57 protein-coding genes (1 of these 57 cut by a window edge) are annotated in these 55,333 nt (G+C 72.7%); 37 read left to right on the top strand and 20 right to left on the bottom strand.

Annotation, left to right across the window (positions count from 1 at the left end; all coding sequences use genetic code 11):
- Together AB0F71_RS31580 and AB0F71_RS31575 are read right to left on the bottom strand one after the other, a co-directional pair.
- Positions 1–848, bottom strand: the 5' portion of a protein-coding gene (locus AB0F71_RS31580; RefSeq protein WP_360241595.1) for an inorganic phosphate transporter. 148 nt of this gene lie to the left of the window's left edge; only the first 848 of its 996 coding nucleotides appear in the window; it begins with the start codon at positions 846–848; its stop codon lies beyond the left edge, outside the window.
- Positions 849–853: 5 nt separating this feature from the next.
- Complete coding sequence (locus AB0F71_RS31575; protein ID WP_030059626.1) at positions 854–1,474, bottom strand: DUF47 family protein; 621 nt, start codon at positions 1,472–1,474, stop codon at positions 854–856.
- A 358-nt stretch (positions 1,475–1,832) separates the two neighbouring features.
- Here AB0F71_RS31575 and AB0F71_RS31570 point away from each other — a divergent pair, with 358 nt between their 5' ends.
- On the top strand, positions 1,833–2,210 hold the full coding sequence (locus tag AB0F71_RS31570; RefSeq protein ID WP_360241592.1) for a metal-sensitive transcriptional regulator: 378 nt from the start codon (positions 1,833–1,835) through the stop codon (positions 2,208–2,210).
- Positions 2,211–2,236: 26 nt separating this feature from the next.
- On the opposite strand, the gene AB0F71_RS31565 is transcribed toward AB0F71_RS31570, so the two are convergent.
- Both AB0F71_RS31565 and AB0F71_RS31560 read right to left on the bottom strand, forming a co-directional pair.
- Entirely contained in the window at positions 2,237–2,422 is a 186-nt protein-coding gene (locus tag AB0F71_RS31565) for a hypothetical protein (RefSeq protein WP_360241625.1), read from the bottom strand.
- 186 nt (positions 2,423–2,608) lie between these two features.
- The gene (locus AB0F71_RS31560) at positions 2,609–3,508 is read right to left on the bottom strand and encodes a hypothetical protein (protein ID WP_360241589.1); all 900 of its coding nucleotides are present in this window, start codon (positions 3,506–3,508) and stop codon (positions 2,609–2,611) included.
- 177 nt (positions 3,509–3,685) lie between these two features.
- Here AB0F71_RS31560 and AB0F71_RS31555 point away from each other — a divergent pair, with 177 nt between their 5' ends.
- Positions 3,686–3,880 (top strand): hypothetical protein, encoded by a 195-nt coding sequence (locus tag AB0F71_RS31555; protein ID WP_360241586.1) that lies wholly within the window; start codon positions 3,686–3,688, stop codon positions 3,878–3,880.
- A 67-nt stretch (positions 3,881–3,947) separates the two neighbouring features.
- On the opposite strand, the gene AB0F71_RS31550 is transcribed toward AB0F71_RS31555, so the two are convergent.
- Complete coding sequence (locus tag AB0F71_RS31550) at positions 3,948–4,670, bottom strand: phosphatase PAP2 family protein (protein WP_360241583.1); 723 nt, start codon at positions 4,668–4,670, stop codon at positions 3,948–3,950.
- A 179-nt stretch (positions 4,671–4,849) separates the two neighbouring features.
- Positions 4,850–6,004 (bottom strand): bifunctional lytic transglycosylase/C40 family peptidase, encoded by a 1,155-nt coding sequence (locus AB0F71_RS31545; protein WP_360241580.1) that lies wholly within the window; start codon positions 6,002–6,004, stop codon positions 4,850–4,852.
- A 248-nt stretch (positions 6,005–6,252) separates the two neighbouring features.
- On the opposite strand from AB0F71_RS31545, the gene AB0F71_RS31540 reads away from it, so the two are divergent.
- The 6 genes from AB0F71_RS31540 (at position 6,253) to AB0F71_RS31515 (ending at position 13,911) form a co-directional block, all read left to right on the top strand.
- The gene (locus AB0F71_RS31540; protein ID WP_360241577.1) at positions 6,253–6,603 is read left to right on the top strand and encodes a hypothetical protein; all 351 of its coding nucleotides are present in this window, start codon (positions 6,253–6,255) and stop codon (positions 6,601–6,603) included.
- Between the two features lie 166 nt (positions 6,604–6,769).
- Positions 6,770–7,585 carry a hypothetical protein gene (locus tag AB0F71_RS31535; RefSeq protein WP_360241574.1) on the top strand — a complete coding sequence of 272 codons (816 nt, stop codon included), beginning with the start codon at positions 6,770–6,772 and terminating at the stop codon, positions 7,583–7,585.
- A gap of 37 nt (positions 7,586–7,622) precedes the next feature.
- A complete protein-coding gene (locus tag AB0F71_RS31530) occupies positions 7,623–8,858 on the top strand; it encodes a hypothetical protein (protein WP_360241571.1) in 1,236 nt (411 codons plus the stop codon).
- Between the two features lie 6 nt (positions 8,859–8,864).
- The gene (locus AB0F71_RS31525; RefSeq protein WP_360241568.1) at positions 8,865–10,439 is read left to right on the top strand and encodes an SCO6880 family protein; all 1,575 of its coding nucleotides are present in this window, start codon (positions 8,865–8,867) and stop codon (positions 10,437–10,439) included.
- 112 nt (positions 10,440–10,551) lie between these two features.
- Positions 10,552–11,901 carry an ATP-binding protein gene (locus tag AB0F71_RS31520; protein WP_360241565.1) on the top strand — a complete coding sequence of 450 codons (1,350 nt, stop codon included), beginning with the start codon at positions 10,552–10,554 and terminating at the stop codon, positions 11,899–11,901.
- Between the two features lie 210 nt (positions 11,902–12,111).
- Complete coding sequence (locus AB0F71_RS31515; RefSeq protein ID WP_360241563.1) at positions 12,112–13,911, top strand: bifunctional metallophosphatase/5'-nucleotidase; 1,800 nt, start codon at positions 12,112–12,114, stop codon at positions 13,909–13,911.
- Positions 13,912–14,000: 89 nt separating this feature from the next.
- Here AB0F71_RS31515 and AB0F71_RS31510 read toward each other — a convergent pair whose 3' ends face one another.
- The 5 genes from AB0F71_RS31510 to AB0F71_RS31490 form a co-directional block, all read right to left on the bottom strand.
- Entirely contained in the window at positions 14,001–14,957 is a 957-nt protein-coding gene (locus AB0F71_RS31510) for a HAMP domain-containing sensor histidine kinase (protein ID WP_360241560.1), read from the bottom strand.
- Between the two features lie 536 nt (positions 14,958–15,493).
- Positions 15,494–16,264 carry a response regulator transcription factor gene (locus tag AB0F71_RS31505; protein WP_360241557.1) on the bottom strand — a complete coding sequence of 257 codons (771 nt, stop codon included), beginning with the start codon at positions 16,262–16,264 and terminating at the stop codon, positions 15,494–15,496.
- A 112-nt stretch (positions 16,265–16,376) separates the two neighbouring features.
- Positions 16,377–17,582, bottom strand: coding sequence for a trypsin-like peptidase domain-containing protein (locus AB0F71_RS31500; protein ID WP_360241554.1), 1,206 nt, complete (start codon positions 17,580–17,582; stop codon positions 16,377–16,379).
- Between the two features lie 129 nt (positions 17,583–17,711).
- Positions 17,712–18,770 (bottom strand): LacI family DNA-binding transcriptional regulator, encoded by a 1,059-nt coding sequence (locus tag AB0F71_RS31495; RefSeq protein WP_360241551.1) that lies wholly within the window; start codon positions 18,768–18,770, stop codon positions 17,712–17,714.
- A gap of 136 nt (positions 18,771–18,906) precedes the next feature.
- Positions 18,907–19,638, bottom strand: coding sequence for a response regulator transcription factor (locus tag AB0F71_RS31490; protein ID WP_360241548.1), 732 nt, complete (start codon positions 19,636–19,638; stop codon positions 18,907–18,909).
- A gap of 655 nt (positions 19,639–20,293) precedes the next feature.
- Between AB0F71_RS31490 and AB0F71_RS31485 the strand changes: the two genes are divergently transcribed.
- From AB0F71_RS31485 to AB0F71_RS31455, 7 genes are all read left to right on the top strand, one after another.
- The gene (locus AB0F71_RS31485) at positions 20,294–20,587 is read left to right on the top strand and encodes a MoaD/ThiS family protein (protein ID WP_360241545.1); all 294 of its coding nucleotides are present in this window, start codon (positions 20,294–20,296) and stop codon (positions 20,585–20,587) included.
- A gap of 5 nt (positions 20,588–20,592) precedes the next feature.
- The gene (locus AB0F71_RS31480; protein ID WP_360241543.1) at positions 20,593–22,149 is read left to right on the top strand and encodes a hypothetical protein; all 1,557 of its coding nucleotides are present in this window, start codon (positions 20,593–20,595) and stop codon (positions 22,147–22,149) included.
- A gap of 132 nt (positions 22,150–22,281) precedes the next feature.
- Positions 22,282–23,001 (top strand): DUF2993 domain-containing protein, encoded by a 720-nt coding sequence (locus tag AB0F71_RS31475; protein ID WP_360241540.1) that lies wholly within the window; start codon positions 22,282–22,284, stop codon positions 22,999–23,001.
- 257 nt (positions 23,002–23,258) lie between these two features.
- On the top strand, positions 23,259–23,339 hold the full coding sequence (locus tag AB0F71_RS31470) for an Ms5788A family Cys-rich leader peptide (RefSeq protein ID WP_350517234.1): 81 nt from the start codon (positions 23,259–23,261) through the stop codon (positions 23,337–23,339).
- 251 nt (positions 23,340–23,590) lie between these two features.
- Positions 23,591–24,427: a sulfurtransferase gene (locus AB0F71_RS31465; protein ID WP_360241537.1), complete on the top strand. Its 837-nt coding sequence runs from the start codon at positions 23,591–23,593 to the stop codon at positions 24,425–24,427.
- 37 nt (positions 24,428–24,464) lie between these two features.
- Entirely contained in the window at positions 24,465–24,755 is a 291-nt protein-coding gene (locus tag AB0F71_RS31460) for a DUF1416 domain-containing protein (protein ID WP_045692289.1), read from the top strand.
- Positions 24,756–24,856: 101 nt separating this feature from the next.
- Positions 24,857–25,093, top strand: a complete 237-nt coding sequence (locus AB0F71_RS31455) for a hypothetical protein (protein WP_360241622.1) — start codon at positions 24,857–24,859, stop codon at positions 25,091–25,093.
- Positions 25,094–25,097: 4 nt separating this feature from the next.
- Here AB0F71_RS31455 and AB0F71_RS31450 read toward each other — a convergent pair whose 3' ends face one another.
- The gene (locus AB0F71_RS31450; RefSeq protein ID WP_360241533.1) at positions 25,098–25,460 is read right to left on the bottom strand and encodes a DsrE family protein; all 363 of its coding nucleotides are present in this window, start codon (positions 25,458–25,460) and stop codon (positions 25,098–25,100) included.
- Between the two features lie 370 nt (positions 25,461–25,830).
- On the opposite strand from AB0F71_RS31450, the gene AB0F71_RS31445 reads away from it, so the two are divergent.
- The 3 genes from AB0F71_RS31445 to AB0F71_RS31435 all read left to right on the top strand — a co-directional run bounded on the left by AB0F71_RS31445 (position 25,831) and on the right by AB0F71_RS31435 (position 27,986).
- A complete protein-coding gene (locus AB0F71_RS31445) occupies positions 25,831–26,415 on the top strand; it encodes an FABP family protein (RefSeq protein ID WP_360241531.1) in 585 nt (194 codons plus the stop codon).
- A 106-nt stretch (positions 26,416–26,521) separates the two neighbouring features.
- Entirely contained in the window at positions 26,522–27,004 is a 483-nt protein-coding gene (locus AB0F71_RS31440; protein WP_360241528.1) for a Fur family transcriptional regulator, read from the top strand.
- Between the two features lie 19 nt (positions 27,005–27,023).
- The gene (locus tag AB0F71_RS31435; protein ID WP_360241619.1) at positions 27,024–27,986 is read left to right on the top strand and encodes a folate-binding protein; all 963 of its coding nucleotides are present in this window, start codon (positions 27,024–27,026) and stop codon (positions 27,984–27,986) included.
- A gap of 59 nt (positions 27,987–28,045) precedes the next feature.
- Here the strand turns inward: AB0F71_RS31435 and dtd are convergent, their stop codons facing one another.
- Complete coding sequence (dtd, locus tag AB0F71_RS31430) at positions 28,046–28,486, bottom strand: D-aminoacyl-tRNA deacylase (protein WP_350509234.1); 441 nt, start codon at positions 28,484–28,486, stop codon at positions 28,046–28,048.
- Between the two features lie 484 nt (positions 28,487–28,970).
- Between dtd and AB0F71_RS31425 the strand changes: the two genes are divergently transcribed.
- The 3 genes from AB0F71_RS31425 to AB0F71_RS31415 all read left to right on the top strand — a co-directional run bounded on the left by AB0F71_RS31425 (position 28,971) and on the right by AB0F71_RS31415 (position 30,937).
- Positions 28,971–29,588, top strand: coding sequence for an ABC transporter substrate-binding protein (locus AB0F71_RS31425; RefSeq protein WP_360241525.1), 618 nt, complete (start codon positions 28,971–28,973; stop codon positions 29,586–29,588).
- 73 nt (positions 29,589–29,661) lie between these two features.
- Positions 29,662–30,621: an asparaginase gene (locus AB0F71_RS31420; RefSeq protein ID WP_360241522.1), complete on the top strand. Its 960-nt coding sequence runs from the start codon at positions 29,662–29,664 to the stop codon at positions 30,619–30,621.
- Positions 30,622–30,727: 106 nt separating this feature from the next.
- On the top strand, positions 30,728–30,937 hold the full coding sequence (locus tag AB0F71_RS31415; protein WP_360241519.1) for a dodecin: 210 nt from the start codon (positions 30,728–30,730) through the stop codon (positions 30,935–30,937).
- Between the two features lie 112 nt (positions 30,938–31,049).
- Here the strand turns inward: AB0F71_RS31415 and AB0F71_RS31410 are convergent, their stop codons facing one another.
- Positions 31,050–31,541 (bottom strand): inorganic diphosphatase, encoded by a 492-nt coding sequence (locus AB0F71_RS31410; RefSeq protein WP_189924907.1) that lies wholly within the window; start codon positions 31,539–31,541, stop codon positions 31,050–31,052.
- A gap of 160 nt (positions 31,542–31,701) precedes the next feature.
- Between AB0F71_RS31410 and dacB the strand changes: the two genes are divergently transcribed.
- From dacB to folE, 6 genes are all read left to right on the top strand, one after another.
- Complete coding sequence (dacB, locus tag AB0F71_RS31405) at positions 31,702–33,252, top strand: D-alanyl-D-alanine carboxypeptidase/D-alanyl-D-alanine-endopeptidase (RefSeq protein ID WP_360241515.1); 1,551 nt, start codon at positions 31,702–31,704, stop codon at positions 33,250–33,252.
- A gap of 297 nt (positions 33,253–33,549) precedes the next feature.
- Entirely contained in the window at positions 33,550–34,734 is a 1,185-nt protein-coding gene (locus AB0F71_RS31400; protein ID WP_360241512.1) for a zinc-dependent metalloprotease, read from the top strand.
- 323 nt (positions 34,735–35,057) lie between these two features.
- Positions 35,058–36,185 (top strand): tRNA lysidine(34) synthetase TilS, encoded by a 1,128-nt coding sequence (tilS, locus tag AB0F71_RS31395; RefSeq protein ID WP_360241509.1) that lies wholly within the window; start codon positions 35,058–35,060, stop codon positions 36,183–36,185.
- 70 nt (positions 36,186–36,255) lie between these two features.
- Positions 36,256–36,810: a hypoxanthine phosphoribosyltransferase gene (hpt, locus tag AB0F71_RS31390; protein WP_045692298.1), complete on the top strand. Its 555-nt coding sequence runs from the start codon at positions 36,256–36,258 to the stop codon at positions 36,808–36,810.
- 227 nt (positions 36,811–37,037) lie between these two features.
- Entirely contained in the window at positions 37,038–39,092 is a 2,055-nt protein-coding gene (ftsH, locus tag AB0F71_RS31385) for an ATP-dependent zinc metalloprotease FtsH (protein ID WP_360241505.1), read from the top strand.
- A gap of 106 nt (positions 39,093–39,198) precedes the next feature.
- Positions 39,199–39,804: a GTP cyclohydrolase I FolE gene (folE, locus tag AB0F71_RS31380; protein WP_360241502.1), complete on the top strand. Its 606-nt coding sequence runs from the start codon at positions 39,199–39,201 to the stop codon at positions 39,802–39,804.
- Between the two features lie 44 nt (positions 39,805–39,848).
- Here folE and AB0F71_RS31375 read toward each other — a convergent pair whose 3' ends face one another.
- Together AB0F71_RS31375 and AB0F71_RS31370 are read right to left on the bottom strand one after the other, a co-directional pair.
- Positions 39,849–40,637 carry a ferritin-like domain-containing protein gene (locus tag AB0F71_RS31375; protein ID WP_360241499.1) on the bottom strand — a complete coding sequence of 263 codons (789 nt, stop codon included), beginning with the start codon at positions 40,635–40,637 and terminating at the stop codon, positions 39,849–39,851.
- A 116-nt stretch (positions 40,638–40,753) separates the two neighbouring features.
- Complete coding sequence (locus tag AB0F71_RS31370) at positions 40,754–41,908, bottom strand: alpha/beta hydrolase-fold protein (protein ID WP_360241496.1); 1,155 nt, start codon at positions 41,906–41,908, stop codon at positions 40,754–40,756.
- Positions 41,909–42,287: 379 nt separating this feature from the next.
- On the opposite strand from AB0F71_RS31370, the gene AB0F71_RS31365 reads away from it, so the two are divergent.
- The 7 genes from AB0F71_RS31365 (at position 42,288) to AB0F71_RS31335 (ending at position 49,054) form a co-directional block, all read left to right on the top strand.
- Positions 42,288–44,129, top strand: a complete 1,842-nt coding sequence (locus AB0F71_RS31365; protein ID WP_360241493.1) for a phosphatidylglycerol lysyltransferase domain-containing protein — start codon at positions 42,288–42,290, stop codon at positions 44,127–44,129.
- A 144-nt stretch (positions 44,130–44,273) separates the two neighbouring features.
- Entirely contained in the window at positions 44,274–45,146 is an 873-nt protein-coding gene (gene folP / locus AB0F71_RS31360) for a dihydropteroate synthase (protein ID WP_360241491.1), read from the top strand.
- A 10-nt stretch (positions 45,147–45,156) separates the two neighbouring features.
- A complete protein-coding gene (locus AB0F71_RS31355; RefSeq protein WP_350509220.1) occupies positions 45,157–45,654 on the top strand; it encodes a nuclear transport factor 2 family protein in 498 nt (165 codons plus the stop codon).
- Between the two features lie 247 nt (positions 45,655–45,901).
- Positions 45,902–46,261: a dihydroneopterin aldolase gene (folB, locus tag AB0F71_RS31350; RefSeq protein ID WP_030288941.1), complete on the top strand. Its 360-nt coding sequence runs from the start codon at positions 45,902–45,904 to the stop codon at positions 46,259–46,261.
- Positions 46,262–46,304: 43 nt separating this feature from the next.
- Complete coding sequence (gene folK / locus AB0F71_RS31345; RefSeq protein ID WP_360241487.1) at positions 46,305–46,904, top strand: 2-amino-4-hydroxy-6-hydroxymethyldihydropteridine diphosphokinase; 600 nt, start codon at positions 46,305–46,307, stop codon at positions 46,902–46,904.
- A 253-nt stretch (positions 46,905–47,157) separates the two neighbouring features.
- Positions 47,158–47,646 carry a DUF3180 domain-containing protein gene (locus AB0F71_RS31340; RefSeq protein ID WP_360241484.1) on the top strand — a complete coding sequence of 163 codons (489 nt, stop codon included), beginning with the start codon at positions 47,158–47,160 and terminating at the stop codon, positions 47,644–47,646.
- Between the two features lie 154 nt (positions 47,647–47,800).
- Positions 47,801–49,054, top strand: a complete 1,254-nt coding sequence (locus AB0F71_RS31335; RefSeq protein ID WP_360241481.1) for a hypothetical protein — start codon at positions 47,801–47,803, stop codon at positions 49,052–49,054.
- 103 nt (positions 49,055–49,157) lie between these two features.
- Here the strand turns inward: AB0F71_RS31335 and AB0F71_RS31330 are convergent, their stop codons facing one another.
- The gene (locus tag AB0F71_RS31330; RefSeq protein WP_360241478.1) at positions 49,158–49,733 is read right to left on the bottom strand and encodes a TerD family protein; all 576 of its coding nucleotides are present in this window, start codon (positions 49,731–49,733) and stop codon (positions 49,158–49,160) included.
- Positions 49,734–49,879: 146 nt separating this feature from the next.
- A complete protein-coding gene (locus AB0F71_RS31325) occupies positions 49,880–50,368 on the bottom strand; it encodes a hypothetical protein (RefSeq protein ID WP_360241475.1) in 489 nt (162 codons plus the stop codon).
- Between the two features lie 110 nt (positions 50,369–50,478).
- Here AB0F71_RS31325 and arfB point away from each other — a divergent pair, with 110 nt between their 5' ends.
- Entirely contained in the window at positions 50,479–50,910 is a 432-nt protein-coding gene (gene arfB, locus AB0F71_RS31320) for an alternative ribosome rescue aminoacyl-tRNA hydrolase ArfB (RefSeq protein ID WP_360241472.1), read from the top strand.
- Between the two features lie 46 nt (positions 50,911–50,956).
- Here arfB and AB0F71_RS31315 read toward each other — a convergent pair whose 3' ends face one another.
- Entirely contained in the window at positions 50,957–51,484 is a 528-nt protein-coding gene (locus AB0F71_RS31315) for a flavin reductase family protein (RefSeq protein WP_360241469.1), read from the bottom strand.
- 368 nt (positions 51,485–51,852) lie between these two features.
- Here AB0F71_RS31315 and AB0F71_RS31310 point away from each other — a divergent pair, with 368 nt between their 5' ends.
- Positions 51,853–53,646: a diguanylate cyclase gene (locus AB0F71_RS31310; protein WP_360241466.1), complete on the top strand. Its 1,794-nt coding sequence runs from the start codon at positions 51,853–51,855 to the stop codon at positions 53,644–53,646.
- 198 nt (positions 53,647–53,844) lie between these two features.
- Positions 53,845–54,834, top strand: coding sequence for a hypothetical protein (locus tag AB0F71_RS31305; protein ID WP_360241463.1), 990 nt, complete (start codon positions 53,845–53,847; stop codon positions 54,832–54,834).
- A gap of 64 nt (positions 54,835–54,898) precedes the next feature.
- On the opposite strand, the gene AB0F71_RS31300 is transcribed toward AB0F71_RS31305, so the two are convergent.
- Positions 54,899–55,333, bottom strand: a 435-nt coding sequence (locus tag AB0F71_RS31300) for an amidohydrolase family protein (RefSeq protein WP_360241460.1), incomplete at its 5' end; no start/stop codon positions are given.

Genomic DNA, 55,333 nt, shown 5'->3' with positions numbered 1-55,333 from the left:
GCCGCGGTGATCACGTGGGTGGTGGAGATCGGCGCCTTGAAGACGAACGACGTGATGTACATGATCACCGAGGAGGTGGCCTCGGCCGCGAAGCCCTGCGGCGGGTCCAGCTCGATGATCTTGCGGCCGAGGGTCCGCATGATCCGCCAGCCGCCGGCGTAGGTGCCCAGCGAGAGCATGGTCGCGCAGGAGATCTTCACCCAGACCGGGATGTCACCGGTGGTCTGGTGGCCGGAGATGGTGAGCGCCATGACCACGATGCCCATGGTCTTCTGGGCGTCCTGCAGGCCGTGGGCCAGCGCCATCGCGGCGGCCGAGGCGGTCTGGGCGACCCGGAAGTTGCGCTTGGCCTTGTGCGGGTTGGCCCGGCGGAAGATCCACAGGATCGCCAGCATCACGATGAAGCCGCCGACCAGGCCGACCACCGGCGAGACGATCATCGGGACGACGATCTTGTCGATCACGCCGCTCCAGATCACCTCGGTGCCGCCGGCCAGGGCCGCACCCACCAGGCCGCCGAACAGCGCGTGCGAGGAGGAGGACGGCAGGCCGAAGTACCAGGTGACCAGGTTCCAGGCGATCGCCCCGACCAGGGCCGCGAACAGGATCGCCATCCCCTGGTTGCCATGGGGGGTCTCGATGATCCCCTTCGAGACGGTGTGCGCCACCCCGCTGCCCAGGAAGGCACCGGCCAGGTTCATCACGGCGGCCATCGCGAGCGCGGCCTTCGGGGTCAGCGCCCGGGTGGAGACCGACGTGGCGATCGCGTTCGCCGAGTCGTGGAAGCCGTTGGTGTACGTGAAGAAGAACGCAACGCCGATGACGGCGATGAGTGCAGCCATGTCCACGAGGGTCAGGACTCCTTGACGGCGATGGTCTCCACCGTGTTGGCGACGTGCTCGAACGCGTCCGCCGCCTCCTCAAGGACGTCCACGACCTGCTTGAGCTTGAGGACCTCGATGGCGTCGTACTGACCGGAGAACAGGTGGGCGAGCAGCTTGCGGTGGATCTGGTCGGCCTGGTTCTCCAGCCGGTTGACCTCGATCCAGTACTCGGTCAGGTTCGACATGCTGCGCAGGTTCGGCATCGCCTCGGCGGTGAGCTCCGCGGCGCGCGCCAGCACCTCGATCTGCTGCTCGATGCCCTTCGGCAGGGTCTGGATGTCGTAGAGGACGACCAGGTCGACGGCCTCCTCCATGAAGTCCATGATGTCGTCCAGCGACGAGGCGAGGCTGTAGATGTCCTCGCGGTCGAAGGGCGTGATGAAGGAGGAGTTCAGCTGGTGGAAGACGGCATGGGTGGTGTCGTCCCCGGCGTGCTCGGCGGCGCGCATGCGCTCGACGATCTCCGCGCGGGCCGACACGTCTGATCCCAGCAGTTCCAGCAGGAGCTTCGATCCGACGACCAGGTTCTCCGCGGCGGCGGCGAACATGTCGTAGAAACTCGTCTCCTTCGGGGTCAGGCTAAAACGCACGGAATTCTCCGATGTGCGGGGTACGGACTGAACGATGCTAGGTGCAACCGAGCGCGATCGCGCAAACGGGGTGGTGACCGGGGAGGCGGAACCTCCCCTTCCGTTCGGCTGCCGCACCGGCTGTCCCGGACCGCACCGCCAGGTGCGGACGCAAGGACTCAGTCTGACGGAACCTCGACGCGTTTGCCCCGTCCCGCGTGCGGAAGACCGGGGCGCCGCTCAGACGGGTTAACCCCGCCGCGACCCCCACCAGGCCGTTCGGCACATGCCGGGTGGGCCGTCGGAACACCACGCGGGGCCCCGGTGTTGGACACTGGAGGCCGACGCAGCCACCAGGCACTCAGACGAAGGCGGGCCGATGACCACGACGCAAGCGCGCACCGAGCCGGACCACGCGCCCGGGACCGGGCCCGGGGCCGCCACCCCCGCCGCCGCGGGCCACGGCGGACACGGCCCGCACGGCTACAGCGCGCAGAAGGACGCCCACCTCAAGCGGCTGCGCCGGATCGAGGGCCAGATCCGCGGCCTCCAGCGGATGGTGGACGAAGACGTCTACTGCATCGACGTGCTCACCCAGGTCTCGGCCAGCACCAAGGCCCTGCAGTCCTTCGCGCTCTCCCTGCTGGAGGAGCACCTGCGGCACTGCGTCGCCGCGGCCGCCGAACAGGGCGGCGTCGAGCTGGACGCCAAGGTGGCGGAGGCCACGGCCGCGATCGGCCGACTGCTGCGCAGCTGACCCCCCGGGGCCGTCGGCCGGGGCCGTCAGCCCTCGCCCTCCCGCTCGGCCCGGGCCGGGTCCACCCGGTCCAGCAGCACCTCGTCGATCCGCTCGGTCGGCAGCCGGTCACCGGCGCTGGCCGTCGCGGCGATCATCAGCTCGCCGGCCAGCTCGATCTCGTCGAGGGCCGCGTCGTCGTGGCCGCCGCTGCGGCCGCCCGTGGACGACACCACCTGCACCACCCCTTCAGTGCCTCGCCAGCCCGGGCGGCAGCCACCCGACGTCCAGCCTAGGCACTCCGGGGCCCGTCCACATGGCACGGACGGGCCATCTCGGCGCCGCCGAAACGGGTGGCCGTCGCTCCCCGGACGGCCACCCGCCGCGGCGGCGCCCCGTTCCGCCCCGGCGCCGGGGCGCTACTTCGGGCTCTCCGTCGGCTTCATCTGGTAGATGTCCGAGGCCGGCGGCTCGGCCGCCTCGACCGGCTTGCCGAAGTCCGACAGGGCGGTGGTCGAGGTGACCTTCACCTGGTCCTTGGCCTCCTTCGAGCCGGCCACCCCGGCGAAGGTGAACACCTCCACCACCTTGTGCAGCCGCCCCTGGTCGTCCAGCCAGGCGTCGTACGGGACCTCCTTGACGGTGAAGGTCTGCCCGCCCATCCGCAGGCCGTCCCCGCCCCGGCCGCCGGTGGCGTCGGCCGCCTTGGCCAGGTCCAGGGTGCCGCGGTAGTGGTGCAGCGGGGTGCCGTCCACCGTCTCGGTGCCGACCAGGTCGGCCTTCTGCACCCCGCGCAGCGCCCCCGCCGCCGTGGCCGGGTCGGTGGCGCCGCTGCTGACCAGGTTGCCGTCCGGCAGCTGGCGCACGTCCAGCTTCACCCACTTGCCCTCGGGCACCTTGGCGCCGCTGTTCTGCAGGTAGACGGTGCCCGGCAGGACCACCTCGACGATCTTTCCGGTGGTCGCCGCCCCCGGCGGCACCTGGACCTCCAGCCGGCCGATCCGCTTCACGTAGTCGTAGCCACCGGTGCCGGAGAAGGACGCCTTCTTGTCCGCGGACTCCGTGACCAGCTCGGTGGCCGCGTGCGCGGAACCGGTGCGCCCGGTGATGTCCGCCGCGTTGCGCACCGCCGTCACCGGGTCGGTGGCCAGCTGGTCGGGCGCGTTCGACTGCTGGTCGGAGGAGCCGCCACCGGAGTGGGCCGAGCACCCGGCCGCCCCCGCGGCCAGCGCGGCGGCGAGCACGGCGGCGCCGGCCGCCGAGCGCAGGCGCGGCCCCGGACGGCGCGCCGGCCGCCCGGTTCGCTGCTGGTCGGTCATCTTCATCCTCGCGACAACCCCCTCGGGACCGACTGCCCCGCCGACTGCGGCACCGGCTGGGGTGCCGGGAGGGCAGAGCTCTTTCCGGGCAAACGAGTTGGATCGCGAAGGGTTACGGGTCCGGCGGGAACCGGCGGGTGTCGCGTGCCGGTCGCCCGGCGCGTTACGGTGAATCCCGTGCACAGTGAGCTGCCGGTCGCCCCCGGCACCACCCCGATGCCCGAGCACCGCGTCGCGCTCAGCGAACGCGGTTCCTTCGCCTTCGCGACCTGCAGCTGCGGCTGGTACTCCGCCGCCCGCCGCTCCCGGGACCTCGCCCGCCGCGAGGGGGCCGACCACCTCGCCGAGTACGGAGCCGACGCGTCGGCCTAGCCGGCGCCCGGACCGACCCTTCGGGGGCGTTCGATGCGTGTTCGGTGCGGCCTATGGCCCCCGGGCCTCAGGCCGCGAGGTCGGACTCCGGCGGCCGCTCCTCCCGGCGCGCCGCTCCCCGTCCGCTTCGGCGGCCGCGCCGCTCGGCGCCCCGGCCGGCGGCGGCGCCGCGCTCCGGCGCCCGGACCAGCGGGGCCACCGCCGTCCGGGTCAGCGCGTGGCAGAACGGGACCAGCACCGCCATCGCGATCGGCGCCAGCAGCAGCACCACGGCGACCGCCAGCGCGAAGCCGCCGATCACGTCCGTCGGGTAGTGGACGCCCATGAACATCCGGCAGAAGCCCTGGAGCAGGGCCAGGCCCCCGGCGATCCAGCCCAGCCTCCGGTTCACCAGGAACAGCGCCACCGCCACGGCCATCGTCATGGTCGAGTGGTCGCTGACGAAGGAGTGGGTGCCGGCCTTGCCGTCCACCAGCACCAGCAGCCCCGGGTGGTCGACGAAGGGCCGGGGCCGGTCCACGATCGCGGCGATCGGCAGGTTGGCCAGCTCGGCGACGGCCACCGAGAGCGGCACCCAGAGCAGCCCGGCGATCGCCACCGGCGCGTCCGGCCGGCGTCTGGCCTGCAGCCAGCCCACCAGCCCGAGCAGCGCGAGGCCGATCAGGATGCCGTACTCGCCGATCCACGACACCGCGTGGTCGAGCCACTGCGGGGAGCGCTTGGCCAGGCCGTTGACGGCGTAGAGCAGACCGAGGTCGGGGTTGGTCGTGTCGGCAAGCGGCGTCGACACGCCGCACCTCCTTCTGGTCCGCTGCACCTGTTCGATCCCGCCGGGGCCCGCCCGGCGCGCGAAGCTGACGAGGGACCACCGGACCCAACGTCATCGCCGGGACCCAGCGTTCCACGGAAACGCGCGGTTATGGAAACTTGACTCAGCGTCCACAGGCCGCACACAGATCGGTGGACGACTCAGCCGGTCCCACCGGTTCCGGCGGCCCCGTTGACCCGCCCCGCGGCCGTCGGGGCGGCCGGGGCGGCGGCCGCGGGCCGGCTTCCGGGGGCGGTCGGGGTCGGCGCCGTCGTGCCCGGGCGGCTCGGGGCGTTGACCGCGCCGTTGCCGCCGCCACCACGCGTCGGCAGCGCCTGGGCGCCGTCCGAGGTGACCCGGGTCGCCCCGATGTACTCCCTGGTGTCGATCTTGTCGTAGCGGATCACCGCCCCGGTGTGCGGCGCGTTGAGCATGTAGCCGCCGCCGACGTAGATCCCCACGTGGTGGATGGTGCGCGGGTCGCCCAGGTCCGTCGCGAAGAACACCAGGTCCCCCGGCCGCAACTGATCGCGCGACGGGTGCGGACCGGCGTACCACTGGTCGTTGGCCACCCGGGGGAGTTCGATCCCCACGGTCTCGAACGCGGCCTTGGTGAGCCCGGAGCAGTCGAACTGCCCGTTCTGCGAGGCCAGCCCCTCGCCGCCCCACAGGTACGGCGTGCCGAGCTTGGTCTGCGCGAAGTAGATCGCGGCGGCCGACTGCGCGGACACCTCCACCGGCGCGGTCGGCGCCGCGAAGCTCCGGGCCATCGCCTGGATGTTCCGTACGTACCCCTGGGTCTCCCGGTACGGCGGGATGCCCCGGTTCGTCGTCACCGCGTACGGGCCGGCGTTGTAGGCGGCCAGCATGTTGGCCTGCGGATCGCCCGGCACACCGGCCACGTCCTTGGCGAGCGCGCAGTCGTAGGCCGCCGCGGTGGCGATCGCGTCGTACGGGTTCCAGACGTCCTTCCTGCCGTCCCCGTCGCCGTCCGTGGCGTACATCGGCCAGGTGCCCGGCATGAACTGCGCCATTCCCTGTGCTCCGACGCCGGATTGGGCCTTGGGGTCGAAACCGCTTTCCTGGTACAGCTGCGCCGCGAGCATCGGCGGGGAGATCTCCGAGCAGAGCGAGCCCCACTTCTGGATCGCGTCCTGGTAGGCCGCCGGAACGGTGCCGGGGGAGAGGGCGGAACGATTCGCCGCCAGCTGTGGTGTCCCACCCGCCGCATACGTCCCCATCGTCACCAGACCGAGGAACCCGAACGCGACAACTCCCGCCGCAGCGGCGGCCGTACCGGCCTTCCGGAGTACCATCAGCACCATCCCGACGAATCGTCAGTCGAAGTGTCCCGGAAGGCGTTGCTCACCGCAATCATCAGAGATACAAAGAGTGAGCGCTATCCTTCGTACGGTGGACATCCTCGCGTACGTGTCCGATGCCTCACGACCAATCCGCGAGAAGTAGCCAAGTCGACATCAGATCTGGCCAAGAATAGGCACCGACCCTTCGCGCGGGCGGGGTCCGGGCCCTTGAATTTGCCTGATCGGGCGGTGAGATGGAAATGAACGTGAGCAGCGTGCACACCTATGCGGTCGGCCACCTGGCCGAGGACCCTCCCAAGAAGCCGAACATCGACACCATCATCGGCGGGATCGCCCCCGACTGGGGCCCCTTCGCCAGCCTCGGGTCGGAGGCCCGGGTGATGGTCGAGGTCATCATGGCCGTCGCCATCCTCGTCTGCCTCGGCATCGCGGTGTGGGGTGCGGCCAAACAGCGGATCGGCGCGACCGCGATGCGGGACAGCTTCGGCGCCGAACAGGGCAAGGGGCTGATCATCGCCGGGCTGACCGGCGTGTTCATCATTGGATCACTCGGCACTCTGTTCACCATTGTCTACGGCATGGCTATCTGACGATCGGACAGCAGTGACCCGGCCCGCCTGAGGACAGGTTCCCGCCCGGACCTCCCCAGCGGGCCGACCCGCCAGGAGTCCACCCTCGTTCCCACCCCCCGTCCGCGCCCGCCCCCGGACGGAGGGCCCCCGGAGCCGCCCGGCTCCCCGCACCAGGAGGGCCGCCGTGCCGTTGTCCGACGACCAGCCGCACACCCGTACGCGGCTGCCGGTCGACGAACAGCCCTCCGCACTGCCGACCTCACGTCAGTCCAGGCCGCTGCGCACCCTGCTGACCGTGCTCGTCGTCGTCACCCTGCTCGTCGTCGCCATCTCCGTCGCCAACCGCGGCAAACCGGGCTCCGGCAGCGGCGGCAGCTCCGCCGACCGGGCGGCCCCCAGCGCCGGCTCCGGCGCCGGCCCCGCCCCCAGCGGCGACCAGCCCGTCGGCACCACCGTCAACGGCATCGCCTCCGGCTACCCGCACAGCGACCAGGGCGCCCAGTCCGCCGCCGCCAACTACGCGGTGGCGATCGGCTCCGCGGACATGCTCCGCGCCGACAGCCGCCACACCATCGTCGCCACCATCGCCGACCCGGGCTCCGCCGCGGCCCTGCAGAGCCGGCTGGACCAGGGGTTCACGCCGGAAACGGCGGCTCGGTTCGGAGTGGACGCCCAGGGCAGGCCGCCCAAGGGTTTGACCTTCGTCAGCCGGACGATCCCGGTCGGGACCAGGAGCGTTGGGTACAACTCGGACAGCGTCAAGGTCGACGTCTGGTGCACGGGCCTGTTCGGCCTGGCCGGCGAGCGGTCGACCAAGCCGGTTTCCGATGAGTGGTTCACGCTCAACCTCAGTCTGCGCTGGACCGGGAGCGACTGGAAGCTCACCGACTTCAGCCGAGCATCGGGCCCGGCTCCGGTCCCGCAGGACCAGCAAGCCGCGACCGCGGAGGAGATCACTGGTGCCGTCGAGCAGTTCGGAGGCTTCCGCTATGCCCGCTGACGGTAACTCGGGTCTCGTCCGGAGGATAGTCGGCCGGGTGGCCGGGGCAGCGCTGCTCGGGGCCTCCTCGGTCGTGCTGGCGGCCGGTCGCGCGATGGCCGAGCCGTCGCCCACCCCCAGCACCGGGACGACCAACTCCGCCTGCCCCGGAGTTCCGCTCCCGGGCAACGACGTCTACTGTGCGCCACCCGGCGGTGGCGCCCTCCCCGGCGGCGGCGCCGTCAACAACGTGACCGATCCGCTCGGGTCGCTCGCCAAGGGGTGTGCCCAGGCGGCGGCGTGGGTGGTGCGGAACCTGTCGGGGGCGATCGACGGGACGACGTCGGTGGACTTCACCAACCAGTCGTTCCTGCAGCAGTACGCCGTGGTGTTCGCCGTGTCGACGGTGATCACGCTGGTGCTGTGGCTGCTGGCGGTGACCAAGCGGGCGGTGCGCGGGGCGCCGTTGACGACGGCGATCTCGGAGGCGGTCGGCTTCCTGTGGCTGACGGTGGTGGCCTCCGCGTTCACGCCGTTGATCCTGTTCACCGTGGTGAGCGTGACGGACGGGCTGACGAAGGCGATCGCGGTCGGGACGAAGTCGGACACCGGGACCTACCTGGGCGGGTTCGCCGACACCCTGGAGAAGGGGAACGTCGGCGGCGGCCCGCTGATCCTGGTGCTCGTGTCGCTGGTCGCGGTGCTGGCGGCGGCGGTGCTCTGGATCGAGCTGGTGATCCGGGCGGCGATGCTCTACGTGGGGGCGCTGCTGGGGACGGCGGTGTACGCGGGGCTGGTGGACCGGCAGTTGTGGAAGCACGTGCGCCGGTGGGCCGGGATGATGCTGGCGGTGGACCTGGCGAAGCCGATCATCGTGATCATCCTGGGTCTGGCGGGCGCGGTGGCGACCGGTGCCGGGGCCAACGACGACTTCGCCCGGGTGCTGTCCGGGCTGGCGATCCTGTTCCTGTCGATCTTCGCGAGCGCCGCGGTGTACCGCTTCGTCCCGACCTTCGGTGACGAGATGCTGAACATGCGCCGGGCCCGGGCCAGCGCGGTGCAGGCCGGTTCGGCGATGATCAACGGGACGGCGAACCTGATGAAGCAGGGCATCTCCACCCACGGCGACCGCGGTCCGCAGGGGGCCGGGGGCGGCGGGGGCGCGGGCGGCGGCTCGGTCGCGCCCGGCATCGCCGCGCACGCCGGCCGGACGCCGGCCCCGCCGCCGCAGGCCGGGCCGCCGCCGCAGGCCTCGGTTCCGAACCGCGACAGCAATCCAGCGAAGGGAGGGTGACGGGAAGTGAGCAGCGAACCGCTCGGCCAGTACGGGGCCCAGTACGCCCAGCCGTACGTGCACCAGCGCCGCACCTACCTGATCGGCAAGGCCCGCCCGAACGCGGTGATCGGCCGCAACCGGGAGTCCGGGGAGATCCTGCTGATCATCTTCGGGGCGTTCCTCGGGATGCTCTGGGGTCTGCTGATGCCTGTCCTGGCGCTGCGGATCGCCGGTCTGATCGGCCTGCCGCTGCTGGCCATCGCGGCGGTCTACGTGCCGTACCGCAAGCGGACGTTCTACCGGTGGGTGGAGATCAACCGCACCTACCGGCGGACGGTCCGCAGCGGGCGCGGGCTGTGGCGTTCGGACGCGATGGACGCGGGCACCCGGATGGACGGCCGGGAGGTGGAGGTCGGTCCGCCGCCCGGGGTGGGGCGGTTGCGCTGGCTGACCGCGCCGTTCGGGCCGGACGAGGTCGGGGTGCTGATGCACCTGGAGCGGCGGACGGTGACGGCCGCGATCGAGATCGAGGGCCCGGGCGTCGGGCTGCGCGATTCGGAGGACCAGGAGGCGCTGGTCGACCGCTTCGGCACGTTGTTGAAGCACGTCGCCAACGGGGACGGCTTCGTGACCCGGCTGCAGATCCTGGCCCGCACCCTGCCGGCCGACCCGGACGCCCATGCCAAGGACGTCGAGCGCCGCGGTGACCACGACGCGCCGCGCTGGCTGCAGGACTCGTACGACCAGTTGCAGTCGATGGTGTCGACCTCCTCGGAGCAGCACCGGGCGTACCTGGTGGCCTGCATGCACTACACCCGGGACCTGGCCGCCGAGGCGCACGCGATGGGCCGCACCGCGACCGGCGGGCGGGCCCGGGACGACGACGGGCTGGCGGCCGTGATGGCCCGCGAGCTGACCGACATCTGCGCCCGGCTGGCCGAGGCGGACATCCGGGTGCGCCAGCCGCTGGGCCAGGCCCGGCTGTCCTCGCTGCTGCACTCGATGTACGACCCGGACCACCCGATCGACCACATCCAGGCGATGTCCCGGCGCAACGCCTGGCCGGCCGAGCTGGACGCGACCCACCCGCAGTACCTGACGGCGAAGACCAGGGAGTCGGCGACCAGGGAGCCGTGGTGCCACGCCACCGCCTGGATCAAGGAGTGGCCGCTCACCCCGGTGGGCGTCAACTTCCTGGCGCCGCTGCTGGTGCACACCCCGGACGTGATCCGGACGGTGGCGGTGACGATGGACCTGGAACCCACCGACGTCGCGATCGAGCGGATGCTGACCGAGAAGACCAACGACGAGGCGGAGGCCAGTCGTGCGGCCAAGATGAACCGCACGGTCGACCCGCGCGACCTGGCCCACACCGGCCGGGTGGACCAGCGCGGTGACGACCTGGCCTCCGGCGCGGCCGGGGTTAACCTGGTCGGCTACATCACGGTCTCCTCGCGCAACCCCGAGGCGCTGGCCCGCGACAAGCGGACCATCCGGGCCTCGGCCGGCAAGAGCTACCTCAAGCTGGAGTGGTGCGACCGAGAGCACCACCGGGCCTTCGTCAACACCCTGCCGTTCGCCACCGGCATCCGCCGCTGAACCCCGCGCCGGTCCTCCGGGACCGGGCCCGTCCACCCACCGCGCCCGTCCGCCTACCCGCCCGACCACCCACCGCGCCCGACCACCCCTAGCCGGCACCAGGAGGCCACCCATGGCGATCGGCAACCTCACCGACGCGTTCACCAGCCTGATGTTCGGCAAGGTGGAGACCACCCGGCTGCCGGTGCGCACCTCCACCGGCCAGGCGCAGGCGGTCTACCTGCCCACCGCCGCACCGGGCCTGGGCGACTCGGGCGTGATCATCGGACGCGAGGTGTACAGCGGCAAGGGGTACGTCTACGACCCCTTCCAGCTGTACGGGCAGCAGCTGCCCGCCCCGCACTGGCTGGTGCTGGGGGAGTCCGGCAACGGCAAGTCGGCGCTGGAGAAGACGTACGTGCTGCGGCAGTTGAGGTTCCGGGACCGGCAGGTCGTGGTACTGGACGCGCAGGGCGAGGACGGCGTCGGCGAGTGGAACCTGATCGCCAACGCGCTGGGCATAAAGTCGATCCGGCTGGACCCGATGGCGGCCCGGGACGGCGGGGTGAAGCTCAACCCGCTGGATCCGGCGATCACCCAGACCGGCCAGCTGTCGTTGCTGCGCACCATCATCGAGGTGGCGATGGGGCGCGGCCTGGAGGAGCGGGCGGGCTTCGCGTTGAAGGCGGCGCACGCCCATGTGGTCGCCTCGGTGACGGACCGCCAGCCGGTGCTGGACGACATCATCGACACCCTGCGCAGCCCCGAGCTGTCCTCGGTGGAGTCGCTGGGCGTGGCGGTGGACGAGGTGCAGTCCTGGGGCCTGGACGTGGCGCTGGTGCTGGACCGGCTGGTCGACGGCGACCTGCGCGGCATGTTCGACGGACCGACCACCGACGGCATCGACCTGGACGCGCCGCTGATCGTCTTCGACCTCTCGCACATCGACCGCAACTCGATCGCGATGCCGATCCTGATGGCGATCGTCGGGGTGTGGCTGGAGCACACCTGGATCCGGCCGGACCGGAAGAAGCGCATCTTCCTGGTCGAGGAGGCCTGGCACATCATCAACAGCCCGTTCGTGGCCCAGCTGTTCCAGCGGCTGTTGAAGTTCGGCCGCCGGCTCGGGCTCTCCTTCGTGGCGGTGGTGCACCACCTGTCGGACGTGGTGGACGGCGCGGCGGCCAAGGAGGCGTCGGCGATCCTCAAGATGGCCTCCACCCGGACGATCTACATGCAGAAGGCCGAGGAGGCGCGGGCCACCGGCCGGGTGCTGGGCCTGCCGCGCTGGGCGGTGGAGATCATCCCGACCCTGTCGCCGGGCATCGCGGTCTGGGACGTCAACGGCAACGTGCAGGTGGTGAAGCACATCATCACCGACACCGAGCGGCCGCTGGTGTACACCGACCGCGCGATGACGGAGGACGCGGTGGCCGAACGGGTACGGGCCGAGCGGCAGTTGGCGTCCGAACCGGGGGTCTGAACGCCCGGCCCCTGCCTGAGGCCGGGGGATCGTCCGCAGGCGGTCCGTCCCGGTCCGACGGTGGTGGTTCGTCAGCAGGTAATCCTCTCGTTACGTTCGACATCCTGACAGCTACGCGCGTTGACCCTAGGCTGCACTCGCGCAACACATTGCGCACGCGCCGGCGCGCTCCGCCGCCCGCGTGCTCCTCCGAGGTGCAGGGGATCCCTCATGCTCACCGTCAGATCCCGACGGGCGGCGTTCGCCGTCGTCGCCGCCGCAGGTCTGTTCGGCACGGTGGTCGTGCCGACGGCCGCTCAGGCCGCCGACGCCAACGCCAAGCGTCACAAGACCGTCAACCTCCAGCTGCTGGCGATCAACGACTTCCACGGCAACCTGGAGCCCCCGGCGGGCTCCTCCGGTACGGTCAAGGAGATCGACCCGGCCACCGGCAAGGAGATCTCGACCCCGGCCGGCGGCATCGAGTACCTGGCCACCGAACTGCGCAAGGCGCGGATCCCGGCCGACGACTCGATCACCGTCGCGGCCGGCGACATCGTCGGTGCCAGCCCCCTCACCTCGGCGCTGTTCCACGACGAGCCGACCATCGAGGCGATGGACAAGCTCGGACTGGACGTCACCTCGGTCGGCAACCACGAGTTCGACCAGGGCGCGGCGGAGCTGCTGCGCAAGCAGGAGGGCGGCTGCCACCCGACCGACGGCTGCTACGAGCCCGGCCGGACCTTCAAGGGCGCCAACTTCAACTACCTGTCGGCCAACGTCACCGACGAGAAGTCCGGCAAGCCGCTGCTGCCACCGTACTGGGTGACCAAGTCGCAGGGCGTCAAGATCGGCTTCATCGGCGTCACCCTGGAGGGCACGCCGAACATCGTCACCGCCGAGGGCGTCAAGGGCCTCAAGTTCGCCAACGAGGTCACCACGATCAACAAGTACGCCGCGGAGCTCAAGGCCAAGGGCGTCAACTCGATCGTCGCGCTGGTCCACGAGGGCGGCTACCCGGCCAGCAGCGTCTACAACTACGACTGCGGGGCGGCCGGCCAGGGCATCTCCGGCCCGATCGTCGACATAGCGAAGAAGATCGACCCGGCGGTCGGCGCCATCGTCACCGGCCACACCCACAACGCGTACGCCTGCAGCATCCCCGACCCCAACGGCGTGCCGCGCTCGGTGACCAGTGCCGCCTCCTTCGGCCGGCTGTTCACCGAGATCGACATGAAGCTGGACAAGACCACCGGCGAGATCGTCCGCCCGTCGGTCAAGGCCGAGAACCACGTGGTGCGGCGCACGGTCGAGAAGGCCCCGGACATGACGGCGCTGATCGACCACTACGCCAAGCTGGCCGCCCCGAAGGCCAATCGGCCGATCGGCTACATCTCCGCGGACATCAACGGCCGCGGCAGCAGCGACCTGGAGAAGCCGCTCGGCGACGTGATCGCCGACGGGCAGCTGGAGGGCCTCGCCCCGGCCGACAAGGGCGGCGCCCAGGTGGCCTTCATGAACCCGGGCGGGCTGCGCTCCGACCTGGTCCACAGGGCCTCGGGCAGTGAGGGCGACGGCGTGGTGACCTACGGCGAGGCGTTCACCGTCCAGCCGTTCACCAACATGATGCAGGTCAAGACGCTGACCGGCGCCCAGCTGGTCCAGCTGCTGCAGCAGCAGGTGAGCGGCCCCAACGACGCGGCGCCGAAGATCCTCCAGGTGTCCTCGAACCTCCACTACACCCTGGACATGCGCAGGACCGGCGCGGACCGGGTGGTCCTGGACTCGATCCGGCTGAACGGCGCACCGGTCGACCCGGCCGCCAAGTACCGGGTCGCCGCCAACGAGTTCCTGGCCGGTGGCGGCGACGGCTTCCCGGCCTTCGCGGCCGGTACCGACAAGCTCGTCGGCGCCTCCGACCTGGACGTCTTCACGGCCTACCTGGCGGCCCACAGCTCGGCGGCCTCGCCGTTGAAGCCGCCGGCGCAGGACCGGATCAAGGTCCTCGGCCCGGGCAGCGACATCGACTGACCGAGAGCCGGACACCGGCCCCGGTAACGGGGCCCTCGGACGGGCGGGGCGCTGTCGGGGCGCCCCGCCCGTCCTGCTGTTCCGGGCGGCTACTCGGGGGCGGGGCCGCCGGGAAGTCGTACGGTCGCCAGCGCGCCCGGTCCGCCGTCCTGGGCCGGGCCGAGGGTGACCTCCCCGCCGGCCTCCCGGACGCTCTGCGCGACGATCGACAACCCCAGCCCAGAGCCGGGGAGTTGGCGCGAGGAGGGGGAGCGCCAGAACCGGTCGAAGACGTACTGGAGCTCGTCCGGCGGGATGCCGGGACCGTGGTCGCGGACGGTCAGCACGCCCTGCTGGAGCCGCACTTCGATGGTGCCGCCGGGCGGGCTGTACTTCACCGCGTTGTCCAGCAGGTTGATCACGGCCCGTTCCAGGCCCGCCGCGTCGCCGTGCGCGTACCAGGGCTCGACGGTCGTCTCGAAGACCAGTCCGGGACCACGGAGCTTCGCCCGCTCGACCGCCCGTCCGGCGATCTCGTGCAGGGCGACCACCGTCAGGTTCGGGCCGGTCTTGGGGGTGTCGGGACGGGAGAGCTGGAGCAGGTCGCCGATCAGCACGGTGAGTTCCTGCATCTGGGCCTTCATGTTGCCCAGCAGCTTGGTCTTGGTCGCCGGGGGCAGCGGGCGGCCGGTGTCGTTGCTGCGGATCAGCAGGTCGACGTTGGTGCGCAGCGAGGTGAGCGGCGTGCGCAGCTCGTGGCCCGCGTCGGCGATCAGCCGGGTCTGGCGCTCGCGGGAGTTGGCGAGGGCGGTGCTCATCGAGTTGAAGGACGTGGACAGCCGGGCGATCTCGTCGTCCCCGTTCACCGGGATGGTGGTGCCGACCTCCTCGGTGCGGGCGATGTGCTCGACGGCGTCGGTGAGCCGGTCGACGGGCTTGAGGGAGGAGTGGGCGACGAGGCGGCCGGCGACGGCGGCGAGCAGGATGCCGCCGAGGGAGACGGCGCCGAGGAGGATGGCGAGGCCCTGGAGGGAGTCCTCGACGGACTTGGTCGGGGTTGCCACCATCACCAGTACTGGGGGGAGTCCGCCACCGGGGCGCCCGACGGAGATCCGGACCATGGCCGGGTCCCCGTTGGTGTAGCTACCGTCACGGATGATCGACTGGCCGTTTCTGAGTTGGAGTGCCTTGACGTCGTCCTTCTGGGTTGCGATCGCCCTGCTGGCGTTCGGTGGCAAGCACACCTGGGTGGGATCTGTCACAACGTACTGGGTGTCCCGGGGAACCGGGCCTCCGGTGACCTCTGGCGGAGCTGTCCGAATCTGCTGGAGCGCTTCCTCTGGTGTGCTGGGGCAGGGAACGTGGAGGAGGACGCGTTGTGGCTGGGGTGCGCTCCGCAGTTCTGATTCCACCTGGCCGTAGAGCTGCCTCTCCACGATGAACCAGCACGCCAGCGCCGACAGGGCGATGGCCACCGCCACCGCGGCCGCCGTCATGAACGTGAGGCGGCCGCGCAGCGAGCGGGAGCGGTACCACTGGACGATGCGCCGGCGCCTGCTGGGCACCACGCGCGGTGGGGCCAGCGGCGGGGGCGGAACAGCGCTCACGCGTTGGTGCCGGCGGCCGGGCGGAGGGCGTAGCCGACGCCTCGGACGGTCTGGATGAGGCGCGGCATGCCGCCCTGCTCGGTCTTGCGGCGCAGGTACATCACGTACACGTCCAGGGAGTTGGAGGAGGGCTCGAAGTCGAAGCCCCAGACCGCCTTGAGGATCTGCTCGCGGGTGAGGACCTGGCGGGGGTGGGAGAGGAACATCTCCAGCAGCATGAACTCGGTGCGGGTGAGTTCGACCGGCTTGCCGGCCCGGGTGACCTCGCGGGTGGCGGTGTTCATCCGCAGGTCGGCGAAGGCGAGGACCTCGCTGTCGTCCTCGGCGGCGGCGCGGGCGGCGGCCTCGGTGGCGAGGGCGTTGCGGCGCAGCAGGGCGCGGACGCGGGCGAGGAGTTCGTCGAGTTCGAAGGGCTTGGCGAGGTAGTCGTCGGCGCCGACGTCGAGCCCGGTGACGCGGTCGCCGACGGCGTCGCGGGCGGTGAGCATCAGGACGGGCACGGTGTCGCCGCGGGAGCGCATCCGGCGGACGGCGGTGAGGCCGTCCATCCGGGGCATCATGATGTCCAGCAGGACGAGATCGGGCTTGTCGCGCTCGACGGACTCCAGGGCCTCGTAGCCGTCGGTGGCGGTGGCGACCTCGTAGCCCTCGAAGGCGAGGCTGCTCTCCAGGGCGTCCCGGAGGGCGGGTTCGTCGTCGACCACGAGGAGCCGGGCGGAGGGGTGGCCGGCCTCGGCGGGGGTGCGGTCGTCGGCGGACGGGGTCATGGGCTGCTGCCCTTTCTCGTCGGGTGGAGGGCTCGCTGTCGGGTCTGCTGGGTCTGCTGCTGGTGGCAATTGTCCGCCTCGCGGACGTTCACCGGTTGCTACGGATTGTGGCTCACAGGCTCTGGCCGGATTCCAGCTTCGGCAGGACCTGCTTGATGTCGTTCATCGGGATGGCGAAGCCGAGGCCGACGCTGCCGGCGCTGCTGCTGCCCGAGGAGCCGGAGCCGCTGGGCGCGTACATCGCGGAGTTGATGGCGATGACCTGGCCGTTGGCGTTGATCAGCGGGCCGCCGGAGTTGCCGGGGTTGAGGGCGGCGTCGGTCTGGAAGGCCTTGTAGGTGGTGCTGCTGCCGCTGTTCTGCTGCTGCTGGGCCCCGCCGCCGCGCAGGCCGGGCACGCCGGGCAGGAACGGGAGGCCGAAGCCGCCGTTGCCGCTGGTGGAGCCCTCGTCGAGCTGGACGGTGACGTCGCGGTTCTCGGCGCTGATGATGCCGGAGGTGACGGTGCCGGTGAGGCCGTCGGGGTTGCCGATGGCGACGACCGGGTCGCCGATGGCGACGGTGGAGGAGTCGCCGAGGACGGCGGGGGTGAGGTTCTTGGCGCCGCTCGCGGTGATCACGGCGACGTCCAGGTTCTTGTCGGTGCCGGTCACGGTGGCGGGGGCGGTGGAGCCGTCCTTGAAGGTGACGGTGATCCGGCCGCCGTTCGACGCGCCGTCGATCACGTGGTAGTTGGTGAGGATCCGACCGTCGGCGTCCAGGACGACGCCGGTGCCGGTGGCGGTGCCGTTGCTCTCCTTGACGGTGATCTGGACGACGCTGGGCGCGACGGCGGCGGCGATGGCGGGCACGTTGGCGGTGCCGTCGGTGCGGGCGGAGACGGGGCTGGCGATCGTTCCGACCCGGGTGTCGGAGGACTGCCGGTCGGCGGCGATGACCCCGCCGGTGACCCCGCCGATGACGGCGGCGATCGCGGCGACGGCGGTCACCAGGGCGAGCCGTCCGCGCAGCAGTCCGCGCCGGGCCCGGCCGCCGTGGTGGCCCGGGCCCTCGGGGCCGGAGGGGTGGCCGAGCAGCGTGGGCGGCTCGGGCGGCATCAGCGGGGGAGGCGGCGTCGCGCCGAAGGCGGCACCGTGGTGGTCCTCGTGGTGGCCGTACCCGGAGTACGGGTCGGTGCCGTCCTCGTGGTGGCCGTACCCGGTGCGCGGGTCGGTGCGCGGGTCGGTGCCGCCGGTGTCGGAGCCCAGCACGGTGCCCTCGATGACGCGGGGCTCGTACGGACCGTACTGCTCGCTGGGGTTGTGCCGCTGTTCGCTCATGCCGACCAAGCTCCGCCCGGTGGATGAGGACCGGATGAGAAGCGGCTCAGAACGGGGCGAGAAGCCCGTTGACTTCTCATAAAGCCTGGTCAGGCAGCTCTTGGGGCGGAACGGGAAGTTCCGCTCCGGCTAGTCCAGCGGGGCCCGGTCGGGCGCGGCCCCGTCGCAGCCGCAGGAACGGCGGATGACCAGGCGGGACGGGAACTTGCGGACCCGCTCGGTGTCCGAGCCGGGCACCATCAGCGAGTCGTCCAGCACCAGGTCCACGGCGGCCCGGGCCATCGCGTCGCGGTCGGAGGCGACGGTGGTCAGCGGCGGGTCGGCGAGCGCGGCCTCGGGCACGTCGTCGAAGCCGGCCACCGCGAGGTCCTCGGGGACCCGCAGGCCGACCTCGCGGGCGGCCCGCAGCACGCCGATCGCCTGGTCGTCGGTGGAGCAGAAGACGGCCCGCGGCCGGTCGGGCGAGCGCAGCAGCCGGAGCGCGACGTCGTACGCGCCGTAGCGGTGGAAGGGGGCGTCGATCAGGTGCGGCTCGGTGGGGATGCCGTGGGCGTCCATGGCGCGCTGCCAGCCCTCGACGTGGTCGATGACCGGGTCGCCGGGGGCGGGGGACTCCACCGGGCCGCCGAAGCACGCCACGTACGGGTGCCCGTGCACCTCCAGCAGATGGCGGACGACGGCCTCGGCGCCGCCCACGTCGTCGGTGACCACCGCGACGTCGTCGATCGCCTCGGGGCGGCGGTGCAGCAGCACCACCTTCGCGCCCTCCATCGCGGCGAACTCCTCGGCGGCGCGCTGCGAGGGGCCCTGGCTGACCAGGATCAGGCCGGAGACCCGCATGCCGAGGAAGGCGCGGACGTAGTGGACCTCGCGGTCGTCGACGTAGTCGGAGTTGCCGATCAGGACGAGCTTGCCGCGCTCGGAGGCGGCCCGTTCGACGGCGTGGGCCATCTCGGCGAAGAAGGGCTGGCGGGCGTCCGGGACGACCATGCCGATCAGGTTGGTCCGGCGGGAGGCCATCGCCTGGGCGACGCTGTTCGGCCGGTAGCCGAGCTGTTCGATCGCCGCGAGGACCTTCTCCCGGGTCGCGGGCGCGACCGGGCGCGGACCGTTGTTGATCACGTAGCTGACGACCGCGGTCGAGGTCCCAGCCAGTCGGGCTACATCGTCGCGCGTCACCTTGGCCACGGATGGAGTCTACGCGTGTGGTCCCCGGGACGGCAGTGGGAGCCGGGGCCGCTCCCGGGCGGGACCGGGAGCAATCCGGACGAGCCGGACGGGCCGACGGCCCGCCCGACCCGCCCGGCTCCTCCGGGCGGGCCCGTCAGGCCTCCAGCGGGGCCGAGGGGCGCTGGGCGAGGTCCGGGCGCTCGCTCTTGTCGGTCTTCTCCGGGACGACGAAGCGGTAGCCGACGTTGCGCACGGTGCCGATCAGCTGCTCGTTCTCCACGCCGAGCTTGGCGCGCAGCCGCCGGACGTGCACGTCCACCGTGCGGGTGCCGCCGAAGTAGTCGTAGCCCCAGACCTCCTGGAGCAGCTGGGCCCGGGTGAAGACCCGGCCGGGGTGCTGGGCGAGGTACTTGAGCAGCTCGAACTCCTTGAAGGTGAGGTCGAGCGCCCGGCCCTTGAGCTTGGCGGAGTAGGTGGCCTCGTCGACCGAGAGGTCGCCGTTGCGGATCTCCATCGGGCTGTCGTCGGTGGCGACCTGGAGGCGGCCGAGCGCGAGCCGCAGCCGGGCCTCGACCTCGGCCGGGCCGGCGGTGTCCAGCAGGACGTCGTCGATGCCCCACTCGGCGGTCACGGCGGCCAGGCCGCCCTCGGTGACCACCAGGATCAGCGGGGAGCCGATGCCGGTGGAGCGCAGCAGCTGGCACAGGCTGCGGACCTGCGGCAGGTCGCGGCGCCCGTCGACCAGGATGACGTCCGCGCTGGGGGTGTCGACCAGGGCCGACCCCTCGGCGGGGGCCACCCGGACGTTGTGCAGCAGCAGGCCGAGGGCCGGTAGCACTTCGGCGGACGGCTGCAGTGCGTTGGTGAGGAGGAGGAGTGAACTCATACCCGGGGGTCCCCTTTCCGGGTCGTCGCGGTCGCGCCCCGGCTGCCGCCGCAGTCGGTGGGCGCAGGTGCTGAGGGCAGGGGGGAGGACGCCCGGGGGGTGCCGCGGGAGCACTCGGCGCACCGGGGGTCCCGCAACCCGCGGCGCACCGTTTCTGCCCTGTTCATCCCGCGAACCCTCCGGTCTGGTCCGGTCCCGGGTGGCGGCCCGGCGCCGGGGTGGCGACACCCCGTCGGCCCGGCACGTCCTTGTGCCGAGAGAGCGGGGCGGTTCCCACGAAGCGTCGGGGGTGGGCCGACGAATCGCACGAACGTCCGTACTGGCGTCCTGAAAGCACAAAAGGACCCGGGGGCGACTCTGCCCGGATCCCTCTTGGAGGTCGAGGATAGCCGACCGCTCTGCGCGCCGGGAGTGCGTGAATCCGACGGTTCGCCCAATCCGGGCGTGCGCCGGGTGAGCCTGGCCACAGCTTCGAGCCCCGCTCCGGGCCGGTCGGGCCAGGGCGATTGCCGCTCGCACCGGCGGACACGCCATCATGGGACGCACATCGGCGGCGCTGCCCGGGTCCATCGTTCGGGTGGTCGGGGCACGCTCCGGTGGCGAGCCGGACCGGGTCACCGGGGCCGGGCGAGGACGAACGGAATGGGGTGGCCCGATGGGCGCGACCACCGAGCCCGCGAGCGGCGCCCGGGCGCGCGGGACGATCCGCTACTGGGCGGCGGCGAAGTCCGAGGCCGGGCTGGCCGAGGAGCCGTACGAGGCGGCGACCCTGGCGGAGGCGCTGGCGGCGGCCAGGGCGCGGCACGCCGACCGGCCGAAGCTCGTCCAGTTGCTCGGGCACTGCTCGTACCTGGTCGACGGCGCGCAGGTCGGCGGCCGGGACCACGCGACGGTGGCCCTGACCGAGGGCGGGACGGTCGAGGTCCTCCCGCCGTTCGCGGGAGGCTGAGCGGCGTGACGGACATGAACGACCCGAACAACCCGAACCACGGCGGCGGCTACGGCAACTGGCCGCAGCAGCCGCAGCAGCCCTATCCGCAGCCGCAGCAGTACCGGCCGCAGCACGCGCCGCAACCGCCGCAGCACCCGTACGGCTACCCGGTGGACGACGCCGACGCCACCGCCGTGCTGCCGCCGGTGCCCGCACTGGACGACGCGGCCGCCACCACCCTGCTGCCGCCGGTGCCCCCGATGGACGACGCGGCGACCACGCTGCTCCCGCCCGTCCCGCCGCTGGACGACGCGGCGGCCACCACGCTGCTGCCGCCGGTGACGGTCTCCGGCGCGATGCCGGTCGCCCCGCCGCCGCAGCACGGCCGACCGCCGCAGCACGGCCGGCCGCCGGTGCACCAGCCGCCGGCGGCGCAGCCGTACCCGCCGCAGGGGCCGGCCCAGTCGTACCCGCAGCAGCCTCCGGCGGCGCAGCCGTACCCGCCGCAGGCGCCGCCGGCTCAGTCGTACGGGCAGCAGGCCCCGCAGCAGGCCCCGCCGCCGCCCTCCCGGGCGCGGCACGCGGCCCCGGCCGGGGCGCCCGCTCCGGCGCCGCGGACAGCCCCGCAGCAGGGCGCCCCGCAGGGCGCGCCGCTCGGGCACCCCGCGGCCGCGGTGCCGCCCGTGGGCACGCCGCCCGTGGGGGCGCCCGGTGCCGGGCCCGGCCTCGACCAGCCGACCATGACGCTCAAGCGCCCGGACGCGCCCGCGGCCCCGCCGTACGGCGCCGTCCCGGTGCAGCCGGTGCCGGGCGGCCCGTTCCCGGGGGCCCCGTCCCCGGCTGCGGCCCCGTCCCCGGCCCCGGGCGGCCGGACCGGTTCGCCGATCATCGACCCGGGCCTCCAGCCCGCCCTGATCACCGCCGCCGTGGCCGCGCTGCTGGCCGGCGGTGCCGCGCTGGGGCAGGTGGCGCTGGCCCTGGTGGTGGCGGCGCTGCAGCTGCTCACGGCGGCCGGCTGGTTCCGGCTGAACGGCATGTGGCCGGCCCGGCAGGGCATCCTGCTGGCCGCGCTGGCCGGGCTCACCGCCGACGTGGCGGTGCTGCTGGCGGACGCCGGCAGCGGCGTGGCGGCCGTGGTGGGCGCCCTGGGCGGGTTCTTCCTGCTGGTGCTGGTGCTCCAGACGTTCCGTCCGTCGGACCCGAAGGAGCGGTTCTACGCGCTGACCGTGCTGGGTTCGGCCACCGTGGTGACGGCGCTGTGCACCACGCTGCTGCTGGCCGACTGGGTGCCGGCGGGGGTGGGCGCGGTCGCGCTGGCGACCCTGCTGGCGGCGGCTCCGCTGCCCGGGCCGAAGCAGCTGGGCCCGGTGCTGGGCCTGGTCGCGGCGGTGCTGCTGGGCTTCCTGGCGGGCGCGCCGGTGGCGCTGGGTGCGCTGGCCGGGCTGGGGGCGCTGGTCGGCCGCCGGGTCGCGGCGTACGACTTCCCGTCCCGCTTCGTGCACATGACGGCGGGCGTGGCGCTGCCGCTGGCGGTGGCCGCGCCGCTGATCTGGATGGCCACCGGCCTGCTGGCCGGCTGAGTCGGGTACGTCACGACCGCGTCCCGCCCCGGAACCACCTTCCGGGGCGGGACGTCGTACGGTCGTGCGGGAGGGCCGCGCCCGGCGCGGCTCCGGGACGGACGACGGCGACCGGCGACGACGGGGGACACGATGCGCGGATGGCTGAAGGCGACGATCGGCCTGGTGGTGCTTTCCGGGCTGCTGGTGGGCGCGGACCGGATCGCGGTCGGCGTGGCCGAGGACGAGGCCGCCGACCAGTTGGTGAAGAACGGCCGGATGGGCCAGCGCCCGGACGTCACGATCGAGGGCTTCCCGTTCCTCACCCAGGTGGTCTCGAAGAAGCTGGACGACGTCCGGATCTCCTCGGACGGACTGACCGTCCAGAACAACGGGCAGCAGGTGGCGCTGCACTCCTTCAAGGCGAAGCTGTCCGGGGTCGAGGTGAGCGACAGCCTGAACAGCGCGACCGTGGACAGCGGCGCCGGCAGCGGCGTGATCAGCTACCAGGACCTCGCCCAGCTGCTGCCCCCGGCCTCCCAGCTGATGGGCGGCCCGCTGCCGGTCGGCGGCAACGCCCGGCTGAGCCTGTCGTACGGCGGCCCGGGCAAGGTGAAGGCCTCGCTGGGGCCGGTCTCGGTGGGTGAGGCCACCGTGCACAACACGGGCAACACCATCACCGTGGACGGCCTCAAGCTGAGCTCGCTGGCCGAGATGGTCGCCGGGCTGGGCAACCGGAAGATCGAGCCGGCCGCCTTCACCCTGGACTCGATGCCGGCCGGCCTCCAGCTGGCCGCCAAGGACGGCGTGGCGCCGCTGCCGGAGGGCCTCCAGCTGTCCTTCGAGGGCAAGGGCGTCAAGCTGCTGGGCTGACCGCCCTCCTCCTTCGCCCTCCTCCTCCGGCCGCCGCCGGCCGGTCCGAAGAGGCACCCTCCGTTCCGCTCCGCGAGACGCGCTGTCCAGCGCGGCCCGCGGAGCGGCGTCGTTTCCGCCCGTTGTGCGCCGCCGGCGGGGGCCCGCCCGCCGCCCGGCGGGCCGCACCGAGGGCAAATCCCAGCATCCGGTCGTTCTGGTCTCGGCATTCGATACGCTGATGACAGCGGGCCTCCGGTGTCCCTAGCATCGTCGGCATGAAGCGACAGACGGATCTCACGAAGCGGCGGGCGGTCGACCTGTGCCGCGTGGCCGCCTGTCTGTGTCGAATGCGCTGAGTCGGCATTCCGGCAGGGCAGTTCGTGCCCGCCGCCGACCTTCCGGTGACCTCGTCCGGCCCTCGGGGCCGATGGTCCTCCGTACTCCGCAGTTCCCCGCCCGATCGCCCCGGCTTCCCTCCCCCGTCCCATCATTCGGACAGGATTTCGGACCGCCTCCGTTCGGGTACCCCGGCACCACCCCGGCAGCACCCCCGCTGAGCAGCTGAGCAGCACCTTCCGCAAACCGCCCTCGGATGGAGAACACCACCATGAGCCGCAGCGACGTCCTGGTCGACGCCGACTGGGTCCAGGCCCACCTGGACGACCCGAAGGTCGTCATCGTCGAGGTCGACGAGGACACCTCCGCGTACGACAAGAACCACATCCGCAACGCCGTCCGGATCGACTGGAAGCAGGACCTCCAGGACCCGGTCCGCCGCGACTTCATCGACCGGGCCGGCTTCGAGGCGCTGCTCAGCGCCAAGGGCATCGCCAACGACGACACCGTCGTCCTGTACGGCGGCAACAACAACTGGTTCGCCTCGTACGCCTACTGGTACTTCAAGCTGTACGGCCACGGCGACGTCCGCCTGCTGGACGGCGGCCGCAAGAAGTGGGAGCTGGACTCCCGCGACCTGGTCGCCGAGGTCCCGGCCCGCCCGGCCACCGAGTACAAGGCGCAGGCCGCCGACTCCTCGATCCGCGCCTTCCGCGACGACGTGATCGCCGCCATCGGCACCCTCAACCTGGTCGACGTCCGCTCGCCCGACGAGTTCTCCGGCAAGCTGCTCGCCCCGGCCCACCTCCCGCAGGAGCAGTCGCAGCGCCCCGGCCACGTGCCGAGCGCCCGCAACATCCCGTGGGCGAAGAACGCCAACGACGACGGCACCTTCAAGAGCGACGACGAGCTCAAGGCCCTCTACGAGGCCGAGGGCATCGACCTGGCGAAGGACACCATCGCCTACTGCCGGATCGGCGAGCGCTCCGCGCTCACCTGGTTCGTGCTGCACGAGCTCCTCGGCCAGGAGAACGTGAAGAACTACGACGGCTCGTGGACCGAGTACGGCAGCCTGGTCGGCGTGCCGATCGAGCTCGGCAGCAACTGAGCCCCCGGCTCGACCCGTAAGTCAGAAGGAGACAGACATGTGCGGTGCGAAGGCCGGCGGGCCGGACCTGGCAGGAGTTGACGTGGCGAACGAGACGATCATCCAGGGTTCGGTGACCCGCGACGGTGAGCCGGTCAACGGCTACGTCCGGCTGCTGGACGAGAACAACGAGTTCACGGCCGAGGTGCCCACCTCGGCGACCGGCCAGTTCCGGTTCTTCGCCCGCCCGGGCAAGTGGACCCTGCGGGCGCTGGTCCCGGGCCAGACCGTGGACCGTCAGGTGGTGGCCTCCCAGGGCGCCGCCGTCGAGGTCGCGATCGCGGTCTGACCGGCACGGACGATCACGCCGAGGGCCCCTGCCGTGCGGGGGCCCTCGGTCGTACCGTGGAAGACGTGCAGACGAGGCGCCGGCGGCGCTACTACTACGCCATGATGGGCGTGTGCCTGGGCCTGTTCGTCCTGGCCTGGGGCGTGGTGCGGTTCTTCTCGGTGGGAGCCGCGGTCGGCCTGTGCGTGGTCGCGATGGTCATCCCGCCGGCCGCCGCGGTGTTCGCCAACAAGCGGGACCCGGACGACGACTGGTGGAACGACCCGCGCTGGGAGGACCCGAAGTGGGACGAGCCCGGCCACGACCGGAACCGCCCCGACCACGAGGAACGCCCGTAGGGCGTCAGTAGACCAGCGCCTGGACGCCGTCCGCCATGATCTCGCTGACGAAGACCTGCGCGCCCGCGATCCGGACGCCCTCGACGGTGTCCTTCTGCTCGATCCCGCGCCGGGCCGCGCACTGGGTGCACAGCGTCACCGAGCCGGCCGCCAGGATCGACTCCAGCAGGTCCGGCAGCGGTGCGGCGTGCGGCAGCTCGAACTCCGCCGCCTTCCCCGGCAGGGCGAACCAGGAGGACTCCCCGGTCAGCCACAGCGAGACCTCGATCCCGCTGGCGACGGCCACGGCCGCCACCGTGAAGGCCTGCGAGCACCGCTCCGGCGCGTCCGCACCGGCGGTCACCTTGATGACGAGCTTCTTCGACATGGCGCCACCTTAGAGGTCCCGCCGCCCCCGTCCGCCGTCATCGTGGAATCCCATGGGCAAACCTTGAACGGCGCCCCGGGGAGGCGGTGCGGCGCCTGACGCTGCGGCGCGGAAGCCGACGTGGTGGGGCTCACCGCGACCGACCGTAGCCCTCCGGATAGAGTGAGCGCGAGCAAAATCCACCACACTGTCGCCGCCTGGGAGCCCCCCGTGTCCGGTCTGGAAATCTTCTTCGACGGTCTGCTGGCCCTGATGGCCGTGCTGATCACCTGGTTCGCCATCTTCTCGGTGATGAAGCTGTACCAGGGCCAGCGCTGACCCTGCCGTACGGTTGAGGCAGACCGCACCGACCACGACAGCGACCAGGAACATGATCGAGATCCCTTCTGACCTCCACAGGGACGTCGTCCCGCTCGCCTTCCTCCTCGGTACCTGGGAGGGCGCGGGCGTGTACGACTTCCCCGGCACGGAGAAGTGCAACTTCGGCCAGGAGATCGTGATCCGCCACGACGGCCGTCCCTTCCTGGAGTTCCGCTCCCGCACCTGGGTGCTGAACGAGGAGGGTGAGAAGGTCCGCCCGCTGGAGAACGAGCACGCCTTCTGGCGCATCACCAGCAACCACGACGGCACCAGCGGTGTCCGCGGGATCGAGATCTCCTCCGTCCGCGACGACGGCACGGTCGAGATCTGGTACGGCGAGCTGGCCGACGGCAAGCCGCAGGTCGACGTCTCCACCGACGCGGTGGCCCGGATCGAGGGCTCCCCGGAGTACACCGGCGGCAAGCGGCTGTTCGGCTTCGTCAACGGCGAGCTGCTCTGGGTCGGCGAGAAGGCCGCCCCGAACGTGCCGCTGCGCCCGTACATGTCCGCGCAGCTCAAGAAGGTGCTCAGCCCGGCCCAGCTGATCAAGGACATCAACGACCTGCCGGACGACGGCATCGCCTTCTTCAAGTAGGCACAGCCCGAGCGGCCGCGGCGAGCAGCCGCGGTTCAAGACGTTCCGTGCACGAGTAGGGACCGGCCCGCGGCCGGTCCCTACACTTGCCACAGGACCCCCGACCTTGGCAGGGACAGAAACCGTGGCGGACACCGGCACCACCGACTGGCAGCTCTCCGGCGACTGGAAGGCCGACCTGCGCGAGCGCGGCTACCGCCTCACGCCGCAGCGGCAGCTCGTGCTGGAGGCCGTGGACGCCCTCGACCACGCCACCCCCGACGACATCCTCTGCCACGTCCGCAAGACCGCCAGCGGCATCAACATCTCCACCGTCTACCGGACCCTGGAGCTGCTGGAGGAGCTGGGCCTGGTCTCGCACGCCCACCTCGGCCACGGCGCCCCGACCTACCACCTGGCCGGCCGCCACCACCACCTCCACCTGGTCTGCCGGGACTGCGAGAAGGTCACCGAGACCGACACCGAGATCGCCCAGCCGCTGATCGACCGGCTGCGCGAGCAGCACGGCTTCGACACCGACCTCAAGCATTTCGCCATCTTCGGCCGCTGCGCCGACTGCGCCGCCGGGCCGGCCGCCGAGCGGTCGTAAGCTGGCCGGTATGACCGGTGTGAAGAGCCCGCTGCTTGCCCTGCCCGGAGCCGTCCCCGCCGAGGGGGCCGACGAGGGCGTCGCCGCCCACTACGGCGACATCTTCCGCGAGCAACGGAACCTGTCCCGGGGCACCGGCTTCGTCGACCTCTCGCACCGCGGGGTGGTCACCGTCACCGGCGCGGACCGGCTCGCCTGGCTGCACCTGCTGCTCACCCAGCACGTCAGCGGGCTGGAGCCGCAGCACGCCACCGAGGCGCTGGTGCTATCCCCGAACGGGCACGTCGAGCACGCCCTCTACCTGGTCGACGACGGCACCACCACCTGGGCGCACGTCGAGCCCGGCACCCAGGAGGCGCTGGTCGGCTACCTGGAGAGCATGAAGTTCTTCTACCGGGTGGAGGTCGCCGACGCGACCGCCGACTACGCCGTGGTCCACCTGCCGGCCGGCTCCACCGGCTCCGTCGAGGGCGCCGCCGCCGTCCGCGAACTCCCGTACGGCCGCGACCTGTTCGTGCCGCGCGCCGAGCTGGCGGAGCGCACCGCCGGGTACGGCCCGGCGGCCGGCGTCTGGGCCTACGAGGCGCTGCGGATCGAGGGCCACCGGCCCCGGCTCGGCTTCGAGACCGACCACCGGACCATCCCGCACGAGGTGGACTGGCTGCGCACCGCCGTCCACCTGCAGAAGGGCTGCTACCGCGGCCAGGAGACCGTCGCCCGGGTGCACAACCTGGGCCGCCCGCCGCGCCGGCTGGTCTTCCTGCACCTGGACGGCACCGAGGAGACGCTGCCCCCGCACGGCACCGAGGTGCGGCTGGCCTCCGACCCGGACGGGCGGGCGCTGGGCGTCGTGACCTCCTCGGCCCGGCACCACGAGCTGGGGCCGATCGCGCTGGCGGTCGTCAAGCGGAACGTCCCGGTGGACGCGGTGCTGCTGGCCGGCACGGTGCCGGGCACCCAGGACGTGATCGTCCCGCAGTAGGCCGGGGCGAGGGGTCGTGCCGGGGCCTCAGGGGTCCGGCCCTCGGGCCCGCCGGGGCCTCAGACCTCGACCAGGACGGTGAACGGGCCGTCGTTCACCAGCGCCACCTGCATGTCGGCGCCGAACCGGCCGGTCTCCACCTTGGCGCCCAGCGCGCGCAGTTGGGCCACCACCTCGTCCACCAGCGGCTCGGCGACCGGCCCGGGGGCGGCGGCGGTCCAGGTGGGCCGGCGGCCCTTGCGGGCGTCGCCGTAGAGGGTGAACTGGCTGATCACCAGCAGCGGGCCGCCGATGTCCGAGCAACTCTGCTCCACACCCTCGCCGTTGACCGGCAGGATCCGCAGCGTCCAGAGCTTGCGGGCCAGTTGGGCCGCCTTGGCCGGGGTGTCCTCGTGGGTCACGCCGACCAGGACGCAGAGCCCGGGCCCCTCGATCGCGCCGACGGTCTCTCCGGCCACGGTCACCCGGGCCTCGGTCACTCGCTGCACCACTGCTCGCATGCCGCCATTGTGCCGGAGCGCACGAGCGCCCCGTGGGGTCTCGGGGGAATCCGCGGGCGTACACCCGGGGCGCGCGCAAGGGTGGCGCACGCCGTGCAGTGCGCGCCTGCGCAGGTTCGGGCGCTGCTCCTGCTGCGGAAAGACCCGGTCATATCAGCCACCCCCGTTCGCCAGGGGGCCGTTCGGGTGCACGGGCGGTGCGCGCGCGCCGGGTGGGGTGGCACGCTGGGGGACCGTACGAAGGGCCCGGCGCGCTTGGAGGTCCGCCGCACCGGGCCGGGGTTCGGCCGGGCGGTCGAGCCGGTAGGTCAGGCGTTCTGTCGGGGTCGCCCCGGCGGGTGGTCCCGGCCGGGGAGTGGAACCCTTCGGGGCCCCCGGGCGTGCCAACGGACGGGACGCACGAGCCCGTCGGGGGACGGGCCGGGCCGGCGGCAGGGACGGAGTGCCGCGAGCGGGCGGGATCGGACGACGGCAGGTGGGTTGGATGATGGACGCGAGCAGCGCGGCGTGGAGCCGTTCCGGACCGGTGGCGCAGGCCGCCGGGGACCGGCCCTGGACGGCCGTTCAGGACGGTGAGCCCGACCTGGAGGCGCTGGGCCTGGACCAGCTGCGGATCCTGCGCCGGGAGACCCTGGCCCAGGAGGCCGACCTGTCCTACCTGCGGCGGCTGCTGCACGGGCGGATGGACATCCTGCGCGCCGAGCTCGACCGGCGCCCCGGCGGCGGCCCCGCCCACCCGGCCCCGGCGGCCGGCGAGGGGCCCGGCGGCGACCTGCTGGACCGGCTGCCGGCCATCCTGACCGACGCGCCCTCCACGGTGCGGCGCTCGGCCCGGCACGTCACCCTCGGCCCGCCGCGCACCCAGGAGTCCCAGCTGGAGGCGGACGCGCTGATGGGCGACGTCCAGCTCGCCGACCTGGCGGCCCACCCGGCGGAGGAACTGCTGGCCGCCCTGGAGCGGCTGCGCGCCCACGAGCGCGAGGTGTCCGGCCGGCGCCAGCGGCTGCTGCGGACGGCGGACGGTTGCAATGCCGAGATCACCCGCAGGTACCGTGATGGGGAAGCACGGGTCGACGACCTGCTCTCGGAGAGGCCGCTCTAGACCGGGTGAGTCGTCGTGGGGCGGGTGGGTCCGGCTTCCTCCCGGCCCACCCTCGCCCCCGGAAGGCTCCGCGATGTCCCAGTCCGCCACCCCGCCCGTGCTCGCCGAGGTCATACGCTCGGGCTTCACCGAGGGCAGGCACCACGGCTCCCTGGTTCTGTTGGCCGCCGACGGTTCGGTGGAGTTCGCGCTCGGCGATCCCGAGGCGCCGGTCTTCCCGCGCTCGACGGCCAAGCCGTTCCAGGCGATGGCGACCCTGCGGGCCGGGCTGGCGATCGAGGGCGAGCTGCTGGCCCTGGCGGCCTCCAGCCACTCCGCAGAATCGTTCCACCTCGAGGGCGTACGGGCCATCCTGGGCTCCGCCGGCCTCGACGAGTCGGCCCTGCGCACCCCGGCCGACCTGCCCCTGGACGAGACCGAGGCGGAGCTGCTGCTCGCCGCCGGCGGACGGCGCGCCCCGATCCTGATGGACTGCTCCGGCAAGCACGCCGGCTGGCTGGCCGCCTGCGTCGCCAACGGCTGGGACACCGAGGCGTACCTCGACCCGGCGCACCCGATCCAGGGGCTCGCCCGCGAGGCCCTGGCCGAGGGCACCGGTGAGACCCCGGTGCACACCGGGGTGGACGGCTGCGGTGCCCCGCTGCTCGCCGTCACGCTGACCGGCCTGGCCCGCGGCTACCGCAGCCTGGTGCTCGCCGGGGAGGGCACCGCGCAGCGGCGGGTGGCCGACGCGATGCGCGCCCACCCCGAGTACGTGGCCGGCACCCGCCGGGCCGACACCCTGCTGATGCGGGCCGTTCCGGGCGCGCTGTCCAAGATGGGCGCCGAGGCCGTCCAGGTGGTCGCGCTGGCGGACGGCCGGGCGCTCGCCTTCAAGATCGACGACGGCTCCGAGCGGGCCCGCGGCCCGGTGCTGGCGGCGGCGCTGCGCCGGCTCGGGGTGGCCGGCGCGGACGACGTGGTCGAGCGGATCGGCGCGGCCCCGCTGTTCGGCGGCGGCGTCCCGGTCGGCGAGGTCCGCGCGGCGTTCTAGGGTTCCTGGCCTGCGGTCGGCCTTCGGTCGGCCGTCGTCGGGGTGCGGGCCGGGCGGGGGCGGTGCACGGTGGACGGGGGCCGTCGTACAGCTGAGGGAGTCCGCCATGACCGACCACGTGTACCGGGTGACCGAGATCGTCGGGTCCTCGACCGAGAGCGTCGCCTCGGCCATCCGCAACGGGGTGGAGCGGGCCTCCCGGACGCTGCGCAACCTCGACTGGTTCGAGGTCACGGAGATCCGCGGCCACATCGAGGACGGCCAGGTGAAGCACTACCAGGTCGGGTTGAAGGTCGGCTTCCGGCTGGAGGACTGAGCCCTTCGGAGCGCCTCCCGGAACGCCTCCCGGAACGGCAGGGGCCGGGACCCGCGGATCGGTCCGCGGGCCCCGGCCCCCTGGCTGTCCCGACCTAGATCGGAACGACGGATCAGTGGCCGCCCTGCTCCGCGAGACGCTTGATCGAGGCGGTGACCTCGGCCTCGGCCTCGACCCGGCCGACCCAGTTGGCGCCCTCGACCGACTTGCCCGGCTCCAGGTCCTTGTAGACCTCGAAGAAGTGCTGGATCTCCAGGCGGTCGAACTCCGACACGTGGTGGATGTCCCGCAGGTGCTCCCAGCGCGGGTCGGTCGCCGGGACGCACAGCAGCTTGTCGTCGCCGCCGGCCTCGTCGGTCATGTGGAACATGCCGATGGCGCGGCACTTGATGAGGCAGCCGGGGAAGGTCGGCTCGTCCAGGATGACCAGGGCGTCCAGCGGGTCGCCGTCCTCGCCGAGCGTGCCCTCGACGTAGCCGTAGTCGGCCGGGTAACGGGTCGACGTGAAGAGCATCCGGTCGAGCCGCAGACGGCCGGTCTCGTGGTCGACCTCGTACTTGTTACGAGAGCCCTTCGGGATTTCGATAAGGACGTCGAATTCCAACGGTTCCTCCAAGGTAGGGACTGACAGAATCCAAGTGTCTCCTACGGGAGTGAGTGCTGGGGAAAGGGGCCGGTCGGTGGGAGCTGGGGCGGGGGCGGCGCGACGTCGCGGGGGTAGGGCCGCAGGGCTGTTCGGAGCGGCCCTCCTGGTCGCCGGGACGGTGCTGGGAGCGGGCGGTGCGTACGCGCAGCCGTCCCCGGCGCCGGGCGGGCACAGCGCGGGGCGGGGCGAGGACGACAACGGCCGTGGCGACCAGGGCGAGCAGGGTGACCAGGGCGGCCGCGATGGCCGCGACGGACGCAAGGGCGAGCAGGGGAGGAGCGGGCCGACGCCGGACCGGAGCCCCGCCCGCCGGGCCGAGCCGCCCGCCGCCACGCCCGGTGGCAGCGGTGCCGGCGGTGGCAGCGGATCGCCGGTCGCGCGCCCGGTGCCCGCGGCGGGCGCCGTCCTGGCCGTCGCCGGGGACGGCCAGGAGGCGGCCGTCCCCACCACCCAGGGCCTCCAGCAGGCGCTGGCCCCCGCCCTCGCCGACAAGAGCCTGGGCACCGTGACCCTCGCCGTCGCGGACGCGGCCGGCGGTCAACTCCTGTACGGCTCCAACGAGAACACCCCGGCCACCCCGGCCTCCACCACCAAGCTGGCCACCTCGGTCGCGGCCCTGTCGCTGATCCCCGCCGACACCCGGCTCACCACCCGGGTGGTCCGCGGCGCGGACCCGGGCTGCGTCACCCTGGTCGGCGGCGGGGACCCGACCCTCACCGTGCTGCCCGCCGACCAGGTGCAGATCGGCGGTCAGCCCGCCGACGCCGACACCGCGCCGGCCTCGCTGGAGTCGCTGGCCCGGCAGACCGCCACCGCCCTCAAGGCGGCCGGCACCACGACCGTCCGGCTGGACTACGACCTGTCGCTGTACCCCGACAGCACCCAGCAGCGGAAGCCCGACAACGAGAACCTCGCCCTGGTCGTCCCGCTGATGGTGGACGAGGCCAGGGTCGACCCGAAGAGCAAGGACGAGGCCCCGACCCGGGTCGCCGACCCGGCCGGCGCGGCCGCCACGGCCTTCGCCACGATGCTGGCCGCCCAGGGCGTCACCGTGGAGGGCAGGCCCAAGCCGGCCGCGGCCCCGGCCGCCGCCGACGCCCCCGTCCTCGGCAAGGTCGACTCGCCGACCCTCGCCCGGCTGATCGAGCGCCTGCTCACCACCTCGGACAACCAGCTCGCCGAGGCGGTCGCCCGCCAGGTCGCCCTCGCCGGGCACCAGCCGGCCAGTTACGAGGGCGCGGCGACTGCCGTCACCAAGGAACTCGGCAGGCTCAGCGTGCCGATGACCGGCGTGGTCCTCAACGACGGCAGCGGCCTGAACACGGACAACCGGATCCCGCCCGCCGTCCTGGTCCGGCTGCTCGCGCTGGCCGCCTCCGACCAGCACCCCGCGCTGCGCCCGGTCCTCACCGGCCTCCCGGTCGCCGGGTTCACCGGCACCCTCGCCAAGCGCTACGGCTCGGGCTCCGGCGCCGCCGACGCGGCTGGCCTGATCCGCGCCAAGACCGGCACCATCAGCGGGGTCAACACCCTCGCGGGCACCGTGGTGGACGCCGACGGCCGCCTGCTGGTCTTCGCCGTGATGACCCGCACCACCGCGTCGGCGGACACCGCCCGCGCCGCCGTGGACCGGATCGCCGCCCGCCTCGCCTCCTGCGGCTGCCACTGACCCCGCTCCCCGCCGCCCGCCGCCGCGGTGTCCGCCGCGGTGTCCCGCCCCGGCGGGATCCGGGGGCGGTGGCCGGGTTCGAGCGGGCGGGCCCACGGGCAGGCTGCCCGGAGAGCGGGCGGCCCTCGCGTCGACCTCGCCCGAGCCGGTGCCGGCGGCCCACGCCGCGGCCCGGACGGGGCGCGGCGGGCGGGGGAACGGACCGTCCCCGGCCGCCGCCACTGCCGCCCCGGAGGGGGCGGAGGTGTTCGTGGCGGGTGGCTGCCGTTGACGGTGGGGAGCACGTACGGTGAGGGCATGACGAGCGCGAGCGGCGGGGCTGACATGGTCGACTGGAATCTCGCGGTCGCTACTGCGACCAGGTTGGTGCGGCCGGGGCCGGAGGTGAGCCGGGCCGAGGCGGCGGCGGTCGTCGCCGAGCTGCGCCGGCACGCGCTGGAGGCCGAGGAGCACGTGCGGGCGTTCACCGGGATGCGGTCGAGCAGTCTGGCCGCGGCCGCCGCGACGCCGGTGCTGGTGGTGGACCGCCCGGGCTGGGTCCGGGCGAACGTGGCGGGCTTCCGCACGGTGGTCCAGCCGCTGGTGGAGAAGCTCCAGGCGCGGCGGGCCAACAGTGCGGCGGCGGGCGTCTTCGGGGCGGTGGGGGAGAAGGCCACCGGGATCGAGGTCGGCGCGCTGCTGGCGTTCCTGGCCACCAAGGTGCTGGGCCAGTACGAGACCTTCGCCCCGGCCGAGCCCTCGCTGGAGGCGCCGGACAGCCCGGCGGCGCTGTTCGACAAGCCGCGGCTGGGCCCGGAGGGCGCGGGGCCGGGCCGGCTGCTGCTGGTGGCGCCGAACATCGTGCACGTCGAGCGCGAGCTGGACGTCGACCCGTCCGACTTCCGGCTCTGGGTCTGCCTGCACGAGGAGACCCACCGCACCCAGTTCACCGCGGTGCCGTGGCTGCGCGACCACATCCAGTCCGAGGTGCAGTCCTTCCTGGCCGAGACGGACGTGGACCCGGGCGCGCTGCTGGAGCGGCTGCGCGACGCGGCGGGCTCGCTCGGCGCCGGCCTGCCGGGCACCGGCACCCGGGAGGGCCGGGACAGCGCCCCCGGCGGGAACCTGCTGGAGATCGTCCAGTCACCCGCCCAGCGCGAGATCCTCGGTCGGCTGACGGCGGTGATGTCGCTGCTGGAGGGCCACGCGGACGTGGTGATGGACGGCGTCGGCCCGGCCGTGGTGCCGACGGTGGCGGAGATCCGGGAGAAGTTCCAGCAGCGCCGCGACCGCGGGGCGAACCGGCTGGACCTGATGCTGCGCCGACTGCTGGGCATGGACGCCAAGCTGCGGCAGTACCAGGACGGCGCGGTGTTCGTCCGGGCCGTGGTGGAGCAGGTCGGCATGGAGGGCTTCAACCGGGTGTGGACGTCCCCGAACACCCTGCCGACCAAGGACGAGATCCACGACCCGGCCGCCTGGGTCGCCCGGGTCGGCCGCTGAGGCCCCCGGGAAGAGCCCGGAAGGGCCCGGAAGGGCCCCTGGGGAGGCCCGGATCGGGCATTCCCGGAGGACCGGGGGACCGCCGGCGGTCGGCGGCGGTCAAACCCGCTCGTACGAGTGGTCCAATCGGGCAGGTGATGGGTGAAGATACGTTTCTCCATTCACCCGTACGTGGGACGGTGGTCGTACTGGTGGCGCGGGTGGCGTAGCGGCCCGCCACTTTCTGCCACCATCTGTGAGCGCCCGGTAACGCGGCGCTATTCAGGTGCGCGGCTCCGGCCGCCCGCCGCAGTCCTGTCCCCTCCGTCGAGGAGTCGTCCGCCGTGGGCCCTCACCCCGCCGTCGCAGCGATACGCCTGGCCGTTCGCCGTACGCTCACCGACCTCGCCGCCGAGGCCGGTACCACCTTCACCGCGCCCGTGCGCGAACCCCGTGAGCGCCCTGCCGGGGCGCCGCTGGTCGGTGCCGCCGTCGGCACCACCCTGATCGGCAACGCCGCCCGCCACCCCTCCGGGCTGCCGCGCACCCCGGCCGCCCCCGGCTCGCCGCTGGTCCTGGTCGCCGTCAGCGGCGGCGCGGACTCGATGGCGCTGGCCATCGCCGCCGCCTTCGAGGCCCCCAAGATCGGCCTGCGGGTCGGCGCCGTCACCGTCGACCACGGCCTCCAGGACGGCTCCGCCGACCGCGCCGCCCAGGTCGCCGAGCGCCTGCGCTCGCTGGGCCTGGACCCGGTCGAGGCCGTCCCGGTGCGGGTCGGCCGGGCCGGCGGCCCCGAGGCCGCCGCCCGGGACGCCCGCTACGCCGCCCTGGACGAGGCCGCCGAGCGCCACGGCGCGATCGCGGTGCTGCTCGGCCACACCCGGGACGACCAGGCCGAGACCGTGCTGCTGGGCCTGGCCCGCGGCTCCGGCTCCCGCTCGCTGGCCGGGATGCCGGCCCAGAAGGGCCGCTACCGCCGCCCGCTGCTGGAGCTGGACCGGGCGGCCACCCGGCAGGCCTGCTCCGCCCAGGCGATCCCGGTCTGGGACGACCCGCACAACTGTGATCCCGCCTACACCCGCTCCCGGGTCCGCCACGAGGTGCTGCCGGTGCTGGAGAAGCACCTGGGCGGCGGCGTGGTCGAGGCGCTGGCCCGCACCGCCCGGCTGTTCCGCGACGACGCCGACGCCCTCGACCAGTGGGCCTCGCTGGCCGAGCGCGACCTCCGTACGGGCGAGGGCACCCTGGACGCCGTGAAACTGGCCGAACTGCCGTCCGCCGTCCGGCGCCGGGTGCTGCGGCGGGCGGCGCTGCGGGCGGGCTGCCCGGCCGGGGACCTCTTCGCCCGGCACCTGGAGACGGTGGACCTGCTGGTCACCGGATGGCGCGGCCAGGGGCCGCTGCACCTACCCGGGGGCGTCGAGGCCACCCGTAGGTGTGGCACGCTGGTCTTTCGGCGGCAGGGCGACTGAGGGCGAGGCACGTCCCGGGGGAGCCGGCCGCCGGCCACACAGACCCCGAACGTTTGAGGACGTATCCCCGGTGGACCAGAACGACATGGGCGCTGACCTCGCGAAGGTGCTCATCAGCAAGGACGAGATCGACGCCAAGCTCCAGGAGCTGGCCGAGCGGATCGACCGGGACTACGCAGGCAAGGACCTGCTGATCGTCGGTGTCCTCAAGGGGGCCGTCATGGTGATGGCCGACCTGGCCCGGGCCCTGCACTCGCAGGTCACGATGGACTGGATGGCCGTCTCCTCCTACGGCATGGGGACCAAGTCCTCCGGTGTGGTGCGCATCCTGAAGGACCTGGACACCGACATCGCCGGTCGGGACGTCCTGATCGTCGAGGACATCATCGACTCCGGTCTGACGCTGTCCTGGCTGCTGGGCAACCTGGGCTCGCGCGGCCCGGCCTCGCTGGAGGTCTGCACCCTGCTGCGCAAGCCGGACGCGGCCAAGGTCGAGATCGACGTGAAGTACGTCGGTTTCGACATCCCCAACGAGTTCGTGGTCGGCTACGGCCTGGACTACGCGGAGAAGCTGCGTAACCTCCCCTTCATCGGGACCCTCGCCCCGCACGTTTACGGCGGCTGAGGGCTCCGTTCGGGCTATGGGCGGGAACAGAGGGTTGTTCCCGCCCGTTGGACCGGGGGACAAAGAAGCTAAGCCGTGTCGCCGTGCTCCCGCCATGGGTGGGTCGGACTGCGGTACGGTCCAATAAACCGCTCTTCACATGAGCATCGATTCGGATTGCGCCGCGGCCCAAAGCCTCCCGGCGCCGCTGAGTGGCAGGAGGGACGGGGCGGCAACGCCCCGCATGGATGGACGTCAAGCGATACTTCCGTGCGCCGATCATGTGGATCGTGCTGGCCGTCCTCGCCGTCATCGTACTGATGCAGGTCGTTTCGGACTCGAACGGCTACAAGACGGTGGACACCGGGCAGGTCGTCGCAGCGATCGATGCGCACAACGTCAAGTCGGCGCAGATCACCACCGGTGACTCGAACACGATCAAGATCCAGTTGAAGGACGGCGCCACGCTGTCCAACGCCGGCACGGGCAAGGTCCCGTCCGGCAACAAGTTCCAGGCCTCGTACATCGGCGACCAGGGTGTCGCCCTGGCCGACAAGCTGCAGGCCCAGATCAACGACAAGGACCCGGGCACCCTCGCCGAGGGCTACACGGTCAGTCCCGAGAAGCAGAGCACCTTCGTCAGCCTGCTGCTGTCGATGCTGCCGATCGTGATCATCGTCCTGGTCTTCCTGTTCCTGATGAACCAGATGCAGGGCGGCGGCTCGCGCGTCATGCAGTTCGGCAAGTCCAAGGCCAAGCTGCTCACCAAGGACACCCCGAAGACCACCTTCGCGGACGTCGCCGGTGCCGACGAGGCGGTCGAGGAGCTCCACGAGATCAAGGAGTTCCTCCAGGAGCCGGCCAAGTTCCAGGCCGTCGGCGCCAAGATCCCCAAGGGTGTGCTGCTCTACGGCCCGCCCGGGACCGGCAAGACCCTGCTGGCGCGTGCCGTCGCGGGCGAGGCCGGGGTGCCGTTCTACTCGATCTCCGGCTCCGACTTCGTCGAGATGTTCGTGGGTGTCGGCGCCAGCCGCGTCCGCGACCTCTTCGAGCAGGCCAAGGCGAACGCCCCGGCGATCATCTTCGTCGACGAGATCGACGCCGTCGGCCGGCACCGCGGTGCGGGCCTCGGCGGTGGCCACGACGAGCGCGAGCAGACCCTCAACCAGCTGCTGGTCGAGATGGACGGCTTCGACGTCAAGGGCGGCGTGATCCTGATCGCGGCGACCAACCGCCCCGACATCCTGGACCCGGCGCTGCTGCGCCCGGGCCGCTTCGACCGCCAGATCGCGGTCGAGCGCCCCGACCTCCAGGGCCGTCTGGACATCCTCAAGGTGCACCAGAAGGGCAAGCCGATCGCGCCCGACGTCGACATGTCGGCCGTCGCCAAGCGCACCCCCGGCTTCACCGGCGCCGACCTCTCGAACGTGCTCAACGAGGCCGCGCTGCTGACCGCCCGCTCGGACAAGAAGCTGATCGACAACGGCATCCTGGACGAGGCGATCGACCGCGTCGTGGCCGGTCCGCAGAAGCGCACGCGGATCATGTCCGACAAGGAGAAGAAGATCACCGCGTACCACGAGGGCGGTCACGCCCTGGTCGCGGCGGCCTGCCAGTACAGCGACCCGGTGCACAAGATCACCATCCTGTCCCGCGGTCGGGCCCTCGGCTACACCATGGTGCTGCCGGAGGAGGACAAGTACTCCACCACCCGCAACGAGATGCTCGACCAGCTGGCCTACATGCTGGGCGGGCGCGCGGCGGAGGAGCTGGTCTTCCACGACCCGACCACCGGCGCCTCGAACGACATCGAGAAGGCCACCGCCACGGCGCGGGCCATGGTCACCCAGTACGGCATGACCGAGCGCCTGGGCGCGATCAAGTTCGGCAACGACAACTCGGAGCCCTTCCTGGGCCGCGAGATGGGCCACCAGCGCGACTACTCGGAAGAGGTCGCCGGGCTGGTCGACGAAGAGGTCAAGAAGCTCATCGAGAGCGCGCACAACGAGGCCTGGGAGATCCTGGTCGAGAACCGTGACGTGCTCGACAACCTGGTCCTGGAGCTCCTGGAGAAGGAGACCCTGAACAAGGAGCAGATCGCCGAGATCTTCGCCCCGATCGTCAAGCGCCCGGCCCGGCCGGCCTGGACGGGCTCCGCCCGTCGCACGCCGTCCACCCGGCCGCCGGTGCAGTCGCCGAAGGAGCTGGCGCTCACCAACGGCGCCGCCGCCTCCGACACCGCTCCGGTCGACGTCGTGAAGCTCCCGCCGCTGCCGGCGGCCGAGCCGCCGACCGAGGGCTGAGCCGGACTCCGGTCGGAATGGATGCCGCGTCACCAGGGTTTGTACCCTGGAGGCGCGGCATCCGTGCTGTTCAGCCACAGTCTTCCCACGAGTAAGCGAGGCCCGCATGATCGACCCGGTGACGCTCGACGGTCCGCCCGCCGTCGGTGTTTTCGACCAGAAGCGGGCCGAGAACGCCATCCGCGAGCTGCTGCTCGCCGTGGGCGAGGACCCCGACCGCGAGGGCCTGCTGGAGACTCCGGCCCGGGTCGCGCGGGCCTACAAGGAGATATTCGCGGGCCTGTGGCAGGAGCCCGAGGACGTCCTGACCACCACCTTCGACCTCGGCCACGACGAGATGGTGCTGGTCAAGGACATCGAGCTGACCTCGGTCTGCGAGCACCACCTGGTGCCGTTCCGCGGCGTCGCGCACGTCGGGTACATCCCGTCCGCCAGCGGCAAGATCACCGGGCTGTCCAAGCTGGCCCGGCTGGTCGACGTCTACGCCCGCCGACCCCAGGTGCAGGAGCGGCTGACCAGCCAGGTGGCCGACGCGCTGATGCGGATCCTGGAGCCGCGCGGGGCGATCGTGGTGGTCGAGTGCGAGCACATGTGCATGTCGATGCGCGGCATCCGCAAGCCCGGTGCCAAGACCATCACCTCCTGCGTGCGCGGCCAGCTGCGCGACCCGGCCACCCGGGCCGAGGCGATGAGCCTCATCATCGGCCGCTAGCCGGCGAAGGGCACCGGCTCAGGGCACCGGCTCAGGGCACCGGCTCAGGGCACCTCGTGCTCCGCGTGCGGCGGAGCCGGGGTGCCCAGTGCGTTGCGGCGCTCCGGCATCCGCAGCGTGACCATCCGGCGCCAGCCGAAGGCCCGGTCGTACAGGTAGAGGGCGTGCACCCCGAGGGTGACCACGGCCAGCTGCCAGCGGGGCCAGCGCAGGATCCGCGCCATCCGGGCGGTGACGGCGAGGCCGACGTCCCGGTGGGTGCGGATCTCGCCGCGGGCGCAGGTCTCCAGGGTGTGCCGGACGTACGGCCCGTGGCCCTCGGCGACCAGCCGCAGCAGCTCCTCGTGGCAGTAGGCGAGGTGGTCGTCCTCGTCGGCGGAGATCATCCGCATCGCCCGGCCGAGCTCGGGGTTGTCCCCGTACACCTTGACCAGCTGGCGCATCTGCTCGGAGGCGCGCTGCTCGGTGACCCGGCTGTGCGCGAGGTAGGTGATGATCTCGCGCTCGGTCAGCGGGGTGTCGCCGCGCAGCCGCTCGTGGGACAGGCCGACGCCCTGGCGCTCCAGCAGCATGCAGTAGTCGGCCTCGTCCGGGACGGGCACCTTGGGCAGTCCGCGCTTGTTCAGCAGCTGGGTGAAGATCCGGCCGTGCTTGCGCTCGTCCGCGCCGTGCCGGGCGACCTTCGGGGCGAGCACCGGGTCCGGGGTGAGGGCGGTGATCCGCTCGTTCTCCCAGCCGCCCTGGTCCTCGCCGCCGGCCGCGATGCTGCAGAACAGCTGGTAGGCCTGGTCGTTCCGGTAGATCTCGTTGAAGAGCGATCTGGTGCTCAGCACGGCGCCTCCTGCGCGGATCCGGGGCGGCGCCCGCCGGTGGTCGGGCGGGCGGCCGCGATACGTCCCCCCGGACCGCCGGTCGGACGGCCCGACCGGCGGGTAATCACCCGCACGCCTCAGCCCAGGTGGGAGCCCAGCCACTCCAGCGAGGCGGGCAGCTCCCTCGTCCAGCTGTCGAAGTTGTGGCCGCCGTCGTCCAGGTACAGCGACTCCACCTTGAACTGCGGATTGGCCGCCGCGACCTGGGTGGCCTGGTCGACGAACTGGACGGTCTGCGGGTAGTCCGACTCCTTGCGGGTGGAGACCACCAGCAGGTTGAGCGGCGGGGCCGGGAGGTTCTGCAGCCGCCAGCCGAGGTCGTGCTGCTGGGTCAGGGCCTTGTCGCCGTTGAAGAGGTCGCCGCCGGTGTACTGGTCCTGGCGCACCGAGAAGTCGCCGTGCAGGCCCGCGGCGCTGCCGTAGACGTTCGGGAAGCGCATCGACAGCCGCATCGCGCAGCTGCCGCCGGTGGAGTAGCCGAACAGGCCCCAGGAGGCGGCGGAGCGGCCGAGCCGGTAGGCGCTCTGCAGGGCCCCGGGCACGTCCTTGACGAACCAGGTCTCGCTGCGCGGTCCGCCGGGGACGTCCACGCACTCGGTGTCCCGGGCCGGGACCACCGACGGGCGGGCCAGCACCAGCACGGTCGGCGGCATCTTGCCGGAGCGCTGCAGCTCCACCGCGGACTGCACCAGCGGCAGCTCCTTGAGCAGGTTCAGGGTGGTGCCCGGGAAGCCGGACAGGGCCAGCAGCACGGGGAAGCGGACCAGGGCGAACTTCGGGTCGAAGTACTCGGGCGGCAGGTAGACGAACATCTGGTCGGAGAAACCGGTCTCCTTGCCGTTGACCCGGACCGACTCGATCTTCCCGACCTCCTCCGGCGGGCCCTTGGGGAGGTTGGGGGCGCTCTCCATGCCGCCCTCGTTGGTCGGCTGGACCAGCTGGTCGGAGACCGGGGTGCCGCCCTTGTGGTTCTCGTTGCTGGTCAGCGCGAGCTTGGCGCCGCCGGGGTTGAGCAGGTCGTCCCAGGAGGTGTAGAAGCCGAAGGAGTTGTTCACCGACAGCGCCAGCACCGCCAGGATCGAGACCTGAACGACGGTCAGCAGCCCGATCCTGCCGAGCACCGGGAGCGGGCGCTGCCGGGCCAGCCGGGGCCAGATCCACAAGGTGGTGACCAGGGCCGCGGCCCCGAGTGCGAGCAGCGCGTTCACCAGCACGTCGCTGGTCAGTTCCATGCCGTCGGCCTTCCGGTGGGACACTGTCGATGCAGGCTTCATCGTCTGGCGGGCCGTCAGGCCGGGCCACCGCAGCTAGGCTGTCCGGACGTCCCGGCGCGGTCGGGAGGGTGGGGGGAGGTCCGGGGCAACCGGCGCCCTAGAATGCGGCGTCCACCGTACGTACGAGGTACCGGACGGTCGTGCCCCGCCACGCGGCGGCGGACCCACGGCTCCCACCCCCGGCTCAACCCGCAGCGCGCCCACGGCACCGGATTACCGTCCGTTTCCGGATCCTTGGTATGCGCATTGCCCGATGAAGGAATACGCATGAAGGTCCATCACACGTGCTCCCCCGGAGTGGACGGACACCGCACCGCAGCCTCTACGCTGAGCTTCCATGAGCGTTCCCGTGTCCGTTGAGCCGAGCCCCGAGCAGCCGCCGCGCCGTCCGCGCGGCCTGCAGACGCTGCGCAACCAGGCTGCTGCCGTCCCGAGGGCCTGGCTCCCCGGTGCCGTCGGCTACGCCTGTCTGCTGATCGGGCTGGTGGACATCGCCAGCGCGGTGTTCCCCAAGCTCCGGCACACCAAGATGCACACCTTCGCCGGGCAGCTGCCGGGCGGCACCACCAGCCTGGCCGCAGTCGGCACGCTGATGGTCGGCATCCTGCTGGTGCCGCTGGCGCACGCGCTGCGCCGGCGCAAGCGGCGGGCCTGGCGGGCGGTCTGCGTGCTGCTGCCGGTCAGCGCCGCGCTGCACATCGTGCGCTGGCACCAGATCGGCCCGGCGGTCGTCTCGCTGCTGGTCCTCGCCGTGATGCTGGTGCACCAGCGCGAGTTCTACGCCAAGGCCGACCCGCGCACCCGCTGGGGCGCGGTGGTCAACCTGGTCGTCATGGGCGCCCTCAGCGTGCTGCTCGGCCTGCTGATCGTGAGCACCCGCACCAAGTACGAGGTCGGGCACCCGGCCCTGGTGGAACGGCTGCAGCACGTCGGGTACGGGCTGTTCGGCTTCGAGGGCCCGGTCCGCTACAACAACGAGCGGATGTCCGACCTGGTCGCCTACCTGCTCGGCGGGCTCGGCCTGCTGACCGCCTTCACCACCGCCTACCTGGCGCTGCGCCCGGGCAAGCCCAAGCCGGAGCTCACCGCCGAGGACGAGGAGAAGGTCCGCGAGCTGCTCAAGCGGCACGGCGAGCGCGACTCGCTCGGCTACTTCGCGCTGCGCCGCGACAAGAGCGTGCTGTTCTCGCCCACCGGCAAGGCCGCGATCTCCTACCGGGTGGTCTCCGGCGTGATGCTCGCCTCCGGCGACCCGGTCGGTGACGTCGAGGCCTGGCCGGGCGCGATCAAGGTGTTCATGGCCGAGGCCCGCGAGCACGCCTGGGTGCCGGCCGTGATGGGCTGCAGCGAGGTCGGCGGCGAGGTCTGGACCCGCGAGGCGGGCCTGGACGCGCTGGAGCTGGGCGACGAGGCGATCGTCGACACCGCCACCTTCTCGCTCTCCGGCCGGGCCATGCGCAACGTCCGCCAGATGGTCAAGCGGATCGAGCGCAACGGCTACTCCTGCAAGGTGCGCAGGGTCTCCGACCTCACCGTCGAGGAGAAGTACCGGATCGCCGACGCCGCTGCCCGCTGGCGCGGCACCGACACCGAGCGCGGCTTCTCGATGGCCCTGGGCCGCTTCGGCGACCCGCTGGACGACGACTGCGTGGTGGTCACCGCCCACAAGGCCCCCGAGGAGGGCGAGAGCGGCGACGACCTCAAGGCCGTGCTGCACTTCGTGCCCTGGGGGCCGGACGGCATCTCGCTGGAGCTGATGCGCCGCGACCGCGCCGCCGACCCGGGCCTGAACGAACTGCTGATCGTCGCCGCCCTCCAGGAGGTGGGCGCCCTGGGCATCCGCCGGGTGTCGCTCAACTTCGCGATGTTCCGCTCCGCGCTCGCCCGCGGCGAGCGGATCGGCGCCGGCCCGGTGCTGCGCGCCTGGCGCGGACTGCTGGTGTTCCTGTCGCGCTGGTTCCAGATCGAGTCGCTGTACAAGTTCAACGCCAAGTTCCAGCCCGAGTGGGAGCCGCGCTTCCTGGTCTTCCCGAACACCCGGGACCTGCCGCGGATCGGCTTCGCCGCGATGCAGGCGGAGGCCTTCATCACCCTCGGGATGCCGCGCTTCGGCCGCAAGCGCCAGCGCGAGGGCCTGATGCCCGTCCCGTCGACCCGCGAGGTCGGCGAGGCAGCCTGAGGCAGCTCGCACCCTTCGGGGCCCCCGCCGGGAATCACCGGCGGGGGCCCCGTTCGATAATGGGGGCATGAGCGAGCGCAGCGAGCGGGTCATCGGAAGGCGCGCGTGGGTGAATGCCCTCGCCGAGCGGAGCGGGGCGGGCGCATGAGCGATTCGCCGTCCTTCTCGTTGCCGGCCGGACTGCCGCGGCTCGACCGCTGCGCCGTGATGGGCGTGGTCAACGTCACGCCCGACTCCTTCTCGGACGGCGGGCTCTGGTTCGACGCCGCCAAGGCGATCGCGCACGGGCTGGCCCTGCGGGCCCGCGGCGCGGACCTGGTGGACGTCGGCGGCGAGTCCACCCGGCCCGGCACCCAGCGGGTGCCCGAGGACGAGGAGCTGCGCCGGGTGCTGCCGGTGGTGCGCGAGCTGGCCGCCGCCGGGGTGGTGGTGTCGGTCGACACCATGCGGGCCTCGGTCGCCGAGCGGGCCGTGGAGGCCGGCGCCGCGATCGTCAACGACGTCTCCGGCGGGCTCGCCGACCCGGCGATGGCCCGGGTGGTCGCCGAGACCGGCGCGCCCTTCGTGGTCATGCACTGGCGCGGGCAGTCCGCCGACATGGACCGGCTGGCCGTCTACCAGGACGTCGTGCGGGACGTGGTCGAGGAACTGACCGGGCGGATGGACGCGCTGCTGGCCGCCGGGGTCAAGGAGGACCAGCTGATCCTCGACCCGGGGCTGGGCTTCGCCAAGACCACCGAGCACAACTGGGCGCTGCTCGGGAGGCTGGACGCCCTGACCGCGCTCGGCCGTCCCGTCCTCGTCGCGGCTTCACGCAAGCGGTTCCTGGGTACGCTGCTCGCCGACCCGGAAACCGGGGAACTGCGCCCGGCCCGCCAGCGGGACGACGCGACCGCCGCGGTGTCGGTGCTGTCGGCCCAGGCCGGGGCCTGGGCGGTCCGGGTGCACGACGTGTCCGGTACGGCGGACGCCGTCCGCGTGGTCGCGGCCTGGCAGCGCGCGGCGCGGCTGGGGTGAGGGAGGGTCTGTGACAGGTGACGGCAGGTTGAGCGGCGGGACGGCCGGGAAGGCCCGGGAGGTGGACCTGGAGGCGGTGCTCGCGGCGAACCGGGCGTTCTACGAGGCGCTGGAGCGGGGGGACGTCGAGGCGGTCGAGGAGGCCTGGCTGGGGCCCGAGCACGCCGACGACAAGGGCGGCGTGGTCTGCGTCCACCCCGGCTGGCCGGTGCTGCGCGGGCGGGCCCAGGTGACCCGCTCGTACATGCTGATCATGATGAACACGGAGTACATCCAGTTCTTCCTGACCGATGTCGAGGCCGAGGTGCACGGGGATGTGGCCCTTGTCACGTGCACCGAGAACATCCTCTCCGGCGGTGAGGCCGAGGAGGAGGGGGAACTCGGACCGCTGGTCGGCGGAAAGGTCGTGTCGAGCAATCTGTTCCGTCGTACCCCGGCCGGGTGGAAGCTCTGGTCGCACCACGGTTCACCCGTTCTGACCAGCGGTGACGAGGACGACGAGGACTGATTCCGGGGGTTGCGGGAATTCGGCGCCGGGTGGTCGCCGGGGAATTTCCGGGTGGTCACCGAACGTTCACGTCAATCGCCATTTCGGCGCGCGTGGCGACGGTTCGTGCCGGGTAGGACGGTCAGGCGTTGTCCGCGCTCGCGGGTAGATTCGAAACGGAGTGGCGGGCGTGATGCCCGTCTTCGCCCTGCCCTTCCATGCCTTCCTCCGGGCGGGGCCCGTCCGACTGGGAGCAGTGATTCGTTTGCTGGACCGCGTCACCCTGCGGGGGCTGCGAGCCCGGGGCCACCACGGCGTCTTCGAGCGCGAGCGCGTCGAGGGCCAGACCTTCGTGGTCGATCTCGTGCTGTACCTGGACACCCGCCCCGCCGCGTCCGGAGACGACCTCACCCGCACGGCGCACTACGGCATCGTGGCCGAGGAGGTCACCGCGATCATCGCCGGCGAACCCGTCGACCTGATCGAGACCCTGGCGCAGCGGATCGCCGACCAGTGCCTCAAGCACGACGCGGTCGAGGAGGTCGAGGTCACCGTGCACAAGCCGGACGCCCCGATCACCGTGCCGTTCGACGACGTGACCGTGACCATCCACCGGGGCCGCGCATGACCCCCACCGCGCGCCTGGTTTCCGATGCAGAGGGATTTCTTCGATGAACAGCAGTGACCCGACCGCCGAGCCGAACGCGTTCGACCTGGAGAGCCGGGTGGACTCCGCCGACACCACGCTGCACAGCCAGCGGTGTGCGGTGATCGCGCTCGGCAGCAACCTGGGCAACCGGCTGGACACCCTCCAGGGTGCCGTCGACGCGCTCGCGGACACCCCCGGGCTGAGGATCAAGGCCGTTTCGGCGATCTACGAGACCGAGGCCGTCGGCGGCCCGGAGGAACAGCCCAACTACTACAACGCGGTCGTGGTGCTGCGCACCTCGCTGCCGCCGCGGGACCTGCTGGAGCGCGGCAACGCGATCGAGGACGCCTTCGGACGGGTCCGGGAGGTCCGCTGGGGGCCCCGCACGCTGGACGTCGACATCCTGGCCTACGAGGGCGTGGTCAGCGAGGACCCGCAGCTGCTGCTGCCGCACCCGCGCTCGCACGAGCGGGCCTTCGTGCTCGCCCCCTGGCTGGACGCCCAGCCCGAGGCCGAGGTGCCGGGGCACGGGCAGGTCGGTGCGCTGCTGGAGGCGCTCGGCGGCCCGGACGCGCAGGGCGTGAAGCGCCGCGACGACATCCGGCTGACGCTGCCGGAGTAGCACCGAGCAGGACCCGGCCCCCGCGGCCGGGTCGGCCGGGGCCGCCGGATCGGTCGGGGCCGCCGGATCGGTCGGGGCCGCCGGATCGGTCGGGGCCGCCGGATCGGTCGGATCGGCCGGGAACTCGGCGGCCGGGCCCGGCCGTACGAGTAGATGTCCGTCCGTCCGGTCCCGGTACGGTGGCCTGACGCCGCCGCACCGGGCCACCGGGCGGGCGGTCGGCTCCGCCAACCCCGGGAAGGACCACCTCCGAGTGAAGCTGCTTCGCCTCCGTCTGCTGATCGGCATCACCGCCGCGACGACGGCGCTGTCCTGGGCCGGCTCCAAGCTGTGGGCGTCCCTGGACACGCTGCCGGCCGTGCCGGCGGCGGCCCCGGCGGTGCTGGCGGCGGTGGCGGTGATCCTGCTGGCGACCGCGCTCTCGCTGCGGTCCCGGTTGAAGGCGGTGCGCGAGCGGCAGCCCGGCGCGAAGGGGGTCGACCCGCTGCTGGCGGCTCGGGCGGTGGTGCTCGGCCAGGCCAGCGCGCTGGTCTCCGCGGTGGTCACCGGCATCTACGCCGGGGCCGGGATCTACCTGCTCGGCGAACTGGACGTGTCGGCGCGCAAGGACCAGGCGGTGACCGCCGGGCTCGCGGTGCTGGCGGGCGCCGCGGTGATCGCGGCGGCGCTCTGGCTGCAGCACGTGTGCAAGCTGCCGGAGGACCACGACGACCCGGCCGGTCCGGCGGCCTCGCACCGCTGACGGATCGGCCGGATCCGGTCGGACGGCGCTGAGCAGCCCTTTTTTCGTGATCTTGAGTGAAAAGCCGGGCACGTGCGGTAAAAAATGCCCACTGTCAAGGGCGGAAGGGGACCCTGGGCTGACACGGCCCCAATTCGCACGCTAGTTTCTTGGCATGTCTCGCGGACGCCACCGTCATTCCTCCGTCCTCGGCCGGGTCTTTCCCCCCACCGCCGCCGGCGTACTGCTGGTCGCCGCACTGGCCGCTCTGGTCTTCAGTCAGGACACCGTCCTGGTGCGCTCGGTGGGTGTCGCCGCACTGATCGCCACGCTCGGCTTCGCGGTGCTGCTGCGTCAGCGCGACAAGGCGGCCCGGGCGGCCGCCGAGATGTCCGCGGCGCAGCGGCTGCGGGCCGAGGAGCGCTTCGAGGAGCAGCTCGCCGAGGCCGAGTACGCGGCCGAGGTCGCCGAGGAGCGGGCCACCCGCTTCGGTCGGCGGCTGACGGCGGAGAAGTCGCGGCTGGCGAAGGCCGAGACCGAGATCGCCCGGCTGCTCCGGGAGCGGGCCGTGGCGGTCGCCGAGCAGGCGCTCAAGGAGGCCGAGGCGGCCCAGCGGGCGCTCGCCGCGAGCCGCCCCAAGTACCCGGCCAGCCCGGCCGCGTTCGTGCGCGCCGCGTCCGTGCTGCGGCTGCTGGAGCGGCGCGCCGCCGAGCAGGAGGCCAAGCGGGAGCGCACGGCGGGCGCGGAGGTCGCGCTGCGGGCGCGGACGGCCCCGGCCGCTCCGGCTGCTCCGTCCTCTCAGGTCGCTCAGACTTCTCAGGCCCAGCAGGCCGCTCCGGCCCAGCAGTCCGCTCTGGCCCGTCCGGCCGTGGCGGCCGCTCCGGTGCCGGGTGCGGTGTCGGTGCCCGCCCCGGTGGCGCCCTCTGTGCCGACCCCGGCGCAGGCGCCGGCCGGGCGGACCCCGGTGCAGCCCACGCCGCTGCGCCCGGCGTTGACCGCGACGGTCGGTCAGCTGGGCGGCGGGGCGCCGGGTGCCCCGGCCGTGGTGCCGGCGCCGGCGGAGCGGCAGCGGCCGCGTCCGGCGCAGTCCGGCCAGGCGCGCGGGCAGGGGTTCAGCTTCTTCGGCCGCGGCCAGGGCACGGCGGTCCGGGCGGCCGTTCCGGCGCCGGCGGTGGGCAGCGTCGCCGAGCTGGGGGAGCGGACGGACCTGGCGGACGTGGTGGGCGACGAGGCGGTCGCCGCGAAGGCGAAGGCCGAGGCCCAGGAGGCCCAGGAGGCCCGAGTGGCCGCGGCGGAGGTGGCGGCCGAGCACCCGGAGCAGCCGGTGCGCGCCGGGGACGCCGAGCCGGACGGGGCGACCGTGGTGGACCTGACGCCCGAGGACGAGACCGAGCTGATCGAGCTCCCGGAGCTGCGCGCCTCGCGCTGAGCGGCCTGCCGTCGCCCGAGGACACCGACGCCCGAGGGCACCGACGCCGAGGGGCGGGAAGTCGACCGACTTCCCGCCCCTCGGCGTTGCCGTTCCTGCTGCGTCAGATCTGGACGCCGAAGTCCTGGGCGATGCCGGCCAGGCCGGAGGCGTAGCCCTGGCCGACCGCGCGGAACTTCCACTCGCCGTTGTTGCGGTAGAGCTCGCCGAAGATCATCGCGGTCTCGGTGGCGGCGTCCTCGGAGAGGTCGTACCGGGCGATCTCGGCGCCGCCGGCCGCGTTCACCACGCGGATGTAGGCGTTCCGGACCTGGCCGAAGTTCTGGCCGCGGGCGGTGCCGTCGTAGATGGTGACCGGGAAGGTGATCTTGACGGCCTCGGCGGGCAGCCCGGCCAGGTTGACGTTGATCGACTCGTCGTCGCCCGCGCCCTCGCCGGTCCGGTTGTCACCGGTGTGCACGACGGTGTTGTCCGGCGTGCTGGTGTTGTTGAAGAAGACGAAGTGCGCGTTGGACAGCACCTTGCCGTCCGCGTTCAGGACGATCGCGCTGGCGTCGAGGTCGAATTCGGCGCCGGTGGTGGTGCGGGTGTCCCAGCCCAGGCCGATGCTGACCGCGGACAGGCCGGGGGCCTCCTTGGTCAGCGAGACGTTGCCACCCTTGGAGAGGCTCACTGGCATGGCGATTGCAGTCCCTTCGTTCGCTTTTCCCGGGACAACGCGGTACTCGGGCACCTTGGTTCCGGGGAACCCGTGAATTCTTCGTGGGGTGTCAATGCCGGGCAAAGGGTGGGCAAAGCCTTGGCAGGGTCGGTCGGGTCCGGGCGTCAGACCCGGGGGAACCGGCCCTGCAGCGTCCAGATGTTCGGGTTGTCGGCCAGGTCGGGGTGCATGTCGAAGAGGTCGGCGAGGGTGTCCTGGAGGAAGTCGCGGGCCTCGCGCCGCAGCTCGCTGTGCCGGACCACGGCAGCGGGCTCGTCCCGCAGCCAGGTCGCGGTGATCTCGACCCAGTTGAACCGGCGGGCGAAGCGCAGCAGCTCGGTGTTCTGGGTGAAGTCGAGGTCGGCGGTCTGCACCCGGGCGGCCCGGGAGCCGTCCGGGTCGCGGTCGAGCTCCTCGACGATGTCGCACAGTGCCCAGGCGAAGTCCAGCACCGGGACCCAGCCCCAGCGGGTGGAGAGTTCGGCGCCCTCGGCGTCCAGGTAGACGTCGCCGCAGAACAGGTCGTACCGCAGCGCGCGCACGGGGGCGGTGCGGTAGTCGGTCTGCGGGGGGTCGGGGAAGCGGTTGGAGAGGGAGTAGCCGAGCTCGATCACACAGGCCATTGTCGGGGGTGCGGGCGGGTGCGGGTGACCGCCCCGGGGGCGAGCGGGCGAGTCACTGATAACCGGGTGACCTCGCGGGGGTCGCGCGGGATGATGGGCGCATGTCCGAGCCCATCCGCGTACGGGGGTCGGTGGTCGTCCCCGACGCCGAGCTCGTCTGGCGCTTCTCGCGTTCCTCCGGCCCCGGTGGCCAGCACGTCAACACCTCCGACTCCAAGGCGGAGCTGCGCTTCGACCTGGTCGCCTCGAAGGCGCTGCCCGAGGTGTGGCGCACGCGTGCCCTGGAGCGGCTGGCGCACCGTCTGGTGGACGGCCGGGTGCTGGTGATCCAGGCCTCGGAGTTCCGCTCGCAGTGGCGCAACCGGGAGGCGGCCGCGGTGCGGCTGGGGGTGGTGCTGAGCGAGGCGTGCGCGCCGCCGCCGAAGGCCCGCCGGGCGACCAGGCCCAGCCGGGGGATGGTGGAGCGGCGGTTGGAGAACAAGCGGCACCGTTCCGAGCTCAAGCAGGGTCGGCGCTCGCCGCGCGGCGAGTAGTGGCGAGAGGTACGGCCGGCCGGGTGGTGCCGCCCGCCGAACCGTTTCAGCCCAGCGTGCGGTAGCCGCCGCGGAAGTAGAGCAGCGGGCGGCCGCCGGGGTTGGGGACCACGGCTTCCAGTACACGGCCGATCAGCAGGATGTGGTCGCCCGCGGGTATCCGCTGTTCGGTGCGGCACTCGACGGTGGCCAGCGCGCCCTCGATCAGCGGGGCCCCGGTGCGGGCGCCGCGGTGGTGCGGGGTCTCCGCGAACAGCAGCCGGTCGCTGAGCCGGCCCTTCATGGCGAAGCGGGAGCCGAGCGCCTTCTGCCCCTCGCTGAGCACCGAGACCGCCCAGCTGTCGTTCCGGGAGAGCACCTCGTCCATCCGGGAGTCCTCGCGGACCGAGACCAGCACCAGCGGCGGGTCCAGGGAGACCGAGAGGAAGGACGTGGCGGTCATGCCGGCGTCCTCGCCGTCCTCCTCGTCGTGGACGGTCACCAGGCTCACACCGGCGGTGAGCTGGGAGAGGGCTGCCCGGAACTCGTCGGGCGTGGCGTGGGGGGCAGCTTCGGGCTGCGGGGACGGATACACGTACCGCACGGTAGTCGTCGCTCCCGGGTGACGGCATCGGGCCGTGGTCGTAGGACCTCGGCCGGGGCGCGCGCTCCGCTGCGGGCCGGGGTCACTCCCAGGGGTGAAGCGCGGGTACCGCCGGGTGCAGTCCGCTTCAGCCCGGGGCCGATGCGGTCGACCACCAGAAATGTTCCGATAGCGGTTTATGTCCTGCTATGGGGCGGATGAACTGATTAAGGGTGCATTAGTGTCGTGTGATTTAAGTCACAAGTGGTGGCCTATTGCTGACCGAGCGTGCCGAACGCTGTGCTCCCTGTGATTCAGTTCTTCTGGCAATCGGACGATAACCAATCAAGAACTATCCGAAGCAGCCGGGGAGCCCCCGCATGGAAGCCGAGTCGGAGCCGTACGTCCGTCTCGCGACCCTCCGCACCTTGCACCGGGTCGTGGCGGACCTCAACGCTGCCCGCAGCCTGGCGGGCACGCTGCAGGCCGTCGTCGAGGGCGCGGTGCACGGACTCGGCTTCGACGCCGCCGCGGTCAGCCTGGTCCGGCCGGACGGCGACCTGGTGGTGGCGGCCGTCTGGGAGCTGGAGGAGAGCCCGATGGGCGGGCCCTCGGTGCTGCTCGGCCAGGTCGGCTCGCGGGAGTCCTGGGACCGGCTGCTCGGGGTCAGCGACCACTGGGGCACCCTGCGCTTCCTGCCGTACGACCGCGGCTGGGCCGTCGCCAGCGACATCCCGCGCTGGATCGGGGACGGCCCGCTGCCCGTCTACGCCAACGACTGGCACCCCGCCGACGGACTGCTCGCCCCGATGTACAGCGCAGGCGGGGACCTGCTCGGCGTGCTCTCGGTGGACCGCCCGCGCAGCGGCAAGCGGCCCGGGGCGTGGACCCGCGAGGCCCTGGAGATGTTCTCGCTGCAGGCCTCCATCGCGATCGGCAACGCCCGGCTGCGGGCCGAGATGCAGCGCGCGCTGGCCCGGCTGGAGAAGGAGCAGCAGGCCCTGCGGGCCAGCGAGGAGAGCTTCCGGCAGGCCTTCGAGTACGCGCCCAGCGGGATGGCCATCACCGAACTCCACGGCGCCGGGCGCGGCCAGCTGACCAGGGTCAACGACGCGCTCTGTCGACTGCTCGGCCGCCCCCGCGCGGTGCTGCGCCAGCAGAGCTTCGCCGACCTCGTGCACCCCGAGGACCGGGCCCTGTTGGAACGCACCAGCGCAGAGAGCGGCCGGGCGGAACTGAGGCTGTCCCGGCGGGACGGCGGCTACCAGTGGGTCTGCCTGCGCAACTCGATCGTGGCGGACGCGGCCGAGGGCCCGAGTTTCCTGCTCACCCACGTCGAGGACATCGAGGACCGCAAGCGCCACGAACTCCAACTCGCCCACCGGGCCAGCCACGACGCGCTCACCGGCCTGCCCAACGGCGCCGAGCTCAAGGCCCGGCTGGCCCGCCGGCTCTGCGCCGAGCCGCAGCCGGTCGGCGCCGCCCCCGCGCTGACCGCCGAGGTCGGCTACCCGCAGCCGTACGCCTACCCGGCCGACAGCTACAGCGCGCACGCGGCGTACGAGGGACTGGAGGGCGTGGACCCGTACCCGGGGCCGGTGCACGGGTACGGCGCGCTGGAGGGCGGGCCGCCGCCCGGGCTCGGCGCGGGGTACGGGGAGCACGTGCACGCCGTGGTGCCGGCCGAGTACGGGCCCGGCGGCGAGGCCTGGTCCGTGCCGTTCCGCTCCGGCCCGGCGGCGCCGGTCGAGAAGGGGCTCGCGGTGCTCTTCTGCGACCTGGACGGCTTCAAGTCGATCAACGACCGCTTCGGCCACAACGCGGGCGACTCGGTGCTGGTCGAGGTCGCCCGGCGGCTGAGCGCGGCGGTTCGGGACGGCGACACGGTGGCCCGGCTGGGCGGCGACGAGTTCGTGGTGCTGGCCGACGGCATCGGCCGCGAGGAGGCCAAGGACCTGGCCCACCGGCTGCGCAACGCGATCATCCCGCCGATGCGGATCGACGGCCGGGCGATGCGGGTCGGGGTGAGCCTCGGGGTGGGCTGGGCCGGCTGCGGGATGAGCATCGAGGAGGTGCTGCACACCGCGGACGAGCGGATGTACGACGAGAAGCGGGCCCGGGGCGGGGCGGTGCGGGGCGCGCGCGGCGAGCGCTCGCACCGGCGCGCGGGCTGAGGACGGGGCTCGCGGCGGCCGTTCCGGGGCCGGCGGGAGGGGTCGGGCGCCGGGCGCCCGGGAACGCGCAGGTTACCCACGGGTTGTCAAGGGTTCTTTTCCTGCTGTCACGTACGGCAGGTAGGGTGCCCGGTACGACAGCGTCCATGATCTGCGCCGCCCGCGCGCGGCGCACACCGGATGGGGGAGCAGACCACCGTGACGACCGCCGGCGACAACGGATTGCCCGAGGGCCAGGGGGGCGGTGCCCCGCAGGACGACGACCCGTTCGGCTACCTCTACCGCCCGGCCGACGGCTCCACCGGACAGCCGGCCGAGCCGCAGCAGGGGGTTCCCCGGACGCCGTACAGCCGCCCGATGGAGGTCGGCCGGGCGCAGTACGGCGCGCCGCGCGCCCAGCAGCCGCCGTACGGCCAGCCCGGTCCGGCCCAGCCGCCCTACGGCCAGCCGGGCATGCCCCCGCAGGGCCAGTACGGCCAGCCCGGTGTGCCGCCGCAGGCCGAGTACGGCGCGCCCGCCCAGCAGGCCCGCTACGCCGAGCACTCCCGGCCGCAGCCGGGGGACGAGCGGCCGAGCAGCGGCCGGAGCAAGGGCGCCGTGATCGGCGCGGTCGCCGTGGTCGCGGCGATCGCGATCGGTGCCGGGATCGCGCTCTCCACCGGTGACCCGGACGCTGACAAGACCGCCAAGGGCGGCACCACCAGCGCCGCCCCGCCCGCGCCCAGCGGCGCCCCGACGCCGAGCGGGGGGACCGGCTCGGCCTCGCCCTCGGCGAGCGCCACGGTCTCGGCCGGCCCGGCGACCGTGGACGCCGGCCAGTTGCAGGGGCAGAACGCGCCGTCCGGCAACACCGTCAAGGGTGCCAAGTCCGCGGACGGCAGCTACCTGACGCTCCAGCAGGGCGGTTCGGTCACCTGGAACGGCCAGATCGCCGCGGCCGGCACGTACAAGCTCACCGTGCACTACAACAACGCCGGCGGGGACGTGAAGGGCGCGGCCTCCGTCAACGGCAAGGACTGGCCGAACGGGCTGACGTACCGGAACTACTCGCCCGGCAAGGACCCGGCGTCGTCCTGGTACACCACCTGGATACTGCCGCAGTTCCAGGCGGGGGCGAACTCGGTCAGCTTCACGGTGCCCTCCGGGCCGATCCTGATCGACCAGATCACCGTCGAGCCGAGCAGCTGAGGCCCGGCCCTGAACGCGGACGGCCGCCCTTCCCCACCGGGGGGAGGGCGGCCGTCGCCGTTGTTCAGGCCGACCTGACGGTGGGGAAGCGGTCGCCGCCGACGGCCCAGCGGCCGCGGCGCATCACGGCGACCAGGTCGTAGCTGTCGGAGTCGAGCACGACCAGGTCGGCGAGCTTGCCGGTCTCCAGCGAGCCGATCGAGTCGGCGAGGCCGAGCAGGCGGGCCGGGGTGGCGCTGAGCGACTCGACGGTCTGGGCGAGGGTCAGGCCGTTGACGGTCACCGAGCGCTTGAAGGCCACGTCCAGGGTGAGGGTGGAGCCGGCGATCGCGCCGCCCTCGACCAGCCGGGCGACGCCGTTCTCGACGCGGACCTGGAGGGGGCCGAGGGGGTAGAGGCCGTCGCCCATGCCGGCGGCGCCCATGGCGTCGGTGATCAGGGCGACCCGGCTGGGGCCGGCGGTGCGGTAGGCGAGGTCGAGGACGGAGGGGTGGAGGTG

Source organism: Kitasatospora sp. NPDC028055, from assembly GCF_040637885.1.
Taxonomy (GTDB): Bacteria; Actinomycetota; Actinomycetes; order Streptomycetales; family Streptomycetaceae; genus Kitasatospora.
The sequence above is the reverse complement of the archived record's forward strand: the minus strand, read 5'-3'. Positions and strand labels throughout refer to the sequence as shown.

What these genes read in the sequence shown, in the direction of transcription:
- AB0F71_RS31445 (WP_360241531.1), top strand. Translation starts at nt 25,831, where the DNA reads ATGATCGAGATCCCTTCTGACCTCCACAGGGACGTCGTCCCGCTCGCC.
- AB0F71_RS31425 (WP_360241525.1), top strand. Translation starts at nt 28,971, where the DNA reads ATGATGGACGCGAGCAGCGCGGCGTGGAGCCGTTCCGGACCGGTGGCG.
- folE (WP_360241502.1), top strand. Translation starts at nt 39,199, where the DNA reads ATGATCGACCCGGTGACGCTCGACGGTCCGCCCGCCGTCGGTGTTTTC.
- AB0F71_RS31420 (WP_360241522.1), top strand. Translation starts at nt 29,662, where the DNA reads ATGTCCCAGTCCGCCACCCCGCCCGTGCTCGCCGAGGTCATACGCTCG.
- AB0F71_RS31330 (WP_360241478.1), bottom strand. Translation starts at nt 49,733, where the DNA reads ATGCCAGTGAGCCTCTCCAAGGGTGGCAACGTCTCGCTGACCAAGGAG.
- ftsH (WP_360241505.1), top strand. Translation starts at nt 37,038, where the DNA reads ATGGACGTCAAGCGATACTTCCGTGCGCCGATCATGTGGATCGTGCTG.
- AB0F71_RS31545 (WP_360241580.1), bottom strand. Translation starts at nt 6,004, where the DNA reads ATGGTACTCCGGAAGGCCGGTACGGCCGCCGCTGCGGCGGGAGTTGTC.
- AB0F71_RS31505 (WP_360241557.1), bottom strand. Translation starts at nt 16,264, where the DNA reads ATGACCCCGTCCGCCGACGACCGCACCCCCGCCGAGGCCGGCCACCCC.
- AB0F71_RS31335 (WP_360241481.1), top strand. Translation starts at nt 47,801, where the DNA reads ATGTCTCGCGGACGCCACCGTCATTCCTCCGTCCTCGGCCGGGTCTTT.
- AB0F71_RS31455 (WP_360241622.1), top strand. Translation starts at nt 24,857, where the DNA reads ATGATGGGCGTGTGCCTGGGCCTGTTCGTCCTGGCCTGGGGCGTGGTG.
- AB0F71_RS31415 (WP_360241519.1), top strand. Translation starts at nt 30,728, where the DNA reads ATGACCGACCACGTGTACCGGGTGACCGAGATCGTCGGGTCCTCGACC.
- AB0F71_RS31520 (WP_360241565.1), top strand. Translation starts at nt 10,552, where the DNA reads ATGGCGATCGGCAACCTCACCGACGCGTTCACCAGCCTGATGTTCGGC.
- dtd (WP_350509234.1), bottom strand. Translation starts at nt 28,486, where the DNA reads ATGCGAGCAGTGGTGCAGCGAGTGACCGAGGCCCGGGTGACCGTGGCC.
- arfB (WP_360241472.1), top strand. Translation starts at nt 50,479, where the DNA reads ATGTCCGAGCCCATCCGCGTACGGGGGTCGGTGGTCGTCCCCGACGCC.
- AB0F71_RS31490 (WP_360241548.1), bottom strand. Translation starts at nt 19,638, where the DNA reads ATGAGTTCACTCCTCCTCCTCACCAACGCACTGCAGCCGTCCGCCGAA.
- AB0F71_RS31470 (WP_350517234.1), top strand. Translation starts at nt 23,259, where the DNA reads ATGAAGCGACAGACGGATCTCACGAAGCGGCGGGCGGTCGACCTGTGC.
- AB0F71_RS31570 (WP_360241592.1), top strand. Translation starts at nt 1,833, where the DNA reads ATGACCACGACGCAAGCGCGCACCGAGCCGGACCACGCGCCCGGGACC.
- AB0F71_RS31465 (WP_360241537.1), top strand. Translation starts at nt 23,591, where the DNA reads ATGAGCCGCAGCGACGTCCTGGTCGACGCCGACTGGGTCCAGGCCCAC.
- AB0F71_RS31310 (WP_360241466.1), top strand. Translation starts at nt 51,853, where the DNA reads ATGGAAGCCGAGTCGGAGCCGTACGTCCGTCTCGCGACCCTCCGCACC.
- AB0F71_RS31515 (WP_360241563.1), top strand. Translation starts at nt 12,112, where the DNA reads ATGCTCACCGTCAGATCCCGACGGGCGGCGTTCGCCGTCGTCGCCGCC.
- AB0F71_RS31510 (WP_360241560.1), bottom strand. Translation starts at nt 14,957, where the DNA reads ATGGTGGCAACCCCGACCAAGTCCGTCGAGGACTCCCTCCAGGGCCTC.
- folP (WP_360241491.1), top strand. Translation starts at nt 44,274, where the DNA reads ATGAGCGATTCGCCGTCCTTCTCGTTGCCGGCCGGACTGCCGCGGCTC.
- AB0F71_RS31450 (WP_360241533.1), bottom strand. Translation starts at nt 25,460, where the DNA reads ATGTCGAAGAAGCTCGTCATCAAGGTGACCGCCGGTGCGGACGCGCCG.
- AB0F71_RS31500 (WP_360241554.1), bottom strand. Translation starts at nt 17,582, where the DNA reads ATGAGCGAACAGCGGCACAACCCCAGCGAGCAGTACGGTCCGTACGAG.
- AB0F71_RS31540 (WP_360241577.1), top strand. Translation starts at nt 6,253, where the DNA reads ATGAACGTGAGCAGCGTGCACACCTATGCGGTCGGCCACCTGGCCGAG.
- folK (WP_360241487.1), top strand. Translation starts at nt 46,305, where the DNA reads ATGAACAGCAGTGACCCGACCGCCGAGCCGAACGCGTTCGACCTGGAG.
- AB0F71_RS31400 (WP_360241512.1), top strand. Translation starts at nt 33,550, where the DNA reads ATGACGAGCGCGAGCGGCGGGGCTGACATGGTCGACTGGAATCTCGCG.
- AB0F71_RS31485 (WP_360241545.1), top strand. Translation starts at nt 20,294, where the DNA reads ATGGGCGCGACCACCGAGCCCGCGAGCGGCGCCCGGGCGCGCGGGACG.
- AB0F71_RS31370 (WP_360241496.1), bottom strand. Translation starts at nt 41,908, where the DNA reads ATGGAACTGACCAGCGACGTGCTGGTGAACGCGCTGCTCGCACTCGGG.
- AB0F71_RS31460 (WP_045692289.1), top strand. Translation starts at nt 24,465, where the DNA reads ATGTGCGGTGCGAAGGCCGGCGGGCCGGACCTGGCAGGAGTTGACGTG.
- AB0F71_RS31560 (WP_360241589.1), bottom strand. Translation starts at nt 3,508, where the DNA reads ATGACCGACCAGCAGCGAACCGGGCGGCCGGCGCGCCGTCCGGGGCCG.
- AB0F71_RS31475 (WP_360241540.1), top strand. Translation starts at nt 22,282, where the DNA reads ATGCGCGGATGGCTGAAGGCGACGATCGGCCTGGTGGTGCTTTCCGGG.
- AB0F71_RS31365 (WP_360241493.1), top strand. Translation starts at nt 42,288, where the DNA reads ATGAGCGTTCCCGTGTCCGTTGAGCCGAGCCCCGAGCAGCCGCCGCGC.